The sequence below is a fragment of the Hymenobacter edaphi genome (assembly GCF_003258365.1).
Classification (GTDB): Bacteria; Bacteroidota; Bacteroidia; order Cytophagales; family Hymenobacteraceae; genus Solirubrum; species Solirubrum edaphi.
Genome location: NZ_QHKM01000007.1, coordinates 55666 through 113336, shown reverse-complemented (window position 1 = coordinate 113336; position 57671 = coordinate 55666). Strand labels below are relative to the sequence as shown.

The following is a 57671-nucleotide window of genomic DNA, read 5'->3' as shown; positions in this document are numbered from 1 at the left end:
CAAAACCTACGCCCTGGGCCTCGGCTACTCCGCCTACACCAACCTCGCTTCGAGCCACAACGACCTGTACACCGACGGGGCCAATGCCCTGCTGGCCTCGGTGGGCAGCGGCGCCTTCGCGGGCACCAGCACCACCACGCTGCCGGCGCTGCAAACGGCTACCGGCCAGGAAGCCAGCTCGAAAAACGCGGACCCGCTGTTTGTGGGCAGCACCCTGGTTCCCAACGCCTGCGCGCTCGACAACACGGGCTTTGTGGGCACGGGCATCAGCGAAGACTACGCCGCCGCCCCGCGCAGCAGCACGCCCGACCTCGGGGCCTACGAGTTCGGCTCGACGGTGAGCACCGACCTGCGCCTGCAGGCCCTGACGGCGCCGGCCGCCGGCAGCAGCTGCCGCACTACCACCGAAACGGTAACGGTGGTGGTGCGCAACAACGGCTGCGACCTGACCCTGAGCCCCGCCAACCCGCTGACGCTGACCGTGGCCGTGACCGGCCCCGCCGGCCCGCTGCCCAGCCTCTCGCTGACCGTAACCAGCGGCACGCTGCTGGCCGGCACGGCGGCGGCCTACACCGTCAGCACCGCCTTCGATATGACCTTCGGCGGCAGCTACACGCTGGTGCCCTCGCTGAGCTACGCCGGCGACCAGACCAGCTCCAACGACGCGCTGGCGGGCGTGACCATCATCAGCACCAACCCGGCGCTGACGGTATCGGCCAACGCGACGGTGTGCCCCGGCGGCAGCGCCACGCTCACGGCCTCGGCTCCGCAGTACCTGAATCCCAACAAGGTCATCTTCGCGGAAACCTTTGAGGGCGCGACCAACGCATTCACCGCCACCAGTACCGGGAGCCAGCCGCTGTCGGGCTTCTCCCTGGTGACGGCCGGCTACAAGCTGGGCGGCAGCGGCACGCCGGCCAACGGCACGGCCTACAACGGCCCCGACGGCAACGCCGCCGGGCACTACTACGTGGCCGACAGCGACAAATACGGCAGCAGCACCGGCGGGGTAAACTCCACCATCACCACGCTTACCTCGCCCTCCTTCAGCACGCTGGGCTTTACGGGGGCCACCCTGAGCTTCCAGCACTTTTATTACTACTACAGCACCGATGTGACGGCGCAGGTCGAGTACTCCGTCAACGGCGGCGCCTGGGCGGTGTTGGCCGATTACGAGGCGACGGGGGCCAGCGTGGGCTCGGCTACCACGGGCGCTACGGCGGCGCTGCCGCTGCCGGCGGCGGCGCTGGGCCAAACCGACGTGCGCATCCGCTTCAGTTACGAAACCAGCTACGGCTTCAGCTGGGCCATCGACAACGTGAGCGTAGCCGGGCCCAGCCTCGAAGACGCCACCTTCACCTGGACGCCGGCCAGCGGCCTCTCGGCCACCACCGGTTCCTCGGTAACGGCCACGCCCTCCGCCACGACCACCTACACGGTGACGGCCAACTACGCGGCCATCAACTGCGCCTCCTCGAAACCGGTGACGGTGACGGTAACCGACCAGACCACCTGGACCGGCACGCAGTCGACCGACTGGTTTGACGGCCGCAACTGGTCGGCCTGCGTGCCGAGCAACCTGACCGACGCCCTCGTACCCACCGTGGCCTCGGGGCGCTACCCGGCCATTGGCGGCGGCACGGCGGCGGTGCGCTCCGTGCGCTTCAGCGACAACGGCCAGCTCACCATGACCGACGGCACGCTCAGCGTGTACCAGGACTGGACGCGCACCGGCCCCGGCCCCAGCTCGGCGCTGACGGGCGGCACCGTAGCCTTCGTGGGCGCGGGTGCCCAGCAGCTTACCGAGGCCGTTGGCTTCGCCAACCTGACCGTGGCCAAAACCGCCGACACGCTGCACGTGGCCGCCAACCCGACGGTGACCGGCGCGCTGACGATGAGCAGCGGCATTCTGAAAACCTACGTGCTGAGCACCACCCACCAGGTGAACCTGACGGGCACGCTCTCGGAAACGGCCAGCAGCTTTGTGCTCGGCAACGTGGTAACCAGCGCCCCGCTGGGCACCGATGGCGCCAGCAGCACCTTCGGCGGCCTGGGCCTGACGCTGACGGCGCACACCACCGGCGGCGCCAGCCTGCCCGGGGCCACCACCGTCACGCGCATGACCGGCCGGCCGATGTACGGCATGGCCGGCAGCACCAGCATCCGGCGCCAGTTCAACATCGAGCCCGCCGTCGACACCAACCTGAACGTGGACATGGTGTTCGGCTACGGGGATTCGGCCTTCGAGCTGCAGGGCATCGGGGAGGGCAGCCTGACGCTGTTCAGCAACGCCGGCGTGCCCGGCGGCTGGCGCCAGGAGGGCTACACCAGCCGCGACGCCGCCGCCAACACCGTGACGCTGAACGGCCTGAACCACCTCTCGCTCTGGACGCTCGGCGACGCCGCCGTGCCCCTGCCGGTGAGCCTGGCGGCCTTCACCGCCCAGCGCCAGGGCACCGACGCCGTGCTGACCTGGACCACCGCCCAGGAGAAAAACAACCGCGGCTTCGAGGTGCAGGTGTCGCTGGACGGCCACTCGTTCCGTCCGCTGGGCTTTGTGGCCAGCGAAACGTCGACCTCGACTTCGGCCCGCCACTACCGCTTTGTGGACCGTGAGGCCGGCAAGCAGGGCCTGCGTCACTACCGCCTGCGCCAGCTCGACCTCGACGGCACCGCGGCCCTGTTCGGCCCGCGCACGGTGCAGTTTGAGCAGGTAATCAAGCTGGCCCTGGCCGCCTGGCCCAACCCTCTGTCGGGCCAGGAGCTGACGCTGGAAGTGCTGAGCCCGGCCGCCGGCGCCACCGAGCTGGTGCTGCTGGATGCCGTGGGCCGGGTGGTGCTGCGCCAGACCGCCGACCTGCGGGCCGGCGCCCAGCGCCTGTCGCTGCACCTGAGCGAGCAGCTGCCCGCCGGCGCCTACCTGCTGCGCCTGACCTCGGCCGGTCAGACCGGCACGGTGCGCCTGGTGAAGCAGTAAGCGCGCCGCCTTCTTCTGCCCAAAGCCCCGCCGGTTCTGCCGGCGGGGCTTTTTTGCGTGCGGAGTCCCTGGCAGCGCGGGGCAGCCCGCACAACCGGGGCCCCGCCCGCCCGGGCCCGCCGCCCTCATAAGCCACCGGGCCGTGCGGCGCACCACATTATCGTGTGAGGCACCGGGCACATCCTCATGTGATAAGCGCCGCCTCTGGGCCCTTCTACTTTTGCTGCGGTCGGCTGGCGCGGGCTCCGGGCACTAGTCAGCGGCCGTCCGCGGCGCGGGCTCCGGCAGCCGCGGCGGCCCCGCTTCCCCTTGCTTTTTCTCCGTTCGAACCGGGCCTGCGGGCCCGGGTGGGGCGGTGTTGCCCTTTCCGTTCCCTTTTCCTACCCCGCTATGAAACACTTATTCCCGCGTTCGGCGCGGCCCCCCGGCGCCGGGCGCCCCCTGCTGGCGCGGCGCGGCCTGCTCGCGCTGCTGGCCGCCTTCTGGGCGCAGCTGGCCACGGCCCAGACTTCGCTCGTCAACGAGTCGTTCGAGGGTGGCTCGTTCGGCTCGTTTGTGGCCGTCAACGGCGGCCTGACCAACCGCTGGGTGGCCGGCGCCGGCGCCACCAACGGGCCCTCGGCCGGCGGCACCGGCGCGGCCTACCTCAGCAACAACCCCGCTACGCTGCCCCACGCCTACACCACCGGCGCCGCAGCAGTGGTGCACCTGTACCGCGACGTGGCCTTCCCGGCCGGCGAAACGGCCATCCGTCTTTCCTTCGACTGGCGCGGCATGGGCGAGGGCATCTACGACCACCTGCGCGTGTACCTGGCCCCGACCACCTTCGTACCCGTGGCCGGTACCCTGCCTGCTGGCGCCGGCGTGACGCTGCTGCTCCCCAACCTGCACACCCAGAGCACCTACACCACGGCCGACTTGAACCTGCCCGCCAGCCTGGCCGGCACCAGCCAGCGGCTGCTCTTCACCTGGACCAACGACGGCAGCGGCGGCAGCCAGCCCCCGGCGGCCATCGACAACGTGCTGCTGACCAGCCAGGTGCCCACCGGCCTGAGCGGCACCTACACCATCCGGCCCGCCGAGGCGGCCAGCGCCGGCAACTTCCGCAGCCTGACGGCGGCCATCAACGCGCTGAACGCCAACGGCGTGGCCGGGCCGACCACCTTTGAACTGGCTGCCGGGCTGACGCTGAGCGAAACCCCGCCGGCCCTCACCGCTTCGGGCACCAGCACCCGGCGCATCACTTTTATGCGCACCGGCGCGGGCCCCAACCCGGTGCTGCAGACCGCCGCCGGCGCCGAAGCCGGCCTCGATCTGCTCGGCGCCGACTACGTAACCTTCGACGGGCTCGACGTGACGGGCGGCGCCACCTACGGCTACCGGGTGCGCAGCGCCGCGGGTACCAACGGGGCGGCCTACAACGTCATCCGCAACGCCGCCGTCACGCTGAGCGGGGCCACCAACTCCATCGGCGTGGTGCAGGTGTCGAACGGGCAGCTGGGCAGCGCCTCGGCCAGCGCGGCCACCGGCCTGAACCAGGGCAACCGCTACCTGAATCTGACCATTGCCCGGGCCCAGAGCGGCATCGTGGCCCTGAGCATGGGCGCCAGCTGGCCGGAGTACGACCTGGAAATCGGGGGCTGCACCCTGGGCTCGGCCGACGCGAGCGGGCCCATCGGCAACAACGCCGCCGCGGCCTACGGCATCCGCACCTTTATGGTGCGCCGCCTGAGCGTGCACGACAACCGCGTGCAGCGCGTCATCGGCGCCCCGGGCCACGGCATCTACCTGGAATACTGCTCGGGCAAGGGCACGAACCTGACCAGCGCGCCCGCGGCCGGCCCCGGCAACGACGCCTCCAACGTGTACGGCAACGCGGTGACGGGCATCCGGCAGTACTACAACCACAGCGTGCCCTCCTTCGGCCTGTACGTGACCAGCTACGAGGCCAACGGCCAGATTCTCAACATCTACAACAACGCCATTGCCGACGTGACGGCCGCGCCCTACCTCGGCCCGGCCACCATTGCGCGCCTGGTTACGGGCTTTTTTCTGGGCACCAGCGGCGGCATCAACAACGAGGCGAATGTGTGGCACAACTCGGTGCGCATCGATGGCTCGGCCTCGCCCAATGCCTCGAACACCTGCTTCGAGCTGGCGGGCAGCAGCACGGCCAAACTCAACTTCCGCAACAACGTGCTGGCCAACTTCACCGGCGCCGGCCCGGGTAAGCACTACTGCTGGCTGACGCCCTACGCCTCCGTCGCCACGCCCTTCGGCGGCGCGGGCTCGGTGTCGGACTACAACGACCTGTTCGTGGCCACCACCGGCAACGGCTTCGTGGGCGCCGCGGGCACGCCGCAGCTCACCAGCGGCACGGCCGACAAGGCCCGCATCGAGGACTGGCGCCCGGCCGTCAACCAGGACCTGTACTCGCTCAGCGTAGACCCGCTGTTTGAGTCGGCCACCGGGCTGCGGCCCAGCAACACGCTGCTCAACAACCAGGCCACCCCGCTGGCCGCCGTGGCAACGGACCTCGGCGGCACGGCCCGCGGCAGCGCCCCCGACGCGGGCGCCTACGAGTTCAGCCCGGCCGCCCTCGACCTGGCCGTGGAAGCCCTGCTCTACCCCACCGCCACTAGCTGCTACAGCCCCACCGACGAGCCCGTAGCCGTGCGGCTGCGCAACAACGGCTCGACGCCCCTCACCTTCTCGGCCGCCCAGCCCGTCACCGTCACGGTGCAGGTGAGCGGCCCGGTAACGCAGACGCTGACCCACACCTTCACCGCGGGCACGCTGGCGGTGGGCAGCCCCTGGCAGGTGGGCCTGCCCGGCCCGCTGCCCCTGGCCCAGCCCGGCGTGTATACCTTCGAGGTGAGCGTGAGCACGCCCGGCGACGCGGTGGCCGGCAACAACACGCTGCTGCCCGCGCCCACCCGCACGGTGCTGCCCACGGCGGCCCTGCCCCAGGACGTGAGCTTCGCGGGCTTCAGCGGCGCCAATCTGACGGCGACTTTCCCAAACTGGACCGAAGCCAGCGGCGGCAGCCTGCCCGCGGCCCCGGGCGCTTCGCAGTGGGAAGCCACCACCACGGCTTTCCCCGGCAACGCGGTGGCCCGCATCAACCTCTACACCACCAACCGCCAGGAGTGGCTGCTGGGCCCGAAGGTGGTGCCCACGGCCAGCACGGTGGTGCGCTTCAAAGCCGCCATTGCGGAGTACAACAGCCCCGCCAGCACCCCCGACAACACCGGCGGCATGGCCAACGGCACCGACGACGCGCTGCAGGTGCTGGTGTCGACGGACTGCGGCCACTCGTTCGCGCCGGTTTTCACCATCTCGGCCGCCAACGGCAACGTGCCCGCCAACGGGGGCGGCTTCGTCGACTTCATCGTGCCGCTCGACGCCTACGCCGGCCAGCAGATCATCGTGGCCCTGAAAGCCACCGACGGGCCCGTCGACAACGCGCCCGACTACGACCTGCTGCTCGATGACCTGTTCCTCGGCACGCTCACGGCCGACGTGGGCGCGGTGGCCCTGCTGGGTCCGCTGGCCACCGGCTGCTACTCCGGCGCCGAAAACGTGACCGTGCGGGTGCAGAACTACGGCGCCAGCCCGGTGAGCAACGTGCCGGTGCAGGTGACCGTGGGCGGCCCCGTGACGGCCACCCTCACGGCCACCGTGCCCGGCCCCATCCCGGCCAACGGCACCGCCGACGTGGTGGTGGGCCAGCTGAGCCTGACGGCGGCCGGCCTCTACACCTTCGACGCCACCACCCGGCTGCCCGGCGACGGCACGGCCGCCAACGACGCGCTGGCCCAGCAGACGCGCCGCCAGAACGGCGTGGCCGCCCTGCCCCAGCAGCTGCCCTTCACCGGCTTTGCCGACAACCTGCCGGCGCTGTATCCCGGCTGGTTTGAGTCGACCGACGGCACGACGCCCGGCAGCTCCGGGTGGACCAGCAACGCCGCGGCCCAGCGCGCCGCCTTCACCGAAACGGCGAAGGTCAACATCTACAGCAGCGGCCGCTACGCCTTCCTGATCGGCCCGCGCCTGCTGGCCACGGCCACCACGCGGCTGTCGTTTCGCGCCGGCATCACCGACTACAACGCGCTGACCGCCGACCCCGCCGCCATGACCGGCACCGACGACGTGGTGCGCGTGGGCGTGTCGACGAACTGCGGCGGAAGCTTCTCCCACGTGTACACCTTCGATGCCAGCAACCAGCCGCCCAACAACGGCACGCTGGGCCTCTACGACGTGGACCTGAGCGCCTACGCCGGGCAGGAAATCATCGTGGCTTTCTTTGCCTATTCGGGCGCCGTCGGCAACGCCGCCGACTACGACTTCCACCTCGACGACGTGTACCTGCGCAACGGGGCCGGCCTCGACGTGCGCCCGGTGGCCCTGGCCGCCCCAACCGTCGGCGGCTGCTTCTCCGCGGCTGAGCCGGTGCTGCTGACAGTGAAAAACGACGGTACTAGCCTCCTCGACCTCAGCCTGAACCCCATCAGCGTGACGGCCGTGGCGACGCTGCCGGGCGGTGGCACCCGCACCCTGACCAGCACGCTGAGCACCGGCACGCTGGCGGCGGGCGCCACGCTGGATGTGCCGGCCGGTATCCTCGACATGAGCGCCCTGGGCACCTACTCCTTTGCCCTCACGGCCACGGCCAGCGGCGACGGCAACGCCACCAACGACCAGCTCGGCACGGCCATTACCCGCAGCGTGGCGGCGCCCACGGCCGGGGCCATTGCGCCCGGCAGCACCGGCGTGTGCGAAAACACCAGCGTGCAGCTCACCCTGACCGGCTCCGCCAACGGGCAGGTGCAGTGGCAGCAGTCCGCTGACAACGTGACCTTTACCGACATTGCGGGCGCCACCGGCCTGAGCTACACCTCCCCGGCCCTGCCGGCCAGCACCTGGTTCCGGGCCCAGACGCGCTGCCTGAGCCGCGTGGCTACCACCGCGGCCGTGGCCGTGACGGTGGGCACCCCGCGCGTCGTCAGCGCCGCCTCGCCGGTGCGCCGCTGCGGCCCGGGCAACGTGGGCCTCTCGGCCACGCTCAGCGGCGGGGCCGCCGCCCGCTGGTACGACGCGCCCACCGGCGGCACGGTGGTGGCCAACAGCTCTTCGTTTATCCTGAACGTGAGCAGCAGCCGCAGCTACTACGTGGCCGCCGTGGTGACCAACGGCAGCGGCGGGGAGTGCGAAAGTGCCCGCACCGCGGTGCAGGTGCTCATCGACCAGCCGGCTACCGTGGACGCGGGCCCGGCTACGGCCACGGTGTGCGGCGGCGGCAGCCTGACGCTCAGCGGCAGCCTCGGCGGCGGGGCCACCGGCGCCACCTGGACCACGACCGGCTCGGGCACCTTCGCGCCCAATGCCGCGGCCCTGAACGCCACCTACCAGCCCTCGGCGGCCGACCGCACGGCCGGCACCGTGACGCTGAAGCTGACCAGCGACGCGGCCGGCGCCTGCGCCGCGGCCCAGGACCAGCTGGTGCTGACCCTGGGCGGCACCCTGAGCACCTGGACGGGCGCGGTCAGCAACGACTGGTTTGAGGCCGGCAACTGGACCGACTGCGTGCCCGACGCCCACACCGACGCCCTGATTCCGGCCGTCGGCGGGCGGCCCAGCCCGCGCATAGCTGGCGGCACGGCGGCCGTGCGCCACCTGACGGTGGACGGCACCGGCGGGCTGCTGATGAGCGGCGGCCTGCTGCGGGTGTGGGGCAGCTGGCAGCACTCGGCCGCCAACACCAGCGCGCTGACGGGCGGCACCGTGCAGTTCGACGGCGACGTGAACCAGCCGCTGACCGGCGAGGTGTACTTCACGGACCTGACCATCAGCAAAACCAACGGCGCGGCACTGATTCACACCGGCCACATCTTCGTGAGTGGCACGCTGCGCTTCGTGAGCGGGCGCATCTCGGCCGGCACCGACCCGGTGACGCTGGAGCCCGGCGCCCAGCTCGTGGGCGAGTCGGAAACGGCGTACGTGGACGGGCGCATCCGTACCACGCTGAACCTCAACGCGGCCGAGGTGGCCAGCAGCTGCGCCGGCCTGGGCCTGACGCTGACGCCCCACGGCAGCACCCTGCCGGGCCCGACCACCGTGCTGCGCAGCACCGGCTTCTATTACAGCCGCCCGGACGGCCCCATGCGCCTGAGCATCCGCCGCACCTTCGACATCCGCCCGACGGTGGACCAGGGCCTGAACGTGGACCTGGAGCTGCGCTACCTCGACGCGGAGCTGAACGGCCTGAACGAGAACCGCCTGACGCTGTTCAGCTCCTCGAACAACGCCACGTCCTGGAACCAGGAATATCACCAGAGCCACGACGCCGGCACCAATACCCTGCAGCAGCGCGGCCTGAGCCACTTCTCCATCTGGACGCTGGCCGAGGGCGCCGGGCCGCTGCCCATTTCGCTGGTGTCGCTCACGGCCCAGGCCCAGGCGGCCGGCACGGTGCTGGTGCGCTGGGAAACGGCCCAGGAGCTGGACGTGCTCCGCTACGAAGTGCAGGTATCCACCGACGGGCAGCAGTTCCGCACCATCGGCACCGTACTGCCCGCTGCACCCACCTCCACCGGCCGCCGCCAGTACAGCTTCACTGACCGCGACGCCCGGCAGCCCGGCCTGCGCCACTACCGCCTGCGCCAGCTCGACCTCGACGGCACCGCGGCCCTGTTCGGCCCGCGCACGGTGCAGATCGGCCGGGTGCAAGCCGCGCAGCTCAGCGCCTACCCGAACCCGTTCGGCGCGGAAGTGCGCCTGCGCCTGAGCAGCCCCGCAGCCCAGCCCGCCACCGCGCTGCGCCTGCTCGATGCCCGCGGCCGCGTGGTGCTCACCCGCACCATCGAAGTCCCGGCCGGTACCTCGGAGCTGACGCTGAGCGACTTGCAGCCGCTGCCCGCCGGCCTCTACACCCTGCAACTGACCCTCGGCGGCCAGCCGCAGCGCCTGAAGCTGGTGAAGCAGTAACCAGCCCGTAGCCGGCTGAAACAAAACGCCCCGAACCGTGACTGGTTCGGGGCGTTTTGCGTCGGTTGATGTAGTGATGATCGGTCATGCTTCGACCAGTTCAGCATCACGTTCTTTAGGCAAGGCTTAGGGCTCCCGACACAGTCCTTTAAATCAAAGAGCACGCTTAGCCTTCCGGCTGGTCGGGCAGAATCTGGATGTCCTGCACCAGCACTTTCTGCTCGATCTGGCGGGCCCGGGGCGTGTTGGCCAGGCCGCCGAGGGCGGTTTCCTTGTAGCGCGTTTCCATGCTCTCCCCCACTTCGCCCAGGGCCGCCACGCACTGGTCGACGGGGATGACCGGGTCGACGCCGGCAATGGCAATCTGGGCGGAGGAGAAGGCAATGGCCGCGGCCGAGGCGTTGCGCACCACGCAGGGCACTTCCACCAGGCCGGCCACCGGGTCGCACACCAAACCCAGCATGCACTGAATGGTAATGGCCACGCCGGCAAAAGTTTCTTCCACCGAGCCGCCGAGGCAGTACACGATGGCGGCCGCGCCCATAGCCGCGGCCGAGCCGGTTTCGGCCTGGCAGCCGCCCACGGCGCCGGCCAGGGAGGCATTCTGCTCGATGATGAGGGCCACGCCGGCCGCAATCAGCAGGCTTTCCAGGATGCGCCGGTCGTCGAGCCGGTGCAGCTCCTGCAGGGTGGTGAGGATGCCGGGCAGAATGCCCGAGGCGCCGGCCGTGGGCGCGGCCACCACCCGGCCCATGCAGGAGTTGACTTCCTTGGCCCCGAGGGCCCGGGTAACGAGCATCTTGAACTCGGGCGAGAGGGCGGTGACGGGCGAAGCGGCCACTTTCTTGGCGCCGTTCTTAATCATGCCCGAGCGCGAGGTCATGTCTTCGCGCAGGCCGGTGTGCACGGCGTCGCGCATCACGTCGTAGGCGCGCTGCAGGCCGTCCCAGATATCGGCTTCGGAGCGGCCCTTCTGCTCCATTTCGTAGGTCAGCACGGGCTGCCAGAGGGCCTCGCCGGTGCTGGCGCAGTGCTGCTGCCAGGAGGCAAAATCGGTGAATAGCAAAGACATGGCGGGGTGGGAAAACGGGGAAATAGAACGGAAAGCGCGGCGCCTCCCAGCAGCTTCAAACGCAAGCGGGCCGGGGCGGGTGCCGGGCGGGGCCGCGAATTTCGCTAATTCCGCGCCGCCGCCCACTCCGCAGCCCGTGGCGGCCGGGCACGGGCCACCAGCCCCGGGCGTCAGCAACCGCCAATAGCCGCCGCGGGCTACCTTGGCGGCTTGATCTTCGCGCTTATGTCTTCCGAGCTTTTCACCGTCAGCACCGACCCGGCCCGCCTCGACGTGGACCTGATTCACGACTTCCTGAGCAACCACTCCTACTGGGCGCCGGGCATCAGCCGCGAGCTGGTGGAGCGCAGCCTTCGCAACTCGCTGTGCTTCGGCCTGTACGCTCCCGACGGCCGGCTGGCCGGCTTCGCCCGCATCATCTCCGACCGCGCCACCTTTGCCTACCTCTGCGACGTGTTCGTGCTGGCGGAGTTTCGTGGCCGGGGCCTGGGCAAGCTGCTGATGCAGCACATCAGCCAGCACCCCGAGCTGCAGGGGCTGCGCCGCTGGATGCTCGGCACCCGCGACGCCCACGCGCTCTACGCGCAGTTCGGCTTCACGCCGCTGGCCGATCCGGCGCGCTTTATGGAAAACGCCCGGCTCGATCCGTACCGGCAGCCGCCGCAGTAGGCCGGCCACCGCCAAGGGGCCCGGCCGCGGGGGCGTATTCACCGGGGCCGGGCCGCTTGGTTGCAGTGGGGGCTTTAGCCCGCGTTTGCCGCGGAGCCGGTTGTTCGACAAGTAGGGTACTATCTGCCGGATGCGGGCTAAAGCCCGCGCTACCGCCGGTTTAGCCTTGCACCTTCGCGTCTTCGGCCACCAGCTTCAGGGAGGCCGAGTTGATGCAGAAGCGCAGGCCTGAGGGGCGCGGGCCGTCGGGGAAGACGTGGCCCTGGTGGGCGTCGCACACGTTGCAGAGCACTTCCACGCGCACCATGCCGAAGCTGCTGTCCTTCTTGTATTTCACCACGTTGTCCTTCACCGGCTCGGTGAAGCTCGGCCAGCCCGTGCCCGACTCGAACTTGGTGCGCGAATCGTAGGCGGGCGTGCCGCAGCACACGCAGGCGTAGAGGCCCGGGTCGTGGGCCTCGCAGTACTCGCCGGTGCCGGGGCGCTCGGTGCCGTGCTGGCGGGTCACGTAGTATTGCTCGTCGGTGAGCTGCTGGCGCCACTCGGCGTCGGTTTTTTCGACGCGGTGGTCGGGGGCGGGGGTGCCGTTGTTGGCTTCGCGGATGACGTCGGCCCAAGTGAGCATAATTGGTGCGGGTTGGTTCGGGGTTGATGACAGAACTGTTACCAACGGTTTCGGGGCCCGGCTGGTTTAAACGGTCGGGGGCAAGCCAAGGCGGAGCGGGTCAAAACTGCTCAAACTCGTCGCGCGGCGCCCAGCGGCGCCACTGGGCGCGGGCAAAAGCCAGAAACGCCCGTGGGGCCCGGCGAAACTCCTTCTCATTTTCGTAGCGGCCGTCCTGCAGCTTGTAGCCGTTGGGAGCCTCAAACTGCGCTTTGCTGATGGTATCTAGGCAGCAGGAATTGGCCGGCATGTTCTGCGCAGCCGGCAGCGAGTCGGGTACCACCATGAAGCCGCGCAGGGCGTACTTGGCCTTGCTTTCGTGCATGATGAGCTTCATTTCGGACGGGCTTACGTCACTACGGCAGGTGAGCTTGTAGATGAGTGTGGTTTCGGTAGTGCCGTCCCGGTCCAGATCAGTAATGCGGGTGGAGCCGGGCAGCGGCCCCAGCCACATATCAAAGGGGCAGTTGCGCACCGCGTCCTGCAGGCGCCACAGCTCCCGGTATTGCCCATTGGGCTGGCGCACGTACTGGCGGGCGAATAGCTCCACGTAGCTTTCCTCGTCGGTGTACTTGGTGGTGCGCTCGTCAGCCGGCTTGGTGCGATACAGCACCAGCACGTTTTCGCCGGCTATGTCGGTCCAGCGCCGGGCCAGCAGCAGCTTGCCGGGCAGCTTTTCCAGCGGCGGCAGCTGCCCGGCCGTGAGCGAATCGACGGTGCCCGCCCAGGCCGCGGGCGCGGACTTGGCCGCCGGAGCAGTAGCCGCCGGTGGCGCTGCCGCCTGGTTGGATTTAGGGTCTGACTGACAGGCGACCAAACCGGCCAGCAGGCCTGACAAAACGCAGAACCGTGGTTTCATGCCGGCAAACGTAGCAGATTTGTGGCGGCTGCGGGGCGGCGGCCTGGCCCTTATCGACGTTACGTTTGCCGGAAATTCGCGTAGTCCGGAGAATCCTTCTAATCCGTGATTGATGAAGCTCCTCACTGCCGCCCAGACCCGCCAGGCCGACGCCGCCACCCTTCAAGACGAAGGCATCCGCTCGGTGGCCCTGATGGAGCGCGCCGCCACGGTCTTCACCGACTGGCTCACGGCCCGCCTCGCCCCCACCGACGCCGGCGAAATCCTGGTGCTCTGCGGCCCCGGCAACAACGGCGGCGACGGGCTGGTGGCCGCCCGCCTGTTGCACGAGCGGGGCTATCGGGTGCGGGTGGGCCTGCTGCCGGCCGACAAACATTCCGCCGATTTCGAGCACAACCGCCCGCGCCTGCCCGCCGCAGTGCCCGTGGCCGATTGGCGCCCGGGCAAGCTGCCGCCCATCGAGCCCGGCACGGTGGTTATCGACGCGCTGTTCGGCACCGGGCTGCGCCGGCCGCTGGAAGGCGCCGCCGCGGCCCTGGTGCGGCACCTGAACGCTGCCCGGGCCCGCGTGGTGAGCATCGACCTGCCCTCCGGCCTCTTTGCCGACGCCCCGCAACCCAAGGACAGCCCGGTGGTGGAAGCCCGGCACACCGTCACGTTTGAGCTACCGAAGCTGGCGCTGCTGCTGCCCCAGAATGCCCGCTCCGTGGGCCGCTGGCACGTTGTCCCCGTCGGGCTGAGTCCGCGCTTCCTAGCCGAAGTCGACGCCGACATGCACCTGGTGGACGCCGCGCTGCTGGCGGGCAGGCTGCCGGCCCGACCCACGTTTGCGCACAAGGGCACCTTCGGGCACGCGCTGCTGCTGGCCGGCAGCAAGGGCAAGCTGGGCGCGGCCGTGCTGGCCGCCCGCAGTTGCCTGCGCGGGGGCGTGGGCCTGCTCACGGTACAGGTGCCCGCCGTGGGCTACGCAGTGCTGCAGACCGCCGTGCCCGAAGCCATGTGCCTGGTCGACCCCGAAAAAAATCACCTGAGCGAACTGCCTGATTTACAACCTTACAATGCCGTGGGCATGGGCCCGGGCATCGGGCAGGATGACGACACCCGCGCCGCGCTGGAAGACCTGCTCGGCTCGGCCCGCGTGCCGCTGGTGCTCGATGCCGATGCGCTGAACCTGCTCGGCGCCAACCGCCCCCTGCTCGACCTGCTGCCGCCCGACACGCTGCTCACGCCCCACCCCAAGGAGTTTGAGCGCCTGACCGAGCCCGCCCGCGACGACTACCACCGCCTGCAGCTGCTGCGCGACTTTGCCCGGCAGTACCGCTGCTACGTGGTGCTGAAGGGGGCCTACTCCTGCCTCGCCGCGCCCGACGGGCAACTCTACTTCAACACCACCGGCAACCCCGGCCTGGCCACCGGCGGCTCCGGCGACGTGCTCACCGGCCTCTGCCTGGCCCTGCGCGCCGACAAGCGCCTCGCCCCGCTCGATGCCGCGCTGCTGGCCATTTACGCCCACGGCCGCGCTGCCGACCTGGCCGCCGCCCACACCGGTCAGGCCGGCCTCATTGCCGGCGACCTGCCGCAATACATCGGCCAGGCCCTGCAGGAGCTGACGACGGCGGAGGAATTTTGATGAGTAGATGAGGGTGAGCTGACCGCGGATTTTGTCTACAGCCCCAGCGCGGCGCCATAGTGGTAGACATGCGCGCCTGACAAGCAATTCGAGCTGCAGCTCAAACTCAAACGCCCTGCCCCCTGGCTTCCTACCCACCGTGGCGCCGCGCTGCGGCGGTAGATGAATTCACTCACACCCTAACCGCCAGCATCAGCGCGGCGGCCTGCACCAGCAGCACGCCGTCGGCGAGCAGGGCGAAGTAGTAATCGGAGCGGGTTTCGTTGGCGAACCAGACAACCAGGGCCGTGAGCACGGCCGGCAGCAGGAGCACCAGTTGCCCGGCCAGGCTCAGCGCGGGCAGCCCCAGCACCACCGAGGCGAGGGTGCAGGCCAGCGCCAGCCAGCGGCCGCCCTGGTAGCCCAGCAGCCCGGGCAGGGTGAGCGGGCCGTGGCGCCGGTCGCGCTGATAGTCGCGTAGGTCGAATACCAGCGCAATGGCCAGGATAAAGCAGAAGCGGCGCGCAAACAGCAGCAACACCGATCCGGCGCTGAGCGGCAGCCCGAGGCAGAGCGCGGGCAGCCACACCGTCACGCTCGACCACACGTAGGCAATCAACAACGTCTTCAGGCCCGGCCAGTCGCGCAGACCACGGCGGCGGCCGCCGGGCTGCCGGGGCGGCAGCACCGGCCACGAATACGCCAGGGAGAGCAGCGCCAGGTGGGCCAGGAAGCCCGTCAGCGCAAGGGTGAACGAGCTGAACAGGTACACTGCCGCCAGCACCAGCGCCGACAGCAGCACCAGCGCCAGCAGCAGTTCGCGGTGCTGCACAATCCAGCGGCGGCGCGGCGGCACGTTGGGCGGCAGGCGCTGGTTGTGGCGGCGGGCCCCGTTGAGGTTGTACACGAACAGCGTGGCGGCCAGCACCAGCACGGGCACCGCCCAGGGCAAGGGCCGCCGCCAGTAGTGCGCCGACGATACGGCCAGCGCCGCCGCGGCCCCGGCTACCAGCCCGTTGCTATAGAGCACGGCATCGAGCAGCGCCCGGGCCCCCTGGGGCAGGCGCGAGGAAGCAGGACGGGAAACAACGGGCTCGGCCATGCGCAGCAACGGCCCGACGCCGGACCTTATTCGGCCCGCAAATTATCAATGAGCAATGAGCAATGAGCAATGAGCAATGAGCAATGAGCAATGAGCAATGAGCAATGAGCAATGAGGCTACGCCCGCCTGTTGGGGCGGTTACGCCCAGTGCGCATTATTCATCGCTCATTGTCAATGGCTACTTCACTTCCCGGCCCGGGTCCATTTGCTCATTGCCTTTACTTGCCCGTTTCATCGTGCGGTGCGTCCACCGGCTTCGACTCGGGGGAGCCTTGCTGCCGCAGCCAGATACTGAGTACCACGATGCTCACGATGCTCAGGAACTCGCTCTGCCAGTTCTGCAGCGACTCAAACCAGAAGCGCGAGGTGGCCATGTAGCCCAGCAAATCCACCGGGGGTTTGCCGTGGGCCTGCTGCTCGATGTTGTAGACCTCCGTGCCGCCGAGCGCGTGCAGGAAGAAGGCCCCCAGAAACAACAGGAAGAAGGCAAGGCTCAGGGAGCGTTTGTAGAGCCAGAGCACCGCGCCACCCTGCCGCACCGGCCAGGGCGCATCGGACTTGCTGGCGTCGGGCTCCCGGTCTACTTCCTCTTCTTCGTCGAGCTTCTTGGATTCGGCGGAGCCTTTCTGGCGCAAGCTCACCGTCAGCATCACGTAGAGGGCCATCTGCAGAAACTCACTTTCCCAGTTTTCGAAAGTGGCCTCCACCCAGTGGCCGGAGGTGACGTACTCGCCCAGGCTCAGCGCGCTCAGGTGCAGGTCCTGCCGCTCGTCGTTGTAGTCGTGCCAGCCGGTGAGCGTCTGCCCGCCCAGGGTCAGCAGCACCATCGCGGTGATGACCAGCGAGAGGCCGTTCTGGTAGAGGAAGCGCCGCAGCGGTTGCTTGGGAGTGTGTTGGGTCATGCGCGTGGGAGAGGCCTGCGCCGTTCTACGCCCCGGCCCGCCGAAGGTGCCGCCACCTGCCCGCCAAACGCCACAAAAAAGCCCCGACTGCGGGGCAGCCGGGGCTTTTTCAGTAGTAACCCGGAGGCCGGGCTGCGTACTTATCGGCCTACAGCATCGAGAGCTGAGCCTGGTGGTTGTTGGGGTGGCGGAACGTCTCGTCGTAGAGGTCGATGCTGTTCTGCACGATTTTGTAGGCATCCTCGCGGCCCATGAACTTCTCGACCACCACCTGCTTGTTTTCCAGGGCTTTGTAGTCCTCGAAGAACTTGCGCATCTCGCGCAGGGTGTGCGGGGGCAGCTCCGAAATGTCGTTGTAGTGGTTCATCGACACGTCGTTGGCGGCCACGGCAATGATTTTGTCGTCCTCCTCGTTGTTGTCAATCATCTGCATCACGCCGATGACCTTGGCCTCGATCAGGCACATGGGCACCACGTCCACCGAGCAGAGCACCAGCACGTCCAGCGGGTCCTTGTCGTCGCAGTAGGTCTGCGGGATGAAGCCGTAGGCGGCGGGGTAGTGCACGGCCGAGAAGAGCACGCGGTCCAGCTTGAGCAGGCCGCTGTCCTTGTCCAGCTCGTACTTGCCCTTCGAGCCTTTCGGAATTTCGATGATGGCATTGACAATGCCGGGAGCCTTGGAACCGTAGTTAACGTCGTGCCAGGGGTTGAAATGAGCCATTGTGGTAACTGCGGGCTGCCGGTTCGCACGCGCGAAGGCAGCGCGGGTAAAAGAAGATGAAATGAAGTCAGTGGAGGCCCCGAAAAACCGCCTGCGGAGCCGGAGCGGCGCTATTTTTTCTTGGTCAGCACGTCCTGCAGGGGTTGCCCGGTGCAGCCGTCGGGCTCCTGAATATGAAGGAACCGGGCTACCGTCGGTGCAATATCGGTAATCCGCGCCGGAAATGCCGACTCGCCCTGCGGCACGCGCCAGCCCCAGAACAGCAGCGGCACGTGGGTGTCATACGCGCCCGACGAGCCGTGGGTGGTGCCCTTGTTCACCGGGTAGGCGTACGACTCCAGCCAGCCGGGCTCCATCACCACCATCACGTCGCCCGAGCGGCTGGGCAGGTAGCCGTTTTCCAGGTACATCAGCAGCCCGCTTTCCCAGTGCGACTTCTGCAAATCAGTAGCCGCCACCGCCCGCGTGACGCCGGTAAACTGCACCGCCAGCTCCACCACGGCCTGCTGCACCTGGTAGAGGTCCAGCTTCTTCTGCTGGATGAGCGGGCGGTTCAAATACACCTGCTGGTTTTCGTAGCTGAGCACCCACTGGCCGGGGCCGAGGCGGCGCACCAGCCGGGCCTGCAGCGAGTCGCGCCAGAGGCGGGGGCCCACCGAGCCGGCCGGAATGCGCTGGCTCTTGAGAAACTCCGGCGAGTGCGCCGCGCCGTGGTCGGCCGAGAGAAACACCAGGCTCTGGCCCTTGCCCACCGTCTGGTCGAGCACCTTGAGCAGGCGGGCAATGTCCTGGTCGAGGCGCAGGTAGGTGTCCTCGGTTTCGATGGCGTTCGGCCCGAACTGGTGGCCTACGTAGTCGGTGCTGCTGAAGCTCAGGGCCAGGAAGTCGGTCTGGCCGCGCTGGCCCAGCTGCTCGGCCCGGATGGCTTCGAGGGCGAAGTCCAGGGTGAGCGTGTTGCCGAAGGGCGTGGAGCGAATCACGTCGAGGTTGGCCGCGGCGGCCGTGGTCGGGGCTTCGCCGCCGGTGGGCGCGGGCGCGGGGGCCTGGGCCGGCGCCACGCCGCTGAGCACCGGCAGGTTGTGCGGAAACACGGGCTTCTGCTCCCCGCGGAAGGCCGCCTCCCAGGGCACGTCGTCGGCGGTGCTTTCGGTGTAGGCGGCCAGCGGCAGCAGCGGCTCCCAGGGCTTGCTCAGGTACTGCGCGGCCAGCTTGCGGGCGTTGAACTGCTGCACCCACTCGGGCAGCTGCGGGGTGTAGAAGGTGCTGGTGATGAAGGCCCCGTTGGCGTTGTCGAACCAGTAGGCGGCCGAGGCGGCGTGGCCCGCCGGCAGGATGGAGCCGCGGTCCTTGATGCACACGCCGATGGTCTTGGCCTGGAAGTTGGTGGCCAGGCGCAGCTCGTCGGTGATGGTGGTGGTGAGCATGTGCCGCGGCGACATCTGCCCGGCGGCCTCGGTGCCGCCCACGGCCTGCACGCTTTTGTCCTCGGTCACGTAGGTAGCCTTGCCCGCCTCGCGCACCAGCCAGTTGTTGCCGATGATGCCGTGCGTGCTGGGCGTGGTGCCGGTGTAGATGCTGGCGTGGCCCGGCCCGGTGTAGGTGGGCACGTAGTTGTAGTGGCAGTTTTCGAAGCTGAATCCTTCGCCCAGCAGGCGCCGGAAGCCGTCGGCGCCGTACTTGTTCCAGTAGCGGTACAGGTAGTCGTAGCGCATCTGGTCCACCACGATGCCCACCACCAGCTTGGGGCGGGGCAGGGGCTTGGTTTTCTGGGCCGTAGCCGCGGTGGCGCTCAGCAGCGCGGCCGTGGTCAGCAGGCTCGTCAGGAAGGTGTTTCGCATGGAAAAAACGGTGGTGAGCGGGGCCCGGGGGGCTGACAGCCAGGCGGGGCCGCCAAAGTTACGGCCCAAACCCGCAACCGCCACCCTACAATAGCCACGGCCCTCCCGGGTCCGTACACGCAGGCGGTTATCATTTGATTACCCCGCCTCTACCCTGCCCGCCATGCCCCTCGCCGCCTCCGACCACGCCCTCATCTTCGACATGGACGGCGTGCTCATCGACAATACCCGCTACCAGGCCCGCGCCTTCCAGCTGCTGTTCCGCGAGCTGGGCCTGACGACCAAAGCCCTGCCCCTGCTGCGCCGCCTGAACGGCATGCCCGCCACCAACATCCTCCAGACCGTCTTGCGGAACCCCGTACCGAAAAAGGAGCTGAAGCAGTACGCCGACCGCCGCGAGTTTCTCTACCGGGTGCTCTATTGGGACAAACGCCGCGAACTGGAGGGTCTCACAAAGTTCCTCGCGGCTGCCCGCGCCGCCGGCTTCAAGCTGGCCCTGGGCACCGGCTCGGGCGCCGAAACCATCGATTACATCGTCGACCACCTCGGCCTGCGCCACCACTTCGACGTCATCGTGGGCAAGGACGACGTGGACCGCGGCAAGCCCCACGCCGACACCTTCGCCGTAGCCGCCCGCCAGCTGGGCATACCGCCGGAGCGTTGCGTGGTGTTTGAAGATGCCATCCTGGGCGAACAGGCCGCCTACAAGGGCGGGATGCGCTGCATAGCCGTCAGCACCACGCTTCCGGCCCGGCAGTTTCAGGCCCCGCTGGCGGTTATCAAGGACTTCACCGACCTCACGCCCGCGCTGGTGCTGACATTGCTGGAGGCCCACCCCAAAGCGCCCAAGCCGAGCCGGGAACTGGCCCAGCGGCAGTATATGCAGCTGTAGCGCGCGAGCCGGCCGGGTTACTCAACAACCAGGCGGCTGCTGGCCCCGCCCGCTTGCACCAGGTACACGCCCGCCGGCAGGTCGTGCAGCGGCAGGATGGCCTCGGTAGCGGCGGGCGCCACGGCTACGGTCCGCACGCGCTGGCCCAGGGCGTTACGCAGCGTCACTTCCCGCGCGGGAGCCGGCAGCGGCACCCGCACCAGCTCCCGGGCCGGATTCGGGTACAGCGCCAACACCCGGCTACCGCGGGGGGCGGCAGCGGCCAACGCGGCCCCGGTCCCGCCGTTGAGGCGCACGCTGCAGGTGTTGCTGCCGGCGTTGGCGCACAGCACGTCCAGGTCGCCGTCGCCGTCCACGTCGGCCAGCGTGACGGCGCGGGGGCTGCTGCCCACGGTCAGCTCGGCCCCGGTGGCCGGGGCGCCAAAGCTGCCGCTGCTCACCTGATCGTTGACGCGCACGCTCAGCGTGGTGCCAACCGTACCCACCCCGGTGTTGGCCACCAGCAGGTCCAGGTCGCCGTCGCCGTCGATGTCGCCCAGCGCGAGGCTGCGCGGCCCCCGGCCCACGGTGATGGAGGCCGACGCGCCCGGCGCCGTAAACTGGCCCGCGCCGTTGTTCAGGCGAAAGCCCACCAGGCTGCCCACGCTGGTGGGGCCGCCGTAGTTGACGGCCAGCAGATCCAGGTCGCCGTCGTTGTCCACGTCGCCGGCCACCGCGTCGTCGACGCCGGGAAACAGCGGGACTTCGGCGCCCGGCGTCGGGGCGGCGAAGACGCCGGCGCCGGTGTTGAGCCGTACGCTCACCGTGCCATTGCCGTAGCTGGCCCCGTCGTTGGGCACCAGCAGGTCCAGGTCGCCGTCGTTGTCCACGTCGCCCACCACCAGGCTGTAGGGCCCGTTGCCGGCCGGCACCACGGCGTTGGCGGCGGGCGCGGCAAACTGGCCGGTGCCGTCGTTGAGGCGGATGCTGACCGAGCCGCTGGCCGCCGCGCTGTAGATGCCGTTGACGACGAGCAGATCCAGGTCGCCGTCGCCGTCGATATCGGCCAGCCCCACGTGCGCGGGCACGTTCACGGCCACTTCCGCGCCCGTGGCCGGCGCGGCAAACTGCCCGCGGCCGTTGCCCAGGCGCACGCTCACCGTGTTGCTGTTGAAGTTGGCGGTGAGCAGGTCCAGGTCGCCGTCCGCGTCCACGTCGCCCAGGGTCACGTGCTGCACGTAGCTGCCCACGGTCAGCTCGGCCCCGGTGGCGGGCGGGCTGAAGCGGCCGAGGCCGTCGTTGAGGCGCAGGCTCACCGTGTTGCCCGGGGTGGTATAGGTGCCGGTGTTGGCCACCACCACGTCCAGGTCGCCGTCGTCATCCACGTCGCCGGTGGCCAGGCTGCCCGGGCCCGCGCCCACCGCCACCTCGGCGCCGCCGCCAAACTGCCCGGTGCCGCCCTGCACACTGGCCGTAACCTGCCACACCTGCGGGGTGCTCAGGGCTGAGCCGCCCGCGCTGCGCGCCGTCGTGGTCAGCGTGGCCAGCAGCGTTTCGCCGGGTTTGAATGCCCGGGCTCCGGCAAAGCTCAGCGTATTGCCGCTGGCGGCCAGCGCCCCCGCCAGCCGGCCACCGCGCTGGCTGCTGAATACGCGCAGGGCGCCGGCGGCCGGCGTGGCCAGCGGTTGCGACATCGTGACGCTGATGCTGGTGCTCCGGGGTACGGCCACGGCGTTGCGGGTGGGGTTGAGGCCGGTGACGGCGAAGCTTTGGGCCAGAAGGGGTGCCGCGGGCAGCAGGCCCGCGCATAACAGTACAAGTGGTTTCATTCGGGCGAAGCGGGAGACATTCCCCGCTGGTAATTGACTGGGGTTAGACCACACAAATTACGGCCACCGGCGCAACTAATAAGCTGGCCAATGGGTAGGAGCATATACCTACTAGCAATAGCCCTTCTACCCATGTAGGTAGAAGCACGATGCCAAATACCAACAGCATTCTACCTGCACAGGTAGAAGAATAGCAACTAATCACGCGGGGTTTCTACCCTAGATCAATCACTCCCAATCCGACTTCCTGCTCCATGTTGACCTCTGCTGATCCGTTACTACTGTCACTGACCGCCGCCGTACGGGCGCATTTGGGCCTTTCCACGCGCCAACTGGCGCGCTATCTGGGCGTATCCACGGGCTTCGTGTCGCACGTGGAAGCCGGGCGCAAAGGCTTGCCTCCGGCCCTGGCCCCGCGCCTGCTGGTGCTGAGCCGCCTGCTGCCCGCGCCGCTGGGGCAGGGCCCGCCCGCCCCGCCCGACCCCGCGGCCTACGACCCACTGGCGCCGTTGCCGACGCCGGAACCGGCGCTGACCGGCGACGGGCCGGTGCCGGCGGATGCTGCGCCCGCCGCCGAGCCGCTGCGCCACCGCCTGCGCGACTGTCGCCTCCAGCTGCTAACCCAGGGCCAGCGCCTAACTCAGCTTCAAGCCCGCGCCGCCGCGCTGGCCCTGCGCCGCCGCGGCCTGGCCCAGCTGCAGGCCGCCACCGGACCTACCGAGCCCACCGAAGCGGCCCGCTATGCCCGCTGGCTGGGCGAGCTATCCACCGACCTGGCCCGCGACGCGCCCGATCCGGCCGGGGCCACAGCGGCCCGCCTGCTACTGGCCGCCCGCGTGGCCGGGCTGCGCGCCGAGGTGGCCGCACTGGAGGCGCTGAGCACAGCCCTGCCAGGGTCGTAGGTGCACCTGCCTCCGGTTGTTTATATTTTCAATGGAATGCCTCCCATAATGGAATAACAACAAGCATCCACTCCCAAAATGGGCCATTGTTTAATAAACGGCGGATTTTACCTTATCACCGGCAACTCCGCCAATTCTATCTAACTCCATTTTTATGGCATTCCCAGTAAGCTTGCTCCGTACCCAGGCCGAGTGCGACACGGCCCTGACTTCCCTCAACCGGGAGCTGCGCGAGTTCACCCTCAACGACCAGGTGCTCGACCTGCGCGCCGACAAATCGGCCGAGCGCGCCGCCGAGCGGGCCACGGCCCTGCAAACGGCCACCGCCGAGGTGACCCGCCTGACCCCGCAGGTGGCCGGCCTGGCGGTGGGCACCCGGGAGCACCGCTTCCTCGACCGGCTGCTCACCCAGGCCAAGCGCCGCGTGGAGGACCTGAGCCTGCCGGCAGCGCCCGGCACCAAGACGCCGGTGGACGCCTTCCTGCAGGCCGTGGACGTGCGCCAGGTGGCCGTGCAGGTGCCCGAGCTGGAAAAGGCTATTGACGAAGTCACGGCCCACCGCGCCACGCTCTCGGCCTAAGCCTTGCGTTACCCTTACACCTATTGCCTATAGAAACGGCCCGCTTCCCTTCCGGGAAGCGGGCCGTTTCGCGTTGGTCGGGTTCCGGGCGGTTACTGCTTTACCAGACGTCCCGTGGCCGCACCCGCGCGCAGCACGTACACGCCCGCCGGCAAGCCTTGCAGCGGCACCCGCACATCGGCCTGGCCGGGCAACGGTGTCACGAGGCGCAGCCGCCGCCCGGTGGCGTCCATGAGCGTAACGGGGCCCGCGTGGGTCGGTACGCGCACCCGCACTTCGTCGCGGGCGGGGTTGGGGTATATGGCCAGCGGGGAAGTCGTTAGCGGCTTCGTGGCCAGCGTCGGGTCGGCCAGCGCAGCCAGAAAGCTCGTTTGGCCAGTCAGGGTCGTCCCGTCGAAGCTGCCGCCCTGGGAGAGGCCGCCGGTCAGGTAGAGCAGCCCGCCGCTCAGGGCCAGGCCGTACGCCCCGTCGGAGCTGCTGCCGCCGGCCTGCTTGGTCCAGGCAAAGCTGCCGGTGCTGCCCGCATCCAGCAGCTTGGTCACGAACAGGTCTTCGGTGAGGCCGTTGACCTGATCGGTATTGACGAGCGTGGTCGAGCCGAACGTACTTCTCAGCCCGTCGAAGTTGCCGGTGGCGTACACGGCCGGGCCGCGCACCACCAGCGTTTTCACGTACTCGTGGCTGATACCGCCGGCGCGCTGCCCCCAGACGGCGGTGGGGGCGCTGCCGGTGTCGGTCAGCTTGGCAAAGAACGCATCCTGGGTGCTGGCATTGGCATTGGTCAGGCTGACGCTGCCCAGCCCCAGCCGGAAGCTGCTGGACATGGAGCCCGCCAGGTAGACACTGGTCCCGCTGACGGCCAGGGCGGCCACACTGCCCCCGCCGTCACCCGCCAGCACCCACCGGAAAGTGCCGCTGCTGCCCTGATCGGTGAGCTTGGCGACGTAGGGGGTGACGGCAATATTGGTATTCGGCAGCGGAAAGCCGCCCAGCGTGGTAGGCCCCGTAAAGTTACCGCCCAGGTACAGGTCGGAGCCCTGCAGGGCCAGGGCGTACACGTACAGGCTGGTCCCGCCCGTGGGCTGCGCCCACACGAAGCTGACGCTGGTGCCCGCGTCGGTGAGCTTCGCCACCACGGCGTCGGTGCCGGTCGCCGCGACGGTGATGCCGCCGTAAGTGGCCGCGGGGCTGTGCTGGTTGGTGGCCAGGTACAGCGTCGAGCCCGCGGCGACCAGGCAGGACATGCTGTCGTAGTCGTTGCCACCCGCCCGCACGGCCCACACGAAGTCCGCGCTGCTGCCGGTATCCGTCAGCTTGGCCACGAACAGGTCGGTGGTGGCAAAGTTGCCGCCGTTGGCAATGGTGACGTTATCGAAGCTGACCGAGCGGCTGTCGAAGATGCCGCCGATGTACACGTTGCCCCCGCTGACGGCCAGGCTGACCGCCTGCTCGCCCGCGCTGCCGCCGGCTCGTTTGGCCCACAGAAAGCGCCCGGTAGCGGGGCTCCACTTCGCCACGAAAATGTCGCTCTGCCCTACGCTGGTCAGCGTGGTGGCGCCGAAGGTGACCGTATTCTGAAAAGCGCCGGTCAGGTAAATATTGCCGCTGGCGTCGGTGGCCGTGCTGGTGGTGTAGGCGCTGCCGAAGGACGTCACATTCTGCCATTGTGGTGCCTGTCCATAAACCGCGCTACTCAGCAAGACCAGCAGCATCCACCAGCCGCCCACGGAGAAAAAGTGTTTCATGTAGTAGTCGTAGTATCACTAAAATGCAGCCCCGAAAGTAGTTGGAAGAGCCGAGTGTACCTGCATACAACAGCACCTGTGCGTACGTCCAGGCCCCTGCACGCAAACCGGCCCGCTCCCCGGATGGAGAGCGGGCCGGTTTGCGTGCAGGGGCGGCTACTGCTTGACGAGGCGGGCGGCCTGGGCGCCGCTGCGCACGATGTACACACCCGCCGGCAGGTGGGCCGGCAGCACCAGCCGGGCCGTGCCCGCCGCGTCGGCCGTGGCGCTGAGCACGCGGCGGCCGCGCAGGTCGAGCACCTGCACCAGGGCGTGGGGCAGGGCCCCGCGCAGGGTGGCCGCGCCGCTGGTCGGGTTGGGCAGCAGCGCCAGCGCGGCGGCCGGGCCCACCCGCACGACCTGCACGACCGAGTGCGCGAAGGTGCCGTCCTGGTCAAGCTGCTGCAGGCGGTAGTAGAGCGTGGGGGCGCCGGCCGGCAGCGCCGCGTCGGTCAGCTGGTAGCTGCGCGGGGCGGTGCTGTTGCCGGCCGCCGCTACCCGGCCGAGGGCCGCGAAGGTGCGCCCGTCGAGGCTGCGCTCCACCACGAAGCTGGCGCTGTTGCGCTCCTGGGCCGTGGTCCAGCGCAGCTGCACGCCGCTGCCGGCAGCCGTGGCCGTGGCCGTGAAGGCCGTCAGCGTCACCGGCAGCGGCAGCAGGTTGCCGCCGTGGGCGTGGAACTCCGAGAAGTGGTCGGCCACCTCGGTTTCCAGGGCAAACCAGCCGGCATTGGTCACGCGCTGTACGCCGGGCGTGAGCAGGCGGTAGTCGGGGCCGCTGTTGTTGGTTAGGGCGCAGTCCTCGCCCGGGCCCTGGTACTGGGTCAGGCGCAGGTCGTCGGCGGTGCTCACGTCGGAGGCGTCGTTGTCGTTGCCGGCCACGTAGGTGGCCAGCTCGGCGTCGGGCACGTAGAAGCGCACCCGCACGCGCTGGCCGGCAAAGGCGTTCTGGGCCGTCAGGTGCCAGTTGCGGTTGAGATACTCAACGCCGCCGGCGTCGGTGCGCAGCGCGCCTTGGTTCAGGAACACCTCCACGCTCACCGGCCCCAGGGCCACGCCCTGGTCGTTGATGGCCGCTACCAGGTCGCCGTTGGCGGCCCGCAGCCACTGCCATTGCCCGCTGCCGGTGCTGGTGACGGCCGGGGTGCTCAGGCACTGGTTGCGGGTGGCGCTGAAGATGCCCAGCACCTCAAACGAAGCGACCGTGACGCTGGCGCCGCCCGGCACCAGCACACTGATCGGGCCGGTGGTGGCCCCGGCCGGCACCACCGCCGTCAGCTGGCTGGCCGAGTTGATGGTGAAGCTGGCCGCGTCGGTGCCGTTGAAGCGCACGCCGCTCACCCCGTCGAAAAACGAGCCGGTGAGCACCACGGCGGTACCCGCGGGCCCGGCGGCCGGGCTGAAGGCGTTCAGGCCCGGCGTCACGGTGAAGAAACTGGGGGCCACGGTGTTGCCCAGCCCCGTGAGCAGCGTAATCGGGCCGCTGGTGGCGGTGGGGGGCACGGTCGCCGTCACCTGGGTGGCCGAGGCCGTCACGTTGGAGGCCGCCACGCCGTTGAAGGTCACTCCGGAGGTGCTGCCCAGGTTGGTGCCGGTGAGCGTTACCACCGTGCCGCGCGGTCCGCTGGTGGGGTTCATGGCCGTCACGGCCGGCGAGCTGGCGCAGTTCACGGCCAGCTCGAAGGCCCCGACGGCCGCTTCGAAGCCCGTCACGTAGATGTAGTACGTGGTGCCCGAAGTGGCCGTGAAGGTTACCCGCGAGCCGCTGGCGCTGCCGCAGCCGTCGTCGTCGCCGGCGACGCAGCTCAGCTGGCTGCCGGCCGTGGCATTGGCCGGGCCGGAGTACACGGCCAGCTGGCCGTCGTAGCTGGCGTTGGGGCAGGTGTTCATCGTGACGCTGCCGCCCTGGCCCACAAACTTGTACCACACGCCGAGGGTGCTGGCGGAGAGGGAAGCCCCGGAACAGGCCGTGCCCGGGTCGCCGGTGTGCGTCGAGCCGGCCGTGTTGCCCAGCGTACGGCTGCCACAGCCCACGGCTATGGCATTGGCCAGCAGGTCATTGGCCGGGGTAATAAAGAAATCGGTGCCGCTCAGGGCCGTGGCCGCCGCATTGGCAACGGTGATGCGCCCCGAGGTGGCTCCGGCCGGTACCGTCGCATTGATGCGCATGCCCTGAAAGCTGAACGCGGCCGCCGTGCCGTTGAACGTCACGGCCGTCACGCCGCTGAGGCTGCCCTGAATCGTCACGGTCGTGCCCACCGGGCCGCTGCCGGGCGAGAAGGAAGTAATGGTGGGGGCGCCCGCAGTGCCCGTCACTTCAAACAGCTGGCTGGAGGTGATGCTGCCCTGCGGCGTGGTCAGGCTGATGGCACCCGAGCGGGCCCCCGCCGGCACCGTCACCCACAGCTCGGCGTCGGAGGCCACGGTAAACGTGGTGGCCGCCGTGCCGGCAATGCGCACGGCCGAGGTGCCCGTGAAGCCCTGCCCGAGCAGGGTAATCGAGGTACCCACCGGCCCGGAGACGGGACTAAAACTATTGATAGCCAGCGCCGAAGCCACCACAAAGTCGACGGGGGCCGTGGCCGTGCCATCGGCCGTGCGCAGGGTGAGCGGGCCGGAGCCGGCGCCCAGCGGCACCTGCGCCTGCACGGTGGTGGCATTGACCACCGCCACGCTGCTGGCGTACGCGCCGTTGAACTTCACGTTCAGGGTGTTGGCCAGGTTCGTGCCGACCAGGGTGACGGTGGTGCCCACTGCCCCGCTCAGGGGCGAAAAGGCCGTCAGGGCCGGCAGCACGGTGAAGGGGATGCTGGCCGAGCCGGCCGGGCTGCTCACGCTGAGCGGGCCGCTGCCGGCCGTGGGCACGGTGAGGGTAATGGTGGTGGCATTCACCACCGTAAACGCGGCCGCCACGCCGCTGACTTTCACGCTGGTAACGCCCGTCAGGTTGGTGCCGCTGAGCGTGACGCCGGCGCCCTGCACCGCCCCGGCGGCCGGGCTGTAGCTGCTCAGGGTGGGCGCCGGACCCGGCGAGAGAATGGTGAAGCTGCCGGCGGTGGTAGCCGTGCCCGTCACCGTAGTCAGGGCCACGGGGCCGGTGGTGGCCCCGGCCGGTACGGTTACGGCCAGGCTGGTGAGCGAGCTGTAGGTGGCGGCCACGGCGTTGGTGCCGTTGAAGCGCACCTGGTAGGCGCTGCCGTAGTTGGTGCCCGTGATGGTGAGCACGTCGCCCGGCACGCCGCTGCTGGCGGAAAGCCCAGTAATGGAGGGAGCGGCTTCGGTTTGCTCCACGCCCACGGCCCGCCAGGCCCGGGCCACGGCCGTTACTTCGGCCGAGCCCAGCCCGTAGAGGTCTACCGCGGCCTGCAGCGTGGCCTGCCGGGCGTTGGAGTAGGTGGAGTTGGCCGAGAGGTACACGCGCTCGGCCCGGTAGGCTATTTTGGCCGCCTTGGCCATCGTGATGCCCGGCACGTTGAAGGTGTAGCCGTGGTCGTTGGTGCCCGAGCCGCCCACGCTCAGCAGGTAAAACCAGTAGTTGAGCACGCCCGAGTTGGTGTGCACCCCGCCGTAGTCGTTGCTGGAGGTCGGGGTGGCCGTCGAGGCCACCCAGTACGTGCCCTTGTAGGTGTCGGGCTGGCCGTGGGCGTTGGGGTTGCTCATCGAGCGCAGCTCCGTGCCGTTGCGCATGATGTCCTCGCCGATGCGCCAGATGCCCTTGGTGGGGTCGAGGTGGTTTTCCACGCAGGCACCCCAGATATCGGAGAAGCCCTCGTTCATGCCCCCCGACTCGTTCTGGTACGCCAGGTTGGCCGTGGATTCGCACACGGCGTGGCCGATTTCGTGGCCGCACACGTCCACCGCCGTCAGCGGCTTAAAGGAACTGGCCCCGTCGCCGTAGGTCATGCGCAGCCCGTCCCAGTAGGCGTTTTCGTAGCCCGTGCTGTAGTGCACGTAGCTGTAGAGCACCGAGCCCTTATCGTCGAAGGAGTCGCGGTTGTGGATGCTGGTCCAGTAGTCCTGGGTCACCTGCGCCCCGATGTGGGCGTCAAGGGCGGCGTTGTCGTAGTTGGCGTTGTCGTACTCGGCCGCGCTCCAGTTGTTGTCGTTGTCGACGAAGTCGACGGCCGCGGCGTAGCTGGTGCCCTTTTTCATGTTCAGCGTCACCACGCCTTTGCCGTGCACGGCCTCGCGCAGGCGGTAGCCGCCCCCGAACTGGTCGGCGTAGACGGTGCGGCGGCCCAGATAGCGGGTGTCGCCCGCGCCGGTGGCGTCGAGGTGCTTGATGATGGGCGTGCGCAGCACCAGCTGCCCGGTGCGGGCGTCGATGTACAGCCAGTCGCGGCTTAGCGGCTGGTGCGCGTACACGTTGAACTTCCAGGCCAGCACCAGGCCCCGGCCGGCTTCGGGCTGCCGGTAGTCGTCCACCAGCACCAGTTCGCCCTTGGGCTGGTAGCTGGCGCGGGCGTTGCCGGTCTGGGCCCGCAGCGCCTGCTCCTCGCCTGGCAGCTGCCACTTGTACTGCCGGGCGCCCACCACCTGCAGGGCGCGCTGCAGGGCCGCCGCTTCGCCGAGGGAAGGCTGCACGGTCTGACCGGCCGCCCGGCCCACTTCGCCGCTGAGCAGCTCCGCCCGGCCGTCGCGGGCGTGCAGAGTCACGCGGCCGTGCTCCACCTTCACACCCTGGTAATACTGCTGGTAGCGCTGATGCACCTGCCCCAGCTCATCGGTAAAGGCATCGACCAGGCGCAGGTCGTCGGCCTGGGTTAGCGCCAGCTCCTGGCGCAGGGCGCCGGCGGCTTGGCCCAGTGCGGGCCGGCCAGCCACCGGACGCAGCCACGCTCCCACCCCGGGCTGGGCCCGGGCAGCCGTCTGGCCCACGGCCGTGGGCAGGGCGGTCAGCACCATGGCCGCGGTTATCAAGCCGGTGCCCACAAATCGGGCCCGGGTAAGCAGCGTAAAGGGTTTCCTCATATGATGAGAGTTGAGTCGCAAACGCAAAGCCGAGCCAGTTGAGCGACGCAATATCCTGGTCGTCCCCGCTGCTCGATTATTCACTGGAAAGCAGACCAACGGTTGTCGGCGGTTGGTTCCCGCATGGGGCCGACACCGGGGCAGTTGGCCCGCAGGGGCTACCAAACGTCGCAAAGTCAGGTCGTCGGGGAAGGGCTTTTTCCTGCACTTGCCCTGCTTCAGCTTAGCCCGTCACGAATATATCTAAAAATAAGACAAGTTGTTTCCTCCAGTAAAGCCCCAACAACGGGGCATTTACTACTGTGCCAGTGCAATTTCTCCACCCTACCGGCTCCCGCCCGCCTGCGCCGGGTCGGCTGGCAAGCTGCTTATCCGCACTTGGTGCCGTTCTTCAAAACCAGGTTGGCCGCCGGATTTCTCGCACCTGGTCCGGCTTAGCCCAGCCCGCAGCAGCTTGGGGCATGCAAGCGCCGCGGCAACCGTATCGGCGCCGGTACCAACGCAAAACCGGCCCGCCTCCCGCTGGGAAGCAGGCCGGTCGAAGGCTTGCGGATTCGGTTCTAGCGGCTGGGGCCAGGGCTTCGGCCCCAGCCGCGCTTTCGGTGGATTTGCCCATCACAACCTGCTCGGCAAGTGCCACCCCTGGAGCTATTCCACCAGCAGTTTGCCAGTGACGGTACCGACCCGCAGGGTATACAGCCCGCCGCGCAGGCCCTGCAAAGGCAGAGTGACTTCGCTAGCGCCGGGGCTCACGGGTACCGTCAGCGCCCTGCGGCCTAGCTGATCCAGCAGCTGCACTTCGGAGCTGGCCTTGGGTACCCGCAGCCGCACCCATCCCTTGGCAGGGTTAGGCCAGAAGCTCAGGGCTGAGGCGGACGCCCCGCCTGCCGTACTCAATACCTGCGGGCGGTTTAGCCGGACGCTGACGGAATTGCCATTGCCCGAGCCCGGCCCGAAACTGGTCGTGAGCATGTCCAAGTCACCGTCCCCGTCCACATCGCCCAAGAGCAGGCGGTTGGGCCCGGCGCCCACTGTTACGCGCGCATTGGCGCTCGGCGCGACAAAGTTGGCGCTGTGCAGTCCGGTGTTGAAGTAGAGGTACACCGTCGTTTGCCCAGCCTTGGCAACTGCCAGATCCAGGTCACCATCCCGGTCCAAGTCGCCCAAAGCCGCTATTCCGCCCCCGATTGCCACATCGCCATTAGTGGGCGGCGCGGCAAATATTCCCGTGTTCAATCCAGTATTCAGGCGGATGCTAGCGGTGCTTTGGTTGCCAAACGTGAGGTCGGCTGTGGACAACAAGTCCTTGTCGCCGTCTCCATCCAGATCCGCCAGCAGCAACATCTGCACCGGCTGGGCGATGGGCACGGATGCCGCCGGGGTCAATGTCCCGGTGCCATTGTTCAGGGCGACGCCCGCCGTGGCAGTGCCCTGCACAAAGACCACATCCAGGTCGCCGTCCGCGTCAACATCGCCCGTTGCCATGTAGCCCGCGGCCACCGCAGTGCTCGTCAGCTGTGCCGGCCCGAAGACGCCCGCCCCATTGTTGCGGCTGATGGTTATTCCGTCACGCCCGTTTGCCAGCATATCCAGGTCGCCGTCCGCGTCGATATCGGCCAGCAGAACCTGGCTTACCCCCGGCACGGCAATGGCGGCGGTACTCACCGCGGGGGAGAAAGCGCCCGCGCCGGTGCTCAGGCACACGTTCACCGAGCCGGAGCCAACCCAGCCGTCGTTGTTGGCCGTAACCAGATCCAACGTGCCGTCGCCGTTCACGTCGCCCGTCGCGATGTTGGTTGTGTAGTTGCCCGTCAGCACCTCCGCGTTGGTGGCTGGTGCCACGAAGTTGCCGCTGTTCAGGCCACTGTTGATCCGAACCGTCACTTTGGTTGCGGCAAAGCCGCCGTAGGTGGAGGTGAGCAGATCCAGGTCGCCGTCGCCGTCGACATCAGCCAAACGGATGTCCAGGGGCAGGAAGCCAACGGCCGGTTCGGCATTGGTAGCAGGCGCTACAAAATAGCCGTTGCCGCTCCCGCTCACGGCCGTTGTAAACTGATAAATCATCGGGGGCAACGTCGAACCGCCTGCTCCTACCCCTGCCACCTGCACGCTGACTTCTTCGCCTGGCACGAAATCCTGGGTGGGGTTAAACCCCAAGCTGCTGCCCGTGTCGTCTAGGCTCAGTGTACCGGCCTTCTGCCCGCCCATGCGGCTGCTGAACACGCGCATGTGTATTGCGGTCAGGCTGCTGCCAATAACCTGATTGAAACCCATATTGACGTTGCTCGCTACCGGGGCAGCCGTGGCATTACGGGCGGGCGACATGCTGGTAACGGTCAGGTTTTGTGCTTGCCCTGAAAAGGCCACACCAATCATTACTGCCTTCGTCAGAATCCAGATCTTTTTCATCTTATCAACCTTTTATATCATCAGGGGCTAATTTATAAGAACCCCCTGATTATAACCTTTTTCATCATGGAATAAAAGAAGCCGGCCCGCCTTCCTTGCGGAAAGCGGGCCGGCTTCGGTCTGGCAGATTCGGTTCTAGCGGCTGGCGGCCAGCGCTTCGGCCCCACCCACGATTTCAAGAATCTCGTTCGTGATGGCGGCCTGACGACCCCGGTTATAGGTCAGCTTGAGGGCCTTGAGCAGCTCACCGGCGTTTTCGGTGGCTTTGTCCATGGCCGTCATGCGGGCGCCGTGCTCCGAGGCGTTGCTTTCCAGTACGGCTTTGTAGAGCTGCACCTTCAGCGAGGTCGGAATCAAGGTCTGCACGATTTCCTCCTTGCTCGGCTCGAAGATGTAGTCCACATTCGAAGCCGTAGCGGTGGCACCAACGGGCTCGGCGGGCGGCAAGATGGGCAGCAGCTGCTCCGTGCGGATGATCTGCGTAGCCACGTTCTTGAACTCGTTGTACACGATTACCACCTCGTCGAACTGCCCGGCGCGGAAACCGGCCATGGCTTCTTCAGCCGCGGCCCGCACCGTGTCGAACGACAGCTGCTGGAACACGTGGGTGTAGTTGCCCACCAGCTCCCCGCGGCGGCCGAAGTAGTCGTGCGCCTTGCGGCCGATGGCCATGACGCTCACGCCGCCGTTGGCCGCCTGAGTGGCGTACCGCTCCTGGATGGCCTGGTTCACGCCCTTGAACACGTTGCTGTTGAAGGCACCGGCCAAGCCGCGGTCCGAGGTAATGGCAATGATGAGCACGCGGCGCACCTCGCGCACCACGCCGTACGCCCCGGTCACCTCGGCCCCACCGCCCTGCGAAAGGTTCGACAGGATGCCGTTGAGACGCTGGGCGTAGGGCCGCATGCGCATGATGTTGTCCTGCGCACGGCGCAGCTTGGCTGCCGCCACCATTTTCATGGCTTTGGTAATCTGCTGCGTCGAGCTGACCGACTGAATCCGGCCGCGGATTTCTTTAAGGTTAGCCATTGAATGGTTGAATTGTTAAATGGCTAAATGGTTGATTGTTCTCGCGTTGCCAGAACGACCAACCATTTAGCCATTCAACCATTTAACAATCTATTTCGCAGCGTACGAGGCCGACAGGTCGTTGATTACCTGGCGGATGGTGCCCGTGATGGCGTCGTCGAGCTTACCGGCTTTCAGGCCAGCCAGCACGTCGGCGTGACGGGTGTTCATCACCTGCGTGAACTCCTTCTCGAACTCGCGCACCCGGTTCACGGGGATACGGTCGAGCAGGCCGTTCGTGGCCGCGTAGATGATGGCCACCTGGTCTTCCACTTTCACCGGGGAGAACTGCGCCTGCTTCAGGATTTCCAGGTTGCGACGGCCCCGCTCGATGGTGAGCTTGGTCGAGGCGTCCAGGTCGGAGCCGAACTTGGCGAAGGCTTCCAGCTCGCGGAACTGGGCCTGGTCCAGCTTCAGCGTACCGGCCACCTTCTTCATCGACTTGATCTGGGCCGAACCACCCACGCGCGATACCGAGATACCTACGTTGATAGCCGGGCGGATACCGGAGTTGAACAGGTTCGTCTCCAGGAAGATCTGCCCGTCGGTAATCGAAATTACGTTGGTCGGGATATAAGCCGATACGTCGCCAGCCTGCGTCTCGATGATGGGCAGAGCCGTCAGCGAACCGCCACCTTTCACGAGGCCTTTCAGGCTCTCGGGCAGGTCGTTCATGTTGCGGGCAATGGCATCCGAGGCGTTAACCTTGGCGGCGCGCTCCAGCAGGCGGCTGTGCAGGTAGAATACGTCGCCGGGGTATGCTTCGCGGCCCGGGGGGCGGCGCAGCAGCAGCGACACTTCGCGGTAAGCTACGGCCTGCTTCGAAAGGTCATCGTACACCACCAGAGCCGGACGGCCCGTGTCGCGGAAGAACTCCCCGATGGCGGCACCGGTGAAGGGGGCGAAGAACTGCATCGGCGCGGGGTCAGCGGCCGAAGCCGAAACCACCACCGTGTAGTCCATGGCACCGCCGCGCTGCAGCGAGTTTACGATCTGGGCTACCGTCGAGGCCTTCTGGCCGATGGCAACGTAGATGCAGAAAACCGGTTCGCCGCGCTCGAAGAACTCGCGCTGGTTCAGGATGGCGTCAAGCGCTACGGTCGATTTGCCGGTCTGACGGTCACCGATGATCAGCTCGCGCTGGCCCCGGCCAATCGGAATCATGGCGTCGATAGCCTTGATACCGGTTTGCAGCGGCTCGTTAACGGGCTGACGGAAGATTACGCCCGGAGCCTTGCGCTCCAGCGGCATGTCGTACAGCTCGCCGGCGATGGGGCCGCGGCCGTCGATGGGCTGGCCCAGCGTGTTGACCACGCGGCCCACGATGCCCTCACCGACTTTGATCGAGGCGATTTTGTTGGTGCGGCGCACGGTGGCTCCCTCGCGGATTTCCGAGTAGTCGCCGAGCATTACGGCACCTACGTTGTCTTCTTCGAGGTTCAGAACCAGGGCCTGCAGGCCGTTCTCGAACTCAATCAGTTCACCCGACTGGGCTTTCGAGAGGCCGTAAATGCGGGCTACCCCGTCGCCAACCTGCAGCACCGTACCGACTTCTTCGAGTTCGGCTTCGGTCTTGAAATTGGACAACTGCTCCCGCAGAATGGCGGATACTTCATCCGGACGTACTTCTGCCATGATGCTGACTTATAGGTTGGCTTGGTAGGGGTTCTCTTTGAAAGTGGAACGCAGGCGGTTGAGGCGCGTGCGTACCGAATCGTCGATCTGCCGGTCGCCGAGGCGCAGCACGAACCCGCCGATGAGCGAAGGGTCCACGTGCTCCTTGAGCAGCACTTTGCCGCCGGTCTGATCTTGCACCAGACGCTCCACGTGGGCGCGGAGTTCCGGCGTGAGCGGGGTGGCCGTAGTCACGTCCGCCGATTGAATCCCGCGCAGGGCGTTGAACTGGGCCAGGAATTCCGGGGCCACAAATTCCAGCGCGTTTTCGCGGTTCTTTTGGGTGATGATGGTGAAGAACCGCATGGTCATGTCCGACACCTTGCCGTCAAACAGCCGCCGCAGGATGGCCAGCTTCTTGTCGTGCTTCACAATCGGATTGCGCAGCAGCAGCCGCAGGTCGCGGCTGCCTTCCAAGGTATTGCCGAACAGGTCCATGTCCTGTTTTACCGCATCCAGCGTACCCTGCTCATTCGCCAGATCCAGCAGGGATTTGGCGTAGCGGGCGGCGACTCGTAGTTCAGACATTGGGTTGGTCAGTTATCAGTTGTCAGTTGCTGGTTGTCAGTACAGGCGCCAAAAGCGGGGAAATGTGCTCCTGACAACTGACAACTGTTACCGGACAACTATCAACTCTAATTCAGTTTTACCTCTTGCAGGTAGTCGGTCACCAACTGCTTTTGGGCGGTGGCGTCCGTGAGTTCGCGGCGCAGGATGCGCTCGGCAATGTCGATGGACAGTTGCGCGGCCGTGTTTTTCACTTCGGCCAGGGCAGCTTGTTTCTCGTTCTGGATGGCTTCGCGGGCCTGCATGATCAGGCGGGCGCCTTCGTCCGTGGCCTTCTGCTTGGCCGTTTCGATGAGCTGGTTGCTCATCGCGCCGGCTTCCTTCAGAATACGGTCACGCTCCATGCGGGCTTCGGCCAACAGCTTGTCGTTGTCGGCTTTCAGGGCCTGCATCTCCAGCTTGGCCTGGTCGGCCTGCCGCAGGGCGCCTTCGATGCTCTCCTCCCGCTCGCTCAGGGCGGCCAGGATGGGCTTCCACGCGAAAGCGCGCAGAATGAGCAGTAGGATTACGAAAATGGCCAGCTGCCAGAACAGCAAGCCGAAACTAGGGTTGGTAAGCATGGTCGCTTAGCAGATTGCTAGGTGAGAAATGGGCTCCACGGGGCGTCCGACGGAACCACCCGAAACAACCCAATAACAGCATCAACCCGGCCACCAGCCCCCGCAGTGGGAAAGCCGGCGGCCGGGTTATCTATGCTACTACTGCAGTTTCAGAGCAATCAGCAGGCAGACTACGACGGCGAACAGAGCTGCACCTTCAACGAGGGCCGCTACGATCAGCATAGCCGTCTGGATTTTGCCCGAAGCCTCGGGCTGGCGGCCGATAGCCTCCATGGCGCTGCCGCCAATGCGACCGATGCCGAGGCCGGCACCCAGGATAGCCAGGCCAGCACCGATACCAGCGCCCATTACGGCCAGACCAACAGCATTAACGACCTGCAGCAACAGAGTGAGAAGCATAAAACAGGGGTTTGGGGAGTGTGAAAAGGAGAAAAATTCGAAAAAGGAAAAAACGAGGGAAGCGCGGCTTAGTGAGCGTGCGCGTGGGCCGGCGCGTCGGCGTCGTCGCCGCCGATGCCGTAGTCGTGGTCATCGTGCTCTTCCACGGCGCCGCCGATGTACATGGCGGTGAGCAGGGTGAAGATGTAGGCTTGCAGCAGGGCCACCAGCAGCTCCAGGCAGTTGATGAACAGACCGAAGGCCAGGGACAGCGGCGATACGGCCACCGTGTTGAAGATGAAGATCAGCGAGATGAAGCTCAGGATGATGATGTGACCGGCCGTGATGTTGGCAAACAGTCGAACCATCAGCGAGAAGGGCTTCGAAATCACGCCGATGAGCTCCACCGGAATCATGATCGGGCGCAGCCACAGCGGAACGCCGGGCGTCCAGAAGATGTGCGACCAGTAGTACTTGTTGGAGCTGAACGTGGTGATGAGCAGCGTGATGAAGGCGAAGAGGAACGTGACGGCGAGGTTGCCGGTCAGGTTCGCGGCGCCCGGCAGCAGGCCCAGCAGGTTGTTGAACCAGATAAAGAAGAAGATGGTCAGCAGGTACGGCAGAAACTTCTTGTACTTGGGACCAATGGCCTTCTTGGCAATTTCGTCGCGAACGAAGAGGATGATGGGCTCGAAGAACGACTGCAGGCCTTTGGGCGCGCGGCCGTGGTTTTTCTTATAACCCGCAGCTACCGAAGTAAATACCAGGATGAGCAGCAGCACGCTGATGAGCATGGAAGCCACGTTCTTGGTGATGCTCAGGTCGTACACCGTGCTGCCGTCTTCGGTTACCAGGTGCTCGTGCTCCAGCTTCAGCCCGTCGTAGCTTTCCTTGAACTCGTGGCCGAAGCGGCTCGACGAGAAAACCGACAGGCCTTTGTCGGGACGGTAGGCAATGATGGGCAGCGGCAGCGTGACGTGGTTCTCGCCAATGGAGGTAAAGTGCCATTCGTGCGAATCGCCCACGTGGTGCAGAATCATCTCACCGGCGTTGAACTTGCCCTCTTCGGTGGCTTCAACCTGCGTATCGGCGGTGGTAGAAACCTCCGTGGGATGTTCCTGCGCGAAAACCGGCAGGGTCAGAATCCAGAAGAGAAAGGGCAGAAACCGCTTCATTCAGAATGATTTAGGGTCAATCGAGTCCAAAACTACGCCTCGTCGGAGGGCTGTTTTGAAAACGGGCGCAAGTTAGTCACGACGTTCCAGACTTCAAACCCGGTATAGAGAAAATACAGGAGGAAGAACAGGCCCAAAAAAGTCCAAGTACTATTGCCCGCCTTGGCCCCGCCACGCACTAAGTAGGTTACAACAACCACTAAAGCGAGTACCAAGCGCAGGGCGGTGGTGCTGAACCAGGCCGTCATCAGTGACTCCGGGTCGCGCTGAAAGGCACGCCAGGTCAGCCAGAAGGTCAGCGCCGTGAGCACCACAAAGAAGAGCAGCAGCCAGTCCGCCTGCGGATGCACCACCGCCGCGCCGTACTGCAGCCGCAGGGCATAGATGCCGGCGCCGAGTAAAACGGAGAAGAGGAGCAGATTGCGAAGGAAACGGTTCATGCAGTGCGGGGCGCGCGGGAGCGGCGGACGCGGGGTCAAAGAGCGGGGCGTGGGGCAGCCGTAAGAAAATCAGCCGCCGAAGAGTTCATTTGTCGTTGGAAACGCTGCGGATAATCTGGTACATGGCGGCGAATACTCCTAGTAAGGACAGCACCACCGTGGCCCAGGGGCTCCAGCCGTATTTCTCATCGAGCCAGACGCCCAGCCAGACGCTGAGGCCGATGGTCACCAGCATCTGCATGCCCACGCCGGAGTAGCGGGCCAGCTGGCTCGTACTTTTCTTAGGCGGAGGCGTGGATTCGGGCATGAATTTCAAATGAAGGCTGCAAAGGTACGCCATGATTGCCAAATCAGCAGCCAACCCGCACTAAATGAGGCCGAATCCGGCCGCGGCCGGACGGCACCGGGTAAATTCGCGTACTTTTAGCTGATTTGCGGCGTTGTACGTGGTCGGGACGCAGCCCAGGCAACAGCCCAGGCAACAGCCGAGGCGGTTGCTGCACCCGGGCTGAACAAAAGGGCTGCCCGGCAGCGTTTTCCCCGCAACTCATCCTTCATCCACCGCCTTCTGCTGCCCGTGCCGAATTCCGCGCGTTTTGCTTTATCCTCCGCTTGTGGCCTGTTCGTGGCCGGCACGGCCCTGCTGCTGAGCGGCTGCTCGGCCGAGCGGCACAACGTGGTGGCCCGCACCTACCAGAACATTACGGCCCGCGACAACGGCTACTTCCTGGCCCGCGAGAAGATGCGCGCCGAAGAGGACAAGCTCTATAAGGAGCGGCCCAACGACTACAACCGCGTGCTGCCGCTGTTTCCGGTGGTCGACTCGGTGAAGGCGGTGGGCCTGACGGCGGCCATGGACGAGGTGGTGAAGAAGGCATCCATCCCGGTGGTGCGCCGCAGCAGCAGCGACTGGACCGACGATGCCTACATTCTGATCGGCAAGACGCGCTTCTACAAGCGCGAGTTCGAGGAGGCTGTCAAGACCTTCAAGTACATCAACACCACCAGCAACGACGCCAACGCCCGGCACGAGGCCTTGATCTGGCTGATGCGCACCTACATGGTGACCAAGCAGTGGGACAACGCCTCGGCCGTCTCGGATTTGCTGGATAAGGAAGAAGGCACCGAGGCCAACGCCCGGGAGCTGTTTCTGACCCGCGCCGAGTATTACCTCCACGAGGGCGAGGAGCAGCTGGCCATTGCCAACATCCAGAAAGCAATTCCTTATATCCCGAAAAAGGATGAGCGCAGCCGCACGCGCTACATCCTGGCCCAGCTGTACCAGAACAACGGGCAGGACAAGGAAGCCTACGCCGAGCTGAACAAGATTCTGAAGCGCAACCCGCCCTACGAGCTGGATTTCTTCTCCAAGCTCATGCTCGGGCAGGTGTCGGACCTGAACCAGCAGGACCGGGCCCGCCTCGACAAGTACTTCAGCAAGCTCCTGAAAGACCCGAAGAACAAGGAGTACCGCGACAAGATCTATTACGAAATGGCGCGGCTGGACTACCGCCAGCAGCATTTCGACTCGGCGCTGAAGCTGGTGAACCAGTCGGTGCGGGCCAATACGACCAACAAGGCCCAGCGCGGCTACGCCTACCTGCTGGCCGGGCGCATCTACTACGAGAACCTACGCAAGTACCAGCTGGCCGCGGCCTACTACGACAGCACCACCCAAAGCCTGCCGCGCGAAACGCCGGGCTACGCCGCCATCAAGGAGCGCAGCGACATTCTGCGCGACTTCGCCAAGCAGATTACCGTCATCCAGACCCAGGACAGCCTGCTCACGCTGGTGCGCCTGGATACGGCCGCCCTGCGCGGCCGCCTGACGGCTTATGCTGATGCGGAAATGCTGCGCCGCAAGCGCGAAGCCGAGCGGCAGGCCGCCCTGGCCGCCCGCAGCGCCAACCAGACCGGCACCGGTCAGGACCCGACGCGCACCGGCAACTCCGACGTCGACCCGCTGGCTTTTGCCACCAACAACGCGGGCCGGGCGTGGTACTTCGACAACCCGCAGGCGCTGAGCACGGCCCGCGGTGACTTTGAGCGCCGCTGGGGCAACCGCCCGCTCACCGACAACTGGCGCCTGAGCAGCCTGGCTACCACCGGCGCCCCGGCCCCGGGCGCGGGCGCCCCCGTGACGGTGGGCGGCGCCAGCAACTCCGTCATCAATCCGTCGGGGGATGCCTCGGCCAAGCAGGCAACGCCGCAGGACGAGCGGGCCGCCCTGATAGCGGAGTACCGGCAGAGCCTGCCTTTCACGACCTCGCAGCAGCAGCAGTCCGAAGCCCAGATCGAAGAGGCGCTGTTTGCCCTGGGCGCCATCTACAACCAGCAGCTGAAGGAGCCCACCAACGCAGTGCAGACCTACGAGCAGCTCTTGCAGCGCTTTCCGAAGGGGCCGCACACGGTGGAAACGTACTACACGCTCTACCTCATCTACAAGGAGCAGAACGACCCCAAGGCCGAGCAGTACGCCCAGCGGCTGCGCACGGAGTTTCCCAACTCCTCCTACGCCCGCCTGGTGGCCGACCCCGAGTACCTGCGCCGCGCTTCCCTGGCCAACGAGCAGATGACGGTGCGCCTTGATTCGGCCTTCGCCTTCTACAAAAAGCAGGAATTCCGCAAGGCCAACGCCGCCCTGCTGCGGGCGCGGAAGCTGAACCCGCAAACCGACCTGGACGACCGCGCCGACTACCTGGCCGCGCTGCTGGTTATCCGCACCCAGCCGCCCGCGGCCCACAAGGCGGCCCTGACGGCTTTCGTGCAGAAATACCCCGAAAGCCCGCTGACCCCGCGGGCCCAGGAACTGTTGCAGAGCTATACCAAGTACGAATCGGGCCAGCTGGCCGGGGCCCTGGCCTCGACGGAAAAGCCGGTGGTGTCGTTCTTCCGCCCCGGCGAGGTCGACAACCGCATGCGCATCGACTACGACGAGCCGCTGCCGGCGCCCCGCCCGGCCGCGCCGGCGCCGGCGGCTGCCCCCCCGAAAAAGGAGGAGCCCCAGCCCAAGGAGGCCGCCCCCGCGGCAGTACCGGGCGTGAGTGCAGGTCCGCAGCCGGCAGCCACCAAGAAGACGCCGGCCAAAGACGCCGATAACACCCCGGCCCCGCCCGCGCCGGGCACCCCCACGCCGCCCGCATCTGCGCCGCCGGTGGCCCCGGCGCCGGAGCCTTCGCCTTACGCGTTCAACCTGGCTGCGCCCCACGCCGTAGCCATTGTTTTCCCGAAGGATGCCGCCGCGTTCAACGACCTGCAGGTACAGTTGACGGCCTACAACAACCGCTTCTTCAAGGCCAGCAACCTGCAGATTCAGGTGCAGCCGCTGGGCGCTACGCAGCAGCTGGTGGTGGTGCAGCCCTTTGCCAACAACAAGGTGGCGCAGAACTACGCCCTGAAGCTGCGCGGCCCGCAGGGCCCGCTGCTGAAACTGCGTAACGCGGGTTACCAATCCTTCCAGATCGGTATTGATAACCTGCCCGTGCTGCTGACGCGCGGCAACCTGGAGGAGTACCAACGCTTCGCCCAGCCCGTTTACTCAATTAAGAATTAACAATTAGTAATTAATAATTATCCCGTCAGCCCGCGTCAACATAAGGCCTGCCGGGACAGTTAGTAATTACTAATTGTTAATTCTTAATTCTTAATTCCCCTCAATGCCTACCGTTTCGCGGTCCAAACCTGCTTTCCGGGCCAAGCCCAACCGTCCCGAGCGTTTCGGCGCGCTGACGCGCACCCTGTGGGTGCTCTTCGGCGCCGGCGTGCTGGGCACTATTCTGTACGTGCTGGCCGTCAGCGTCAACTTCCTGAACCTGTTCGGGAGCATGCCTAACCTGAAGTCGCTCGAAAACCCGAAGAGCGAAGTGGCCTCGGAAGTGTATTCGGCCGACGGCGTGCTGATGGGCAAGTACTTCCGCGAAAACCGCACGCCGGTTTCCTACGACGACCTGCCGCAGAACCTCGTCGATGCCCTGGTAGCCACCGAGGACTCGCGCTTCGAGCAGCATTCCGGCATCGACGCCAAGGCCATGACCCGCGTGGCGGGCGGCATCCTGACGGCGGGGGCCCTGGGCAAAAGCGGCGGCGGCTCGACCCTGACGCAACAGCTGGCCAAGCTGCTGTTTCGCACCCGCGAAGACCTTAACGACGGCCTGCTCAACGACGTGCCGGGCCTGCGCATGCTCATCACCAAGACCAAGGAGTGGATTCTGGCGGTGCGGCTGGAGCGCAACTACACCAAGCGCGAAATTCTGCGCATGTACCTCAACCAGGCCGAGTACGGCTCCAATGCCTTCGGGGTATTTACTGCCGCCAAGACCTTCTTCAACAAGAAGCCGAAAAACCTGACTCTGGAGGAATCGGCGCTGCTGGTGGGCCTGGTAAACGGTCCGACGTGGTTCAGCCCGGTGCGCCACCCTGAGCGCAGCCGCAAGCGCCGCGACTGGGTGCTGAGCCAGATGCGCAAGTATAACTACCTCGACGATGCAGCGTACACCGCCGCCATTGCCAAGCCCATCAAGCTCGACTACAAGGTCGAAAACCAGAACGAAGGCATTGCGCCCTACTTCCGGGTGGAGGTCAGCAAGATGCTGCGCCAGTGGGCCAAGGAAACCGAGCACGATCTGTACTCCGATGGCCTGAAGATTTACACCACCATCGACTCGCGCCTGCAGAAGTACGCCGAAACGGCCGTGGCCGACCACATGAGCCTGCAGCAGCGCTGGTTTGATGCCCACTGGAAGGGCCAGCAGCCTTGGCGCGACGAAAACGGCCGGCTCATTCCGAACTTTCTGAGTACTTCCATCAAGCGCACCGAGCGGTACCGTGCCCTGCAGGCCCGCTTCCCCGACCAGCCGGATTCGGTGAAGTACTACCTGAACAAGAAGTACCGCATGAAGGTATTTACCTGGAAAGGCGGTGAGAAGGAAGTGCTGATGTCGCCGATGGACTCCTTGGCCTACTACAAGCGCCTGCTGCACGCAGGCTTCATGGCCATGAACCCGCTTAACGGGCAGGTGAAGGCCTGGGTGGGCGGCATCAACTTCAAGTACATCAAGTACGACCACGTCAAGCAGGGCAAGCGGCAGCCGGGCTCCACGTTTAAGCCCTTCGTGTACGTGGCGGCCATCGACCGCGGCTACTCGCCCTGCTACCAGCGCCCCGACATTGCCACCACTTTCCCGGCCGTGGCGGGCCGCCCGCCCTACACGCCCAAAAACTTCGAGGGCAGCTATTCGGGCCGCACGTTCACGCTGCGCCAGGCCCTGGCCCGCTCCCTGAACTCTATCACGGCCTGGCTGGTAAAGGAAATCGGGCCCGAGGACGTGGTGAAGTACGCCCAGCGCCTCGGCATCACCTCCCCCATCGAGGCCGTGCCCGCCGTGGGCTTCGGCTCCTCCGACGTGAGCATCTACGAGCTGGCCGGCGCCTACAGCACCTTCGTGAACAAAGGCGTGTGGACGGCTCCCATGATGGTGACGCGCATCGAGGACAAGAACGGCAACGTACTGCGCGAGTTCGTGCCGCAGACCAAGGAGGCGCTGAGCGAAGAAACGGCCTACCTGATGACCTACATGATGCGCGGCGCGGTGGAGGAAAAGGGCGGCACGTCCATTATCCTGCGCGGCGGCTTCAAGTTCCAGAACCAGGTGGCCGCCAAAACCGGCACCACCTCAAACTACTCCGACGCCTGGTTTATGGGCATGACGCCGAACCTGGTGTGCGGCATGTGGGTGGGCGGCGAAGACCGCAGCATCCACTTCCGTACCGGCGCCTACGGCCAAGGCTCCCGCCTCGCGCTGCCCATCTACGGCATCTTCATGCAGCAGGTGTACAAAAACAACAAGGCCAAGGACCTCGACGTCGACACCAAGGATTTCCCGGCGCCCAGCAAGCCGCTCAGCATCGAAATCGACTGCTCACGCTACTACGGCGGCCAGCGCGACACCATTCCCTACGAGCAGAAGCAGAACCCGACCGACCTGCAGGACATCGACCGGGACAACATCTAGCCGGCGGCCTGCCCCCGCAAATAGCCGACGTGGCCGGGATTTCCCGGCCACGTTTTTTGTTTAACTCGTACCAGCTTTTACGCCCGGCAGGCGGCTTCGCGGCCGGCCACAGCGTACTCCTTTTTCGCCGTTTCCGCCTAACTCTCCCCCCATGGCTGCCCAAGCCCACCTGCAAGAGCAAATTCGTCAGCTGCCGCACCGCCCGGGCATCTACAAGTACTTCGATGCCGAGGATACCATCATCTACGTCGGCAAAGCCGTGGACATCCGCAAGCGCGTCAGCAGCTACTTCACCAAGCAGGACCACAACAAGAAAACCCAGCAGCTGGTCAAGAACATTCACCGCATCGAATTCACCATCGTCGATTCGGAATCGGATGCCTTTCTGCTCGAAAACAACCTGATCAAGCAGCACCAGCCCAAGTACAACATCCTGCTGAAGGACGGCAAAACTTACCCGTTCATCTGCATCACCAACGAGCGGTTTCCGCGGGTGCTGCCCACGCGCAACAAAATCAACGACGGCTCACGCTACTACGGCCCCTATGCCACGGGTACCGGCCTGAACGTCATTCTGGAGCTGATCCGCGCCCTGTATCCGCTGCGCACCTGTACGTACAACCTGAGCCCGGAAAACGTGGCTGCGGGCAAGTACAAGGTGTGCCTGGAGTACCATATTGGTAACTGCAAAGGCCCCTGCCAGGATTTGATTGATGAGGACAGCTACGGTCAGCACATCCAGCAGATCCGTAACATCCTCTCCGGCAACCTGACGGTAGCCAAAAACTACTTCAAGGACCGCATGATGCAAGCGGCCACGGAGCAGCAGTACGAGCTGGCCCACCAGTTCAAAACCAAGCTCGATAAGCTCGACGACTTCCAGGCCAAGAGCACCATCGTCAACCCCACGCTCTCGAACATCGACGTGTTCAGCATTGCGTCCAACGAGAAATCGGCCTTCATCAACTACCTCAAGGTGATGAACGGCTCCATCATCCAGACGCAGTCCTTGGAAGTGCAGAAGAAGCTCGATGAAACCGACGCCGAAATCCTGGCGCCCATGGTCATGCAGCTGCGCCAGGAATTCGAGAGCGAGTCGCGCGACATCCTGGTCAACGTGGAGCTGCCCGAGCTGCCCCTGCCCGGCGTCAAAGTCGCAGTGCCCGAAATTGGTGACAAGCGCAAGCTGCTTAACCTCTCCATCAAGAACGTGCTGTATTTGCGCAAGGAAAAGGAGTCGATGAACGAGAAGTCCAAGGATGTGAACGAGGTGCGCATCCTCGAAACGGCCAAAAAGGACCTGCACCTCAAGGAGCTGCCCCGCCACATCGAGTGCTTCGACAACTCCAACTTCCAGGGTGACAACCCGGTGGCGGCTATGGTGTGCTTCCGCAACGCCAAACCCAGCAAGAAGGACTACCGCCACTTCCACATCAAAACCGTCGTCGGCCCCAACGACTTCGACTCGATGTACGAAATCGTCACCCGCCGCTACCGCCGCCTGCTCGACGAAGGCGCCAGCCTGCCCCAGCTCATCATCGTCGACGGCGGCAAGGGCCAGCTCGGCATGGGCGTCAAAGCGCTGAAAGACCTCGGCATCTGGGGCCAGATACCCATCATCGGCATTGCCAAGCGCCTGGAGGAAATCTACGTCCCCAACGACCCGCTCCCTCTCTATATCGATAAGAAAAGCGAGACGCTACGCCTTATCCAGCGCATGCGCGACGAAGCTCACCGCTTCGGCATCACCTTCCACCGCTCCCGCCGCGACGCCGCCACCCTCAAAACCGAGCTTACCGACGTGAAAGGCCTCGGCCCCGTCACCGCCGACAAGCTGCTGAACAAATTCAAATCGGTCAAGAAGATCAAAGAGTTGAGCGAGTCGGAGCTAATAACCGAAATTGGCAAAGCCAAAACCAAGGTGCTGCTCGACTACTTCGCCAGCCAAGATTCCCCAACTGAAACCATCTGACATTACCAGAAATAGCAGAAAGCAAAAGCCCCCGCCAGTTGTGGCGGGGGCTTTTGCTTTCTGGACCAATCGTCCACGAAATCCGTGGCATCCGAAAAATCCGTCTAAATCCGTGGTCTTAGAAGCTCCACAGGCTGTACTCGTAGTCAATCAGGTCCGAAGCCGCCTGCGAGGCAGCCAGGATGCCCTGACGCTGGTCACCGTAGATTTCGTCGAGGCGCTGGTCACCCGGGTTCGACACCTTCACGATGTACGAGTTGAACAGCCACAGCTCGAAGGCATCAGCCAGGTTCTTGTGCTGGGCGTCGTTCTGCGGGTTAAACCAGATAGCCTTGTCCGGGTTGGCGCGGAACACCTTCACCAAGTCGCTGTACTTGAACGTACCGATGGGCTTGTCAATACCAGCCGTGTTACCCGGAGCCGTTGCCGGCACCACCAGCGTGATGGTCTTGATGTCGTGATACATTCTCGACCGTTTTTTGTCGAAAATCATATCCTCCTTCAGTTCCAACTGGTACAGGTCTTTCGGACGGTACTCGTAGCTCGGGGGCGCAGCCGGCTTCGGCGGCTCCACGGCGACGGTTTGGTAGATGATCTTACCTTTCTTGTCCTTCAGCGGCTTGCCGTTGGCACCCAGCTTGGGCACACGCTTGGTCGTCGCGGCAGCGCCTTTGCTACCCGACTTGGCCGAACCGCCCCAGGCGTCGCCTCCGCCGCCCCCGCCCCAGCTGTCGTCTTCTTTCAGGCCGGCAGCTTTCTCTTCATCCGACAGGCCTTGGCTCTGCTCGGCGTACGAAGAGTTGTTCTTCACCTCGTCGGAGGTAAAGGACGAAGTGAGGGAGTCGTTGCGGTAAGCCGGCAGTTCACCACGCTTCACGGCATCCAGAATCACGCGGGTGATTTCCTTGCCTTCCGAAAACATCGGCTTGTTCTGCTTCTCGCGCAGATCAATCTGGCGCCAGATGGTTTTGCGGAACATGATATCCGAGCTCGGAATCGGCCGATAGGAGCCATTGCTGCTCGCCGTGGTGGCCTGTTCCTGAGCCGACGCCGATACCGACAACGTCAGACCAACCGCCAGCGCGGCAAAGGAAGTGTACTTGTTCATGTGAGGAGAAAGATAAAAGGCAGCTAGTTGGTTCAACCGGCTGAGCGGATTACAGCAGCGGCACGTTGAATTGCTTCGTCATGCGCACTTCCTCCTGCTCGCCGCGGAAGTTCATGCGACGCACTTCCTTCACTTCGATGTACAGACGGTCACCTTCGCGGGCCGAGTTTACAACGTTGGTCAGGTTAGCATCCGGGCCTTCGAAGGTCATCGTCGGGATGGCCGGACGACGGCCACGCACCAGCGTTACTTCGTAGCGGGTTACGCGGAAGCGGGCGTCTTCCGGCAGGAAGTTGGCGAAGCCCTGATCCGGCACGGCGCGCAGGCTCAGGTTACGCACGGCCGTAATCGGCGTACCCTGCTTCTCGTTGGCCTCGCGGCCACCGACGATGCATTTGATTTCCGGCTTGGGAATCGGACGCACCTTGAAAGTCTGCGAGCCAATGGCGTTGCCACCGCTGCTGACGTTCAGGGTCACTTCACCCGAGTTCGGCACCAGCGTTACTTCGCCCAGCTTGCCGCCTTGGATAACCGAAGCACCCGAGGCCGTGAAGCCCGGTTTGTAGTTGGCACCCAGCGCCGGTACCGAAACCGTCAGCTTGTTGCCGCACTTGAAGTACAGCGCCTGTACCGAAGCCGATTGAATCTGCATGACGGGCTTGGTCACGATGTAAGGAACCGTAACCTTAAACGTCGTATCGCGGCCGCTATTGCCTTTGATGCGAACCGTACCCGTCCAGCTTTTTCTGGCGTTGCCCGAAGCATCGAATGCGCCAGGGGTAGCCGTGAACTCAATCTTGCCTTTGCCGTCCGGACCAACCTGCAGCGGCGAGCCGTTCAGCGTCATTGCCGGCCGCATACCCGTGGCCGAAGCCGTCAGGAACAGTTCAGCTTTGTACTTGGTGCCGGCAGCTACCGTGTTCGACTCAGCGCTGGCGAAAGCCCCGATTTTGTCGAATACGATTACCGTACCGCCCACCTGCTTCGACAGCTCGGCCATGGCGTCCGACTCGTACTTCAGCACTTCAGCCTCTTTCTGCGACAGCACAGCCAGTGCAGCTACCAGCGGCGTGTTTTCGAAGTTCAGCTCCGCGAAGTTTTTGCTCTTCTGCGACTGTTCCGTTACGCCCGGATCTTCCTTGGCATCCAGTGCCAGCGGAGATGCACCCGGTACGATAGCCTTGATGTAGGAAGAATAGCCGTTCAGCTCGTCCTTCATCTTGTAAGCCAGACCGTTTTTGCTTGGACCGAGCATGGTAATGGCGACTTTGTCTTCCATGCTCATGTTCTTATAAGCATTGTTGCCCTTGCCAGCCTTACCGTTTTCGGTAGCTACGAGCAGCTTGTCGCGCACATCGTTCAGATAGGCTACAACCTGCTTCGTCTTTTCACGCACTTCCTCGCTCTTTTTCAACACGGCCACATCTTTGGGCGTGTTACGGTTCTTCTCGACTTGCGCCTGGATGCCTTTTACCGCATCGTCGTTAGCTTTCAGCACCTTTTGGTTGATGCTCGACAAGCTGTCGTCGAGGAACTTGAATTTGAGCAGAATTGCGGAGTTTACTTGCAGCGCGAGAAGGGCAGTCAGTACCAAGTACATCATGCCGATCATCTTTTGCCGCGGTGTTTCTTTACCTCCCGCCATTGTATTGGATTCCTATAAAAGAGACCTGGGTGGATGTTGAGAACCAATTCTTAACGTGTCCAGCAATTAGCTGGTGGCACGCATGGCGTTCAGCATGTTGCCGTACACGCGGTTGAGCGAGTTCAGGTTGACGGTCAGTTTGGCGACTTCGTCTTTGAATTGCTCGGTGTCTTTGCCAGCGCTTACCAGGTTTTCCATAGCCTGGCTCAGCGTGCCGTAGAACTTGTTCATGGATTTCAGGTGCGTGTTGGCATCCTGCAGTTCCATTTCGTAGACTGCGTTCAGCGCGCCCAGGTTTTTGGTCACGTTCTGCACCTGCAGGTGGTATTCTTTGGCATCAGCCGTAGCGCTCGACATAGCCGACATGGCTTCAGCGGTCTGCTTGTAAGCAACGTTGATGTTGTCCAGCGACTGAGCGGCCGAACGCACGCGTTGCGTGTATTCGTCGGTAGCGTTGGTAGCGTCGCCCAGGGTGGTCAGCTGCGAAGTGGTGGTGCTCAGGCGGTTCAGGCCTTCACCCAGCGACTTGATAGCGTCGGGAGTCACATTGGCGTCTTTCAGCATGTCGTCGAGCTTGCGGGTCAGGCCCTTGCTCGAGTTGTCCGTAGCAGCAAACGAGTTGCTGTCGGTCGAAGGGTCGTAGCCTTCCGACAGTTGGGGGTAAACCAGCGCCCAATCCGGCTCTTTGTGCTGCGGCTGGAAGGCACTCAGGAAGAAGATAAGTGCTTCCGTGCCCAGACCGGCGATAATTGCCACGTCAGCACCAGGCCAGTGTTCGATTTTGAAGAGTGCGCCGATGATTACTACGGCAGCACCGATGCCGTAAATTTTCGGCATCACCACGTCGAACAGGAAGTTCTCTTTTTGTGCCATTAGTTAAAAGTTGGAAAGAAAGTGGGTGTTGGAGGTTGACTTAAAAAAGAGGGACAATCCCTTGGGTGGTTACAAACGGTTGTTGGTACCCATACCGATCTGAATCAGCGCGCAGCGGAAACCGATAAAGGAGCGGGCCGAATCCTGGTATTCGAAGTTGCGGGTACCCGTTTCAAGGTAGTAGGCAATGTCTTTCCACGAACCACCACGCACTACTTTGCGGGGCTCGTTGTCATCCGGGTTGGTCGGGTTCATGTCCCACACCACCGGCATCGAGGCCTCCAGAAAGGCGTCGTCGCACCACTCGGATACGTTGCCCGACATATCGTACAGGCCGAAGTCGTTCGGGAAATAGGAACCTACCGGCGAAGTGTAAGCGTAACCGTCCGAAGCGTAGTCGCCACGACCGGGTTTGAAGTTGGCCAGCATGCAGCCTTTGGTGTTGCGCAGGTACGGGCCGCCCCAGGGGAACGTCGCCAGTTCGCGGCCACCGCGGGCGGCGTATTCCCACTCAGCCTCGGAGGGCAGGCGGAAACCCGGTACCCCAGCTACGCCTTCCTCAGCAGCAGCGGCGTTTTTGTTTTTCGTGCGCCAGTTGCAGAAATACTTGGCGGCAAACCAGTCAACGCCGACTACGGGGTAATCGTCGAAAGCCGGGTGGCTGTAGTAGTATTCCATCAGCGGGTCACCCATGTGGTAGGTGAAGTCGCGCACCCATACCGTGGTGTCGGGGTACAGTTCCGTCATGATGTACTCCTGGCCCAGCACGTCCACCGAGTCCTGCATCACGGCGTTCATGAACTGCCGGTACTCGTTGTTGGTGATTTCCGTCTCGTCCATGTAGAAGCCGGCGATGGTTACCTGCTTGTTCATGTTAACCATCGAAGCGGCAATGTCTTCGTCGGTCTGGCCCATGTGGAAGGTACCACCGGGGCAAGGAACCATCCCGAAGGGGACTTCCTGCGGGTTGAATTCCGGTCGGTCCTGAGCTCCTACCAGGTCACCCTGGGGGCCGGTGCCGAAGCTGCAAGCCCCCAACATCAAGGCCACGGAGGCGATGAGGGGCAAACCAAGAAACTTGTTCATGTGAGGGTGAAAGTGACTGTTCAGGCGGCGATACCCAAAGATTACAATTTAGCGCTTGGCAAATTTAGCGACAATGCGTTTCGCAAACAAGCGTTTAGCCAAACCTCATTCGTTTGTCTACGAATTGGTTAGCCAACCCGTCAAACGGAAAGTGGTGCCGAGTTATTACACCAGCACCAAATTCCGGTTCGAAAAGCGTGGTAGCCTTGCCGATTATCGCCGTTTCCCGCGGTCTAGAAGCTGTAGCGGGGGGTACGAATAGCGGGGCGCGTGGCCAACCCGGGCTTGGGCAGGCGGTAGGAGAGCATAATCTCGTGCGAGCTGAAGGCCCGAGCCTGTTGGTTAAATGCAATCCAGTCGAAAGCGTAGCCAATCCGCAGCACATTGTCCTTCAGCACGGACGCTCCGAGCATGCCCGTCAGGGATTCGTCGTAGCGGTAGCCTACACCGCCCCAGAATTTGTCGTTGATGGTGGCGCGGGCGCCCACCTCGAACGAGTTGTTGTCAAACGAGAATTTCTTGCCGTCGCCGAATTTGCCGGGCAGTACCACCTTGCCGATGGCCGTAGGCGTCAGCACAATGTTGTCGGTCAGGTCAAAATTGTAGCCAACGCTCAGGTAGCTGTGGTTTTCAGCCGTGGCCGTAGCCCGTTTGCCCTGCGGGTTGCCAGCGGCATCGTTGATGCTCTGGAAGCTGTACTGCGAGCGGAGCAGGTTGTTTACGCTCAGGCCGGCGTACCAGCGCGGCGACTCGTACCACACGCCTACGCCTGCATCAAACTTGTTGTCGGAGCTGTTGGCGGGAATGTTCGGGTCGTAGGGGTCGACGTAGCGGTAGTCCCCGTCGCGGTGCCAGTTATTGTAAATACCTTGGATACCAACTCCAAAGCGGCCTTCGTCGCCTACCTTGAAGTGCTTGGAGTACGAAAGCGAAGCGGAGGTGATTTCCGACTGCGCAATTTCGTCGCGGTAGATGCTCACGCCCAGGCCGCCGCCGATGGCGCGTACGGGCAGGTTGGCCGTCAATGCGTAGGTTTTAGGCTCGCCGCCGCGGTCCAGCGTTGCTTTATAGTTAAAGTACTGATAACGCCCGATAGCCGTAATCTCCCCCTGACCTTTAATGCCGGCGTAGGCGGGGTTCAAATACATGCCGTTGAAGGCATAGTGGCTGAACTGCGGTTGCTGTTGGGCAACAGCCGAGCCTGCCACTGCTGAAAGCAGGAGGGTGGCAAGTAAATTTCCCTTCATAGGAAGCGACTGAGAGGTGGGTGGTTACGGTTGATGGGTGGGTCAGCGTAAGTTTTTCAAATGTATAGAAAAATCACCCCCCAACAAATCCTGCTAAAAAAACAAGCGGTAAGCATAATTATATGCTTACCGCTTGTTTTAGGACTGAGCAGCGCTGTTTTACGCTTTTTGCTTGTTGTTGCGGGCCTGCTCCTTGGCTATTTCAGCGCCGTGGTGTAAGCGAATGTAAGCTTCGATAGCACCGGTCATCGATGGGGCGTTGGGCTGCGGCGCTTCGATATCGAGCTCCAGACCTGCATCACGCACTGCCTTGGCGGTGGTGGGGCCAAAAGCGGCGATGCGCGTGCCTTCCTGCACAAAATCGGGAAAGTTGATAAACAGCGAGCTGATGCCGGAGGGGCTGAAAAATGCCAGGCAGTCGTACTTCACGTCGGACAGATCGGATAGGTCGCTGGCGACGGTGCGGTAGATGACGGCTTCGGTAAACTTGAAGCCGTTGGCGCGCATGAATTCCGGGATGTCATCCTTCCGGATATCGGAGCAAGGGTAGAGGAACTTCTCCCCCTTGTGCTTCTTAATGACATCGAAGAGGTCGGCGGCGGTGCGCTGCCCGATGAACAGCTTGCGCTTGCGCAGCACGATGTACTTCTGCAGGTAGTTGGCCGTTTGCTCGGAAATGCAGAAATACTTCATTTCGGCGGGCATCTCCAACTTGGCTTCCTGACAGATGCGAAAGAAGTGGTCGACAGCGTTGCGGCTGGTGAAGATAATAGCCGTATGCTCCTGAATGTTGACTTTTTCCTTGCGGAAGTCTTTGTAGGAAACGGGTTCTACCTGGATGAATTCGCGAAAATCCACCTTGATGCCGTATTTCTCGGCAATGGCAAAATACGGCGACACGTCGTTGGCCGGCTTGGGCTGCGTCACCAAGATGCTGCGAATGCGCTTGGCGTGCCGACCGGTACCCGGCTTGTCTGTGCTCTCGGCCATAAAGAGAAGAAAGTAAAACTAAGCGATACGAAGGGGCAGGGTGTGGACGAAGCCCCTGAATGCGGTGTTATCAGGAGGTGATTACCAACAACTTGAGCAACACCGTCAAGGGAATGATTTCGGTGGTGCAAAGGTACGAAAACAAATGCAGATTCAGCAGGGAGGTGCGCCGGTGCAGGGTGCGGGCCACGCGGAAAACGGTGGCCAATAACATCAACGAAACCACTCCGTTGGATACCAGCAACACGCCTTCGGGCCAAGTTTGATTGAGCACCAGGTACAGCAACATGACGATGGGCAGGAACAAGCCCATGAACAACAGGCTGCGCACGAACTCGCGGTACTGAACCAAGACCAAGGAGGATACATTAAATATATAGCCCATCAGCGACAGGTATACCACCTTGGCCAGAACGAAGCTGGCCACCACGACAGCGTAAGTGAGCACGCGCAGCACCAGCCCCGATTCGGATATAGCAAAAAGCCGCCGTAGAATGACGAGGCTCTGCACATTGGTGTGAATAGCCACGATAAGCAGCCCCAGCGAGAGGGAAAATATCAGAACCAGCAGCAGGTTGAGCCAAGTGATGGTTGGGCGCGACAGGAAGTTCTGCTCGCCGGCGGTGTTGCTCCAAAGTTCGTAGATGCGTGCAAAACCCGGCCGGTAGATGGTGCGGATGGCGCCGTAGAGCAGGCCAATCAGCAGCAGAAAGCAAAGGAAGATGTTTTCGCCCTCGTGGCCGGCGAGGCGTGGCTGGGGCTGCCAGCGCGCCGCGCCCTGCGTGCGGCCCGCTTTGGGCTCGGGAGCAGCGGCGTTGGCGAAGGAAGCGTAGTTGGGGGACTGCTCAGGATGCCACACACAGAGCAGGTGCGTGGTGCTCTTGCTGCCAGCGGGCAGCAGCGTTGCCAGATCGAGGGTGTAGTTGGCCGTGCTGGGGGCGCGGAAAACCAGCTGATTATCGAGAAACAGCGTGAGCTGCTGCCGGGCCGCGAAAGTGATGCGAAACGGCTGCCCTGGGCGGATATTGACCCACTGGTAGTAGGCGCGAGCGGGCGCGTGGTACCCCGGCAGATAGAGCACCAGCTTGTTGCTGGCGGGGGTATGAATCAGCCAGTCACTACCGAGGCCGGTGGGGGCGGCGGGCGGCAGCGGGCGGTATTCGGCAGCGCCGGCGGCAGGGCTCAGGCTCAGCAGCAGGCCAACGACGCCGGCCAGCCAGCAACAGGCCTTACGAAGCCACCCGCTGCCGGGCGCTACGGCTACGATACGTGCCAAGGAATACACTGAGCAACAACGAGAAGGCGAGCAGCGCAATAATCAGGATGGTATTGCCCTGCTCGGCGAAGTTGATGACGAACAGAATGACCACCAAGTTCAGCAGGGCCAGCAGCAGCACGGTGCTGATCTGCTGAAAACCCATGGCGAGGATGCGGTGGTGAATATGGTTTTTGTCGGGGGTGAAGGGCGAGGTGCCGTTCAGCACGCGCACCGCAAAGACGCGGATGGTATCGAACAAGGGCACGAACAGCACGCCAATAGCTACGGAAGGATTGGCCGACTGGAACGGGTGCAGCGCCTGCGGGTCGGCGCCCATTTCGATGAACTGAATGGTGAGCACAGACACGATAAAGCCACACAGCAGGGAGCCGGTGTCGCCCATGAAGATGGTGGCCTTGTGGAAGTTGTAGCGCAGAAAGCCGAGCATGCCGCCGATGACGCACACCGACACGAACACGTAGTTGCCGTAGTCGGCGCCGCCGTACCGGTAGAAATAGTAGCCGAAGGTGCTGACGATGATGATGACGATGGAGCCGGCCAGCCCGTCGAGCCCGTCGATGAGGTTGATGGCATTGGTGATGCCGGCAATGGCCAGGAAGGTAAAGGCGTAGCTAATACCGTCGGGCAGCTCGTGGATGCCCAGGATACCCTGAAAGCTGGTGATACGAATATCAGCCATGAACATCACGACGCCCGTGGCCAGCAGCTGCCCAACCAGTTTCTTGGCGGGCGAGATGGAAACCAGGTCGTCCTTCAGGCCGATAAAGAACAGCACGATGCAGCCGGCCAGCAGCTGCTGAATGCCGTTGCGCAGGTCGGCGAAGATGGTGAGGGCCGACATGAAGCCGGCGAAGATGGCCACCCCGCCCAGCCGGGGCGTGAGCACGGCGTGCACGGTCCGCTTGTTGGGCAGATCGAGCATATTCTTGAGGTGGGCAACGTAAATGACGGAGGGCACTGCGAACAGGGCCACCAAAAACGCCCATAAGAAGGCCAACCCCAGTGTCACGCCGTTAGGTGTCATAGATCGGTAGTGAGAGGGGTAAAGGTACGGAACGGCGAACGAAGCCGGACGCCGGCTAGCTGTGCAGCACGCCTTCGCGCCCGAGCAGCCCGATGGGAATCAGGTTGTCGGCCACGATGGAATCGGGCACAAAGATGAATTTCTTGTCGAAAATCTGACCGTCGCGGTAGTAGCTGATCCAGTACTGGTTGTTGAGATGAAACAGGGCAGGGTCGATGGGCTCCACGGGCACCGCCGACTGCGCCGCCACTTCGGGGAAGTGGTGGCGCAGGGTGGAAGTGCGCACGGTATGGCCTTCGGCATCGAGGCCGTAGCCATTGGAGCTGACAATGACGTTTTCCAGCGCAAACCGGTTATGGTTGAGCAGGTATACCAGCCAGCCAGCCTTGCCGGCTTCCACGGCGGCGGCCTCATCGGGGACGATGGCCACGGCCACGCCTTCTACGGGGTCAAAATTGATGTCTGCTTTCATGCGGGGCTGCTCCGATGGTACTATTGAGCAGATTCAAAAAAAGGCCGAAGCCCGGAATTATTCAACGATTTCAGCTTGCAGGAGTTCGGCCAGGTGCCGCAGCAGCCGGTCTTCCACTTCGCGCAGTGGCACTTCCCGGCCCAGCTCCCGCGCCAGCGAGGTCACGGCCTTATCGGTGATGCCGCAGGGCACGATGTGGCCGAAGTAGCCGAGGTCGGTGTTGACGTTTAGGGCAAAGCCGTGCATAGTCACCCAGCGGCTGCACTTGACGCCCATAGCGCAGATTTTCCGCGGATTGGGTGCGCCTTCCTCAAAATCGAGCCAGACGCCGGTGAGGCCGGCAATGCGCCCGGCCGCGAGGCCGTAGTCGGCCAGCAGGCGGATAACGGCTTCTTCGAGCGTGCGCAGGTAGAAGTGAATGTCGGGCCGGAAGTTGTCGAGGTCGAGGATGGGGTAGCCCACGAGCTGCCCGGGGCCGTGGTAGGTGATGTCGCCGCCGCGGTTGATGCGGTGGAACGTGGCGCCGTGGGCGGCCAGGGCCTGCTCGTCGAGCAGCAGGTGCTCAGGCTTGCCGCTTTTGCCCAGGGTGTACACGTGCGGATGCTCGCAGAGCAGCAGGTGATTGGGCGTGGCTTCGGGGGCCGCGCCGCTGGCTTCGCCCTGGCGGTTGCGCGTCTTGATGGCCACGGTGGCGGCCAGCAATTCCTCCTGCTGGTCCCAGGTGGGCACGTAGGCCACCCGGCCCAGGCGCTGCACCAGCACGCGGCGGTTGGCCCCGGCAGCCGGAGCAAATTCGGGAGTCGCCGCGGCGGCGGCGGGCACCACGGGCTGCACGCAGGCAGAGAGGAAGTCGGTTTCCATGAAAAGCAAAATTACGAAACCCAAACCATCGGCGCCGGCGGCTGGTTCGCTGAGGTCGTTGGCCGGTGCTGCAGCGAGCAGGCGCCGGCTCGGACAAAAGCGCTAGTTTCCGGCCAAACCTCTTCACCCGCTGCTATGCCCTCCCCTACCCTTGGCGCCGCCGGCGAGCAGGCTGCGGCCGATTATTACGTGGCCCGCGGCTACACCGTGGCCGCGCGTAACTACCGCGCCGGCCGGGCCGAAATCGACCTGATTGTGCAGCAACCGCAGCCGCTGCGCCTGGTGTTCGTGGAGGTGAAGGTGCGCACCGACCTGCGCTACGGCTACCCGGAGGAGTTCGTGACGCCGGCCCAGCAGCAGCGCATCCGCCGCGCCGCCGAGCAGTTCATCCTGCGCCACGACTGGCAGCACGACATCCGCTTCGACATCCTCAGCCTCACGCCCAATTCCCAGGGCTTCCGCATCGACGCATTCGAGGACGCGTTTTAAATGAATGT

Annotated in this window: 40 protein-coding genes (1 of these 40 running past the window's edge); 11 read left to right on the top strand and 29 right to left on the bottom strand. The window is 64.9% G+C overall.

Annotation, left to right across the window (positions count from 1 at the left end; all coding sequences use genetic code 11):
- Positions 1–2977, top strand: the 3' end of a protein-coding gene (locus tag DLM85_RS19155; RefSeq protein WP_133257154.1) for a BNR-repeat neuraminidase N-terminal domain-containing protein. It extends 8063 nt beyond the left edge of the window; only the last 2977 of its 11040 coding nucleotides appear in the window; its start codon lies off the left edge, out of view; its stop codon occupies positions 2975–2977.
- A gap of 390 nt (positions 2978–3367) precedes the next feature.
- Complete coding sequence (locus DLM85_RS19150; RefSeq protein ID WP_111479783.1) at positions 3368–9964, top strand: Ig-like domain-containing protein; 6597 nt, start codon at positions 3368–3370, stop codon at positions 9962–9964.
- A gap of 166 nt (positions 9965–10130) precedes the next feature.
- Here DLM85_RS19150 and sdaAA read toward each other — a convergent pair whose 3' ends face one another.
- The gene (sdaAA, locus tag DLM85_RS19145) at positions 10131–11036 is read right to left on the bottom strand and encodes an L-serine ammonia-lyase, iron-sulfur-dependent, subunit alpha (protein ID WP_111479782.1); all 906 of its coding nucleotides are present in this window, start codon (positions 11034–11036) and stop codon (positions 10131–10133) included.
- A 225-nt stretch (positions 11037–11261) separates the two neighbouring features.
- Here sdaAA and DLM85_RS19140 point away from each other — a divergent pair, with 225 nt between their 5' ends.
- Positions 11262–11705 (top strand): GNAT family N-acetyltransferase, encoded by a 444-nt coding sequence (locus tag DLM85_RS19140; protein WP_111479781.1) that lies wholly within the window; start codon positions 11262–11264, stop codon positions 11703–11705.
- 160 nt (positions 11706–11865) lie between these two features.
- Here the strand turns inward: DLM85_RS19140 and msrB are convergent, their stop codons facing one another.
- Positions 11866–12330, bottom strand: coding sequence for a peptide-methionine (R)-S-oxide reductase MsrB (gene msrB, locus DLM85_RS19135; protein ID WP_111479780.1), 465 nt, complete (start codon positions 12328–12330; stop codon positions 11866–11868).
- A 100-nt stretch (positions 12331–12430) separates the two neighbouring features.
- Positions 12431–13228 carry a M949_RS01915 family surface polysaccharide biosynthesis protein gene (locus tag DLM85_RS19130; RefSeq protein ID WP_133257153.1) on the bottom strand — a complete coding sequence of 266 codons (798 nt, stop codon included), beginning with the start codon at positions 13226–13228 and terminating at the stop codon, positions 12431–12433.
- Positions 13229–13340: 112 nt separating this feature from the next.
- On the opposite strand from DLM85_RS19130, the gene DLM85_RS19125 reads away from it, so the two are divergent.
- Positions 13341–14858: an NAD(P)H-hydrate dehydratase gene (locus DLM85_RS19125; protein WP_111479778.1), complete on the top strand. Its 1518-nt coding sequence runs from the start codon at positions 13341–13343 to the stop codon at positions 14856–14858.
- Positions 14859–15030: 172 nt separating this feature from the next.
- Here the strand turns inward: DLM85_RS19125 and DLM85_RS19120 are convergent, their stop codons facing one another.
- From DLM85_RS19120 to pafA, 4 genes are all read right to left on the bottom strand, one after another.
- Entirely contained in the window at positions 15031–15939 is a 909-nt protein-coding gene (locus tag DLM85_RS19120) for a UbiA prenyltransferase family protein (protein ID WP_133257152.1), read from the bottom strand.
- 219 nt (positions 15940–16158) lie between these two features.
- The gene (locus DLM85_RS19115) at positions 16159–16842 is read right to left on the bottom strand and encodes a DUF6766 family protein (protein ID WP_243636043.1); all 684 of its coding nucleotides are present in this window, start codon (positions 16840–16842) and stop codon (positions 16159–16161) included.
- Positions 16843–16990: 148 nt separating this feature from the next.
- On the bottom strand, positions 16991–17563 hold the full coding sequence (locus tag DLM85_RS19110; RefSeq protein ID WP_111479776.1) for an inorganic diphosphatase: 573 nt from the start codon (positions 17561–17563) through the stop codon (positions 16991–16993).
- A gap of 110 nt (positions 17564–17673) precedes the next feature.
- Entirely contained in the window at positions 17674–19401 is a 1728-nt protein-coding gene (pafA, locus tag DLM85_RS19105) for an alkaline phosphatase PafA (protein WP_111479775.1), read from the bottom strand.
- Between the two features lie 163 nt (positions 19402–19564).
- On the opposite strand from pafA, the gene DLM85_RS19100 reads away from it, so the two are divergent.
- The gene (locus DLM85_RS19100) at positions 19565–20293 is read left to right on the top strand and encodes an HAD family hydrolase (protein WP_111479774.1); all 729 of its coding nucleotides are present in this window, start codon (positions 19565–19567) and stop codon (positions 20291–20293) included.
- A 17-nt stretch (positions 20294–20310) separates the two neighbouring features.
- On the opposite strand, the gene DLM85_RS19095 is transcribed toward DLM85_RS19100, so the two are convergent.
- Positions 20311–22101 (bottom strand): FG-GAP-like repeat-containing protein, encoded by a 1791-nt coding sequence (locus DLM85_RS19095; protein WP_111479773.1) that lies wholly within the window; start codon positions 22099–22101, stop codon positions 20311–20313.
- Positions 22102–22355: 254 nt separating this feature from the next.
- On the opposite strand from DLM85_RS19095, the gene DLM85_RS19090 reads away from it, so the two are divergent.
- Together DLM85_RS19090 and DLM85_RS19085 are read left to right on the top strand one after the other, a co-directional pair.
- On the top strand, positions 22356–23003 hold the full coding sequence (locus DLM85_RS19090; protein ID WP_133257151.1) for a helix-turn-helix domain-containing protein: 648 nt from the start codon (positions 22356–22358) through the stop codon (positions 23001–23003).
- Positions 23004–23157: 154 nt separating this feature from the next.
- Positions 23158–23583 (top strand): hypothetical protein, encoded by a 426-nt coding sequence (locus DLM85_RS19085; protein ID WP_133257150.1) that lies wholly within the window; start codon positions 23158–23160, stop codon positions 23581–23583.
- 92 nt (positions 23584–23675) lie between these two features.
- Here the strand turns inward: DLM85_RS19085 and DLM85_RS19080 are convergent, their stop codons facing one another.
- From DLM85_RS19080 to DLM85_RS19030, 11 genes are all read right to left on the bottom strand, one after another.
- Complete coding sequence (locus DLM85_RS19080) at positions 23676–25328, bottom strand: T9SS type A sorting domain-containing protein (RefSeq protein ID WP_111479770.1); 1653 nt, start codon at positions 25326–25328, stop codon at positions 23676–23678.
- Between the two features lie 156 nt (positions 25329–25484).
- Positions 25485–30335, bottom strand: a complete 4851-nt coding sequence (locus DLM85_RS19075; RefSeq protein ID WP_111479769.1) for a M4 family metallopeptidase — start codon at positions 30333–30335, stop codon at positions 25485–25487.
- 648 nt (positions 30336–30983) lie between these two features.
- Positions 30984–32744, bottom strand: a complete 1761-nt coding sequence (locus DLM85_RS19070) for an FG-GAP-like repeat-containing protein (RefSeq protein ID WP_111479768.1) — start codon at positions 32742–32744, stop codon at positions 30984–30986.
- Between the two features lie 135 nt (positions 32745–32879).
- Complete coding sequence (gene atpG, locus DLM85_RS19065; protein ID WP_111479767.1) at positions 32880–33773, bottom strand: ATP synthase F1 subunit gamma; 894 nt, start codon at positions 33771–33773, stop codon at positions 32880–32882.
- A gap of 90 nt (positions 33774–33863) precedes the next feature.
- Positions 33864–35447, bottom strand: a complete 1584-nt coding sequence (gene atpA / locus DLM85_RS19060) for a F0F1 ATP synthase subunit alpha (RefSeq protein ID WP_111479766.1) — start codon at positions 35445–35447, stop codon at positions 33864–33866.
- Between the two features lie 9 nt (positions 35448–35456).
- Positions 35457–36014, bottom strand: a complete 558-nt coding sequence (gene atpH / locus DLM85_RS19055; protein WP_111479765.1) for an ATP synthase F1 subunit delta — start codon at positions 36012–36014, stop codon at positions 35457–35459.
- Between the two features lie 107 nt (positions 36015–36121).
- Positions 36122–36613, bottom strand: a complete 492-nt coding sequence (locus DLM85_RS19050) for a F0F1 ATP synthase subunit B (RefSeq protein WP_111479764.1) — start codon at positions 36611–36613, stop codon at positions 36122–36124.
- A 138-nt stretch (positions 36614–36751) separates the two neighbouring features.
- The gene (gene atpE / locus DLM85_RS19045) at positions 36752–37012 is read right to left on the bottom strand and encodes an ATP synthase F0 subunit C (protein ID WP_111479763.1); all 261 of its coding nucleotides are present in this window, start codon (positions 37010–37012) and stop codon (positions 36752–36754) included.
- A 68-nt stretch (positions 37013–37080) separates the two neighbouring features.
- Positions 37081–38166 (bottom strand): F0F1 ATP synthase subunit A, encoded by a 1086-nt coding sequence (gene atpB, locus DLM85_RS19040; protein ID WP_111479762.1) that lies wholly within the window; start codon positions 38164–38166, stop codon positions 37081–37083.
- 32 nt (positions 38167–38198) lie between these two features.
- Positions 38199–38606, bottom strand: a complete 408-nt coding sequence (locus DLM85_RS19035) for a hypothetical protein (protein WP_111479761.1) — start codon at positions 38604–38606, stop codon at positions 38199–38201.
- Positions 38607–38691: 85 nt separating this feature from the next.
- Entirely contained in the window at positions 38692–38913 is a 222-nt protein-coding gene (locus DLM85_RS19030; RefSeq protein ID WP_111479906.1) for an AtpZ/AtpI family protein, read from the bottom strand.
- Positions 38914–39183: 270 nt separating this feature from the next.
- On the opposite strand from DLM85_RS19030, the gene porW reads away from it, so the two are divergent.
- The 3 genes from porW to uvrC all read left to right on the top strand — a co-directional run bounded on the left by porW (position 39184) and on the right by uvrC (position 46589).
- Entirely contained in the window at positions 39184–42159 is a 2976-nt protein-coding gene (gene porW / locus DLM85_RS19025; protein ID WP_133257149.1) for a type IX secretion system periplasmic lipoprotein PorW/SprE, read from the top strand.
- Between the two features lie 103 nt (positions 42160–42262).
- The gene (locus DLM85_RS19020) at positions 42263–44617 is read left to right on the top strand and encodes a penicillin-binding protein 1A (protein WP_111479759.1); all 2355 of its coding nucleotides are present in this window, start codon (positions 42263–42265) and stop codon (positions 44615–44617) included.
- A 151-nt stretch (positions 44618–44768) separates the two neighbouring features.
- A complete protein-coding gene (gene uvrC / locus DLM85_RS19015) occupies positions 44769–46589 on the top strand; it encodes an excinuclease ABC subunit UvrC (RefSeq protein WP_111479758.1) in 1821 nt (606 codons plus the stop codon).
- Positions 46590–46707: 118 nt separating this feature from the next.
- On the opposite strand, the gene porN is transcribed toward uvrC, so the two are convergent.
- From porN to lipB, 10 genes are all read right to left on the bottom strand, one after another.
- On the bottom strand, positions 46708–47697 hold the full coding sequence (gene porN, locus DLM85_RS26070; RefSeq protein WP_243636042.1) for a type IX secretion system ring subunit PorN/GldN: 990 nt from the start codon (positions 47695–47697) through the stop codon (positions 46708–46710).
- Between the two features lie 49 nt (positions 47698–47746).
- Entirely contained in the window at positions 47747–49342 is a 1596-nt protein-coding gene (gene porM, locus DLM85_RS19000) for a type IX secretion system motor protein PorM/GldM (RefSeq protein ID WP_111479757.1), read from the bottom strand.
- A gap of 66 nt (positions 49343–49408) precedes the next feature.
- Entirely contained in the window at positions 49409–50215 is an 807-nt protein-coding gene (porL, locus tag DLM85_RS18995; RefSeq protein WP_111479756.1) for a type IX secretion system motor protein PorL/GldL, read from the bottom strand.
- A 69-nt stretch (positions 50216–50284) separates the two neighbouring features.
- Positions 50285–51301 carry a T9SS ring complex lipoprotein PorK/GldK gene (porK, locus tag DLM85_RS18990; protein ID WP_111479755.1) on the bottom strand — a complete coding sequence of 339 codons (1017 nt, stop codon included), beginning with the start codon at positions 51299–51301 and terminating at the stop codon, positions 50285–50287.
- 233 nt (positions 51302–51534) lie between these two features.
- On the bottom strand, positions 51535–52548 hold the full coding sequence (locus DLM85_RS18985) for a PorP/SprF family type IX secretion system membrane protein (RefSeq protein ID WP_111479754.1): 1014 nt from the start codon (positions 52546–52548) through the stop codon (positions 51535–51537).
- 159 nt (positions 52549–52707) lie between these two features.
- Positions 52708–53538, bottom strand: a complete 831-nt coding sequence (locus tag DLM85_RS18980) for a uroporphyrinogen-III synthase (RefSeq protein WP_111479753.1) — start codon at positions 53536–53538, stop codon at positions 52708–52710.
- Between the two features lie 70 nt (positions 53539–53608).
- Entirely contained in the window at positions 53609–54814 is a 1206-nt protein-coding gene (locus DLM85_RS18975) for a DUF4271 domain-containing protein (protein ID WP_165822212.1), read from the bottom strand.
- The gene (locus tag DLM85_RS18970) at positions 54768–55790 is read right to left on the bottom strand and encodes an MraY family glycosyltransferase (protein ID WP_243636039.1); all 1023 of its coding nucleotides are present in this window, start codon (positions 55788–55790) and stop codon (positions 54768–54770) included. The genes DLM85_RS18975 and DLM85_RS18970 overlap by 47 nt, the downstream gene beginning before the upstream one ends.
- Before the next feature lie 106 nt (positions 55791–55896).
- Positions 55897–56313 (bottom strand): hypothetical protein, encoded by a 417-nt coding sequence (locus tag DLM85_RS18965; protein WP_111479752.1) that lies wholly within the window; start codon positions 56311–56313, stop codon positions 55897–55899.
- A gap of 57 nt (positions 56314–56370) precedes the next feature.
- Positions 56371–57174 (bottom strand): lipoyl(octanoyl) transferase LipB, encoded by an 804-nt coding sequence (lipB, locus tag DLM85_RS18960; RefSeq protein ID WP_111479751.1) that lies wholly within the window; start codon positions 57172–57174, stop codon positions 56371–56373.
- A 135-nt stretch (positions 57175–57309) separates the two neighbouring features.
- Here lipB and DLM85_RS18955 point away from each other — a divergent pair, with 135 nt between their 5' ends.
- Positions 57310–57663 (top strand): YraN family protein, encoded by a 354-nt coding sequence (locus DLM85_RS18955; RefSeq protein ID WP_111479750.1) that lies wholly within the window; start codon positions 57310–57312, stop codon positions 57661–57663.
- Positions 57664–57671 lie beyond the last annotated feature (8 nt).

Excerpts from the sequence above, each read along its gene's own strand:
- DLM85_RS19115 (WP_243636043.1), bottom strand. The coding sequence starts at position 16,842 with ATGACCCAACACACTCCCAAGCAACCGCTGCGGCGCTTCCTCTACCAG.
- DLM85_RS19095 (WP_111479773.1), bottom strand. The coding sequence starts at position 22,101 with ATGAAACCACTTGTACTGTTATGCGCGGGCCTGCTGCCCGCGGCACCC.
- porK (WP_111479755.1), bottom strand. The coding sequence starts at position 51,301 with ATGAACAAGTTTCTTGGTTTGCCCCTCATCGCCTCCGTGGCCTTGATG.
- atpH (WP_111479765.1), bottom strand. The coding sequence starts at position 36,014 with ATGTCTGAACTACGAGTCGCCGCCCGCTACGCCAAATCCCTGCTGGAT.
- porL (WP_111479756.1), bottom strand. The coding sequence starts at position 50,215 with ATGGCACAAAAAGAGAACTTCCTGTTCGACGTGGTGATGCCGAAAATT.
- DLM85_RS19030 (WP_111479906.1), bottom strand. The coding sequence starts at position 38,913 with ATGCCCGAATCCACGCCTCCGCCTAAGAAAAGTACGAGCCAGCTGGCC.
- porN (WP_243636042.1), bottom strand. The coding sequence starts at position 47,697 with ATGAACAAGTACACTTCCTTTGCCGCGCTGGCGGTTGGTCTGACGTTG.
- DLM85_RS19075 (WP_111479769.1), bottom strand. The coding sequence starts at position 30,335 with ATGAGGAAACCCTTTACGCTGCTTACCCGGGCCCGATTTGTGGGCACC.
- DLM85_RS18980 (WP_111479753.1), bottom strand. The coding sequence starts at position 53,538 with ATGGCCGAGAGCACAGACAAGCCGGGTACCGGTCGGCACGCCAAGCGC.
- DLM85_RS19130 (WP_133257153.1), bottom strand. The coding sequence starts at position 13,228 with ATGAAACCACGGTTCTGCGTTTTGTCAGGCCTGCTGGCCGGTTTGGTC.
- atpA (WP_111479766.1), bottom strand. The coding sequence starts at position 35,447 with ATGGCAGAAGTACGTCCGGATGAAGTATCCGCCATTCTGCGGGAGCAG.
- DLM85_RS19020 (WP_111479759.1), top strand. The coding sequence starts at position 42,263 with ATGCCTACCGTTTCGCGGTCCAAACCTGCTTTCCGGGCCAAGCCCAAC.
- uvrC (WP_111479758.1), top strand. The coding sequence starts at position 44,769 with ATGGCTGCCCAAGCCCACCTGCAAGAGCAAATTCGTCAGCTGCCGCAC.
- sdaAA (WP_111479782.1), bottom strand. The coding sequence starts at position 11,036 with ATGTCTTTGCTATTCACCGATTTTGCCTCCTGGCAGCAGCACTGCGCC.
- DLM85_RS19110 (WP_111479776.1), bottom strand. The coding sequence starts at position 17,563 with ATGGCTCATTTCAACCCCTGGCACGACGTTAACTACGGTTCCAAGGCT.
- DLM85_RS18965 (WP_111479752.1), bottom strand. The coding sequence starts at position 56,313 with ATGAAAGCAGACATCAATTTTGACCCCGTAGAAGGCGTGGCCGTGGCC.
- porM (WP_111479757.1), bottom strand. The coding sequence starts at position 49,342 with ATGGCGGGAGGTAAAGAAACACCGCGGCAAAAGATGATCGGCATGATG.
- lipB (WP_111479751.1), bottom strand. The coding sequence starts at position 57,174 with ATGGAAACCGACTTCCTCTCTGCCTGCGTGCAGCCCGTGGTGCCCGCC.
- DLM85_RS18955 (WP_111479750.1), top strand. The coding sequence starts at position 57,310 with ATGCCCTCCCCTACCCTTGGCGCCGCCGGCGAGCAGGCTGCGGCCGAT.
- msrB (WP_111479780.1), bottom strand. The coding sequence starts at position 12,330 with ATGCTCACTTGGGCCGACGTCATCCGCGAAGCCAACAACGGCACCCCC.
- atpB (WP_111479762.1), bottom strand. The coding sequence starts at position 38,166 with ATGAAGCGGTTTCTGCCCTTTCTCTTCTGGATTCTGACCCTGCCGGTT.
- DLM85_RS19035 (WP_111479761.1), bottom strand. The coding sequence starts at position 38,606 with ATGAACCGTTTCCTTCGCAATCTGCTCCTCTTCTCCGTTTTACTCGGC.
- DLM85_RS19070 (WP_111479768.1), bottom strand. The coding sequence starts at position 32,744 with ATGAAAAAGATCTGGATTCTGACGAAGGCAGTAATGATTGGTGTGGCC.
- pafA (WP_111479775.1), bottom strand. The coding sequence starts at position 19,401 with ATGCGAAACACCTTCCTGACGAGCCTGCTGACCACGGCCGCGCTGCTG.
- DLM85_RS19125 (WP_111479778.1), top strand. The coding sequence starts at position 13,341 with ATGAAGCTCCTCACTGCCGCCCAGACCCGCCAGGCCGACGCCGCCACC.
- DLM85_RS19085 (WP_133257150.1), top strand. The coding sequence starts at position 23,158 with ATGGCATTCCCAGTAAGCTTGCTCCGTACCCAGGCCGAGTGCGACACG.
- DLM85_RS19090 (WP_133257151.1), top strand. The coding sequence starts at position 22,356 with ATGTTGACCTCTGCTGATCCGTTACTACTGTCACTGACCGCCGCCGTA.
- DLM85_RS18985 (WP_111479754.1), bottom strand. The coding sequence starts at position 52,548 with ATGAAGGGAAATTTACTTGCCACCCTCCTGCTTTCAGCAGTGGCAGGC.
- DLM85_RS19140 (WP_111479781.1), top strand. The coding sequence starts at position 11,262 with ATGTCTTCCGAGCTTTTCACCGTCAGCACCGACCCGGCCCGCCTCGAC.
- atpG (WP_111479767.1), bottom strand. The coding sequence starts at position 33,773 with ATGGCTAACCTTAAAGAAATCCGCGGCCGGATTCAGTCGGTCAGCTCG.
- DLM85_RS19150 (WP_111479783.1), top strand. The coding sequence starts at position 3,368 with ATGAAACACTTATTCCCGCGTTCGGCGCGGCCCCCCGGCGCCGGGCGC.
- DLM85_RS19120 (WP_133257152.1), bottom strand. The coding sequence starts at position 15,939 with ATGGCCGAGCCCGTTGTTTCCCGTCCTGCTTCCTCGCGCCTGCCCCAG.
- atpE (WP_111479763.1), bottom strand. The coding sequence starts at position 37,012 with ATGCTTCTCACTCTGTTGCTGCAGGTCGTTAATGCTGTTGGTCTGGCC.
- DLM85_RS19080 (WP_111479770.1), bottom strand. The coding sequence starts at position 25,328 with ATGAAACACTTTTTCTCCGTGGGCGGCTGGTGGATGCTGCTGGTCTTG.
- DLM85_RS19100 (WP_111479774.1), top strand. The coding sequence starts at position 19,565 with ATGCCCCTCGCCGCCTCCGACCACGCCCTCATCTTCGACATGGACGGC.
- DLM85_RS19050 (WP_111479764.1), bottom strand. The coding sequence starts at position 36,613 with ATGCTTACCAACCCTAGTTTCGGCTTGCTGTTCTGGCAGCTGGCCATT.